Raw genomic sequence first — 57,671 nt, forward strand, 5'->3', positions numbered from 1 at the left:
CAGAGTTTAGCAGTTAGCGAAGAAGTCAATTCTCAAGAAAGCGCTTTAGAAATTCGAGAAAAACGAAAATTGTTTGCTCAAACAATACTAAACTTGGGAAATATCCACCAGGAAGGTGGAAACAGCGATCAAGCTAAAGAATATTATCAGCAAAGCTTGAAAATCGCTCAAGAAATCAACGATCGGGATTTGCAAGCAGACATCTTAAACTTTTGGGGAATTCTCTCCTATCAAAATCTGGGAGATTACCGGCAAGCCAGTGAATATTATCAACAAAGCTTAGCCTTAGCCAAACAAAATAATAATAAACGCGGGGAAGCAAAAGCGATAGGCAATTTGGGACTCGTTTATAATTCTATGGGCGAGTACGATAAAGCGATTAATTACTTTCAGCAGGATCTCGCAATTTCTCGTGAAATTAAAAATAAACGAGGGGAAGCTATCGCCTTAAACAATTTAGGGCTAACTTTTATGCGTGCGGGTAAGCTATCGGAAGCCGAAACATATTTAAAAAATGGAATCGAAGTATTAGAATCTGTCCGAACCGGATTAGGTAGAAATGATGCTAATAAAGTATCACTTTTTGAAGATCAAGTCAGCACTTATCGCAATTTGCAACAAGTTTTACTTGCTCAAAATAAAATAGAAGCTGCATTGGAAATTGCTGAACGGGGGAGAGCAAGAGCCTTTGTTGAGCTATTAGCTTCGCGGTTATCTGAAGCATCCGTTCAAGCTACGCTTACCTCACCGAATATCAACAAAATCAAAGAGATTGCCAAGCTTCAGAACGCTACCTTGGTTGAATATTCTATTGTTTACGAAGACATAGATGCCATAGGAAAAAGCTCGCAATCCCAAACATCTGAAATTTATATTTGGGTAGTTAAACCAACCGGCGAAATTGCCTTTCGTAAAGTCAACCTTAAGTCTTTGCGACAGCAAAAAAAGAGTTCTTTGGAAGAGCTTGTTGTCAGCAGCCGCGAATCGATTGGTGTTAGAGGCCGTGGTTTAGGTGTAGAGGCTAAAGTTCCTGGAAGTCAAGCAAAACAAGGCTTTAAGGAACTTCACGAACTACTCATTAAACCCATTGCTGACCTGCTCCCAAAAGACCCAAATGCTCGTGTTATCTTTATTCCACAAAGCGAACTGTTTCTAGTTCCTTTCCCAGCATTGCAAGATGCTTCTGGCAAATACTTAATCGAACAACATACTATCCTCACCGCACCTTCAATTCAGGTACTGGATTTAACAAATCAGCAACAACAGCTTGTTGGAACGCGAAGTTCTACTTCTGTACAAAATCAAGATGTGCTGATAGTTGGGAATCCCACAATGCCGAGGGTTCCTGAAAAAATTGGCGATCCGCCGACTCAGTTACCGAGCTTACCGGGTGCAGAACGAGAAGCTTTAGCGATCGCGCCTCTGTTTAAGACTAAAGCTTTCACCGGCTCTGAGGCAACGAAAGCAGCGATTCTGCAACAAATACCCACAGCACGAATCATTCATCTCGCGACTCATGGTTTACTAGATGATATTCGAGGATTGGGAAGTGCGATCGCGTTGGCTCCATCTGGCAACGATAACGGCTTACTCACCGCTGAAGAAATTCTAGACTTGAGATTCAATGCCGAATTAGTAGTCCTGAGTGCTTGCGACACAGGTAGAGGCAGAATCACTGGCGATGGCGTGATCGGCTTATCCCGCAGCTTAATGAGTGCGGGTGTACCCAGTGTAATTGTGTCCCTCTGGCAAGTGCCAGACGCTCCTACAGCTTCATTGATGACCGAATTTTATCAAAATCTTCAAAAAACACCCGATAAAGCCGCCGCTCTGCGAAGCGCCATGTTAAGCACTATGAAGCAACATCCAAATCCTAAAGACTGGGGGGCATTCACTTTAATTGGAGAAGCAGAATAATTAAAAATTGAAGAATTTCCAGACGTTGCACATTGGACGGATGATAGTGTCGCGCAAAGACGCTAAGAAAAACTTTGCATCTTTGCGCGAAACGAAAAAGAAAATCTTTCTTAATGTTGAATTTTTAATTCTGCTTCACCTTGGCAATTACCGTGCGGTGACGATGAGTATTGCGGCTGATTGTCGGCGTAGTGAAACCGGAATCTACTAGCGCTTGTTCAATATTTAACGCAAAATACTCATCTAAATAAGGCTCGGTACTCTTGAGCAATGTCAAGATGTAGGGCGGCATTTTGGTATAAATCTCAGATTGAGGATTCATATCCATAATTGCCAAACAGCCACCGGGACGCAGTACGCGCCGCACTTCTCGGAAAATCTGCATAGTTGCTGACTGAGGCAACTCGTGGCACATCAAAAAGATAGAAACCAAATCGAACGAGGCATCTGGCAAACCTGTAGATTCAGCAGCAGCATGAACCCAGGAAATCGGTTTTTGGCGCTGTTGGGATTGGTACTGGGCAACTGCTAGAAAATAGGGCGACAGATCCAAACCCGTCAGCTTTGCTTGGGGATAAACATCTTGGAGGGCAAACGTACTCATTCCCACACTGCACCCCAAATCTAAAATATCTTGTGGTTGAGTAGCGATTTCGTTTTTGAGAATATCAAGATAACTCTGGCGCAGTCGGGCATCTCCTTGCGCCCCCGCATCAGGCCAAATTCCGGCGTGAACGGCATAAGCCGCAACTTCTACTTCCCAAGCGGCTTCCCAGCTTAAGTTACCACTTTCGTAAGCATGGAACGATCGCAGGTAATATTCTGGGTAGGTCAGTTGGGGGTTTTGTACTTGAGCCAGATGACTTTCCCAGTCGTATTGTGAAAACGTCTGTACTTGCTTTCTCCAAGGCACTCCAATCTTCTCGGCACGTTTGATCATCATAGAACGCGCTTGCTGCTTGGCTAGATTGGCTAATGGCTTAATCGCTAGCAATCCGTTTACCAAGCGTGAAGATAATCCGAGTTCAGTATTTACTGTGGCAGTCATAAAGTAATAAGTAATGGGTAATGGGTAATAGGTAATGGGTAATAGTAAGTAACAAATGACCTTATGACCAATTACCAATCCTGAATAAAGGTGTCTCAGTAGGATGAGCTTTTATCCCACCAAAACTTGAAGGGTGGGCAATGCCCACCCTTCAAGAATATTACCAATTACTCATTCCCCGCGACTTCCTATTTGCCCGTTTTAGGCTTGAGTGCAAGTAACACCTCAACTTGACCCGTTGATGCGTCTGGTTGAGTCACGGTCAAACCAATACCATGCATGGAATTCAGAATTGCAGTGGTTTCAGGCGTGATGGAACTCTTTTGGGCTGGAGGTAGCTGGCGATTCACCAAAGACATGGTTTTGTCCATGTCGAGGTAAAAATAGCCTGCGTTTGGCTTCTGCAAAGACCCCGTGACCGTTTTAAAAGATGTGCTATTGTCCAAAGGCTGGCTGGGCTTGTTTGCCATGACATCGGCGATGGGGCCACCAATCGCCACATACATCGTGTTTTCATCTATCCAACCATGCCCTAAGAAAGCGCCTTGTTGCGGGATTTGCCATTCTGTGACGGTTTTACCCTGAATTTTTCTAGGCGCTACGGCGATTGAATTTCCCTTAGCGATCGCATCCAATTTGTTGAAAGTGGCTTCAGCCGTTTTGCGATCGCTGGTTTGAAATATCAAGGCTCCACCAAATCCAACGGGTGCTAAAATTCCCTTGGTCGATGGAATCGCCGCGAGAGCAAATTCTCCATCCATCCATCCGAAGATATCTTTATCTAGGTCAAGATTGACGAGTCTGAGTTGCTGTCTTGCCATGTCAAACCCCTGCTGGGCTTGGGGATCGGCTTTGGATTGTTCGACAACCGTTGCCCAAGTTTGGCTGATCCCATTTCCAGCGATGAGGGCAATTGTCTCAGCCGGAAGTTGAGACGCGACTTTGCCGGGAGAAGCCTTGTACTGAACTTTCATTACCGAGGGATCTACCTTCGCGATCGCCTTCATCCTCACACCGGCATTATCAATCCCAACACCCATCACCACCGACTGCACAGCCTTTAACTGCTTTAGGGTTTCTGGAGGAAGCGGGGGCGTATTCGGATTATTTGCCAGTGCTTGCTGCACCGTCCCCGCATAATCGGGGATATAGAATTGAGCGATGGAGTTTTGTACGTCTACACCCTTAGTCAGAAGGCTGGCTGCACCTGCTTTGCTAGCAAATGAAGGTTGTCCTTTAAAGGTATCAATGGCGAGTTGCACTGCTTCTTTTTCATCGGACATCACTAAATGACTGTCTAACAAAGCCGTGTAGGTTTTGCCACTTTTATCTGTGGTTTCCTCTATTTTGATGCCTTTGTAATCTATTTGTTTGGTTCCAGCTTTCTTGGCTTTCAGCTTATTTGCAAAACTTAAAGCACTTACTTTGTCTTTGACGCCAACCACCATCAACATCCGGACTTCCGGTGACGATTTTGGGGGTGTCGCTTGTGCCGGTTTTACAGTCGGTGATGGCAGAACAGCAAACATCACGCTACCCAGCCAAGGCTTAACATCTTTTTCATAATTGATGTTGGATTCAGTCAACATCTCTTTGTTGAAATCCTTCAGCCCTTTATCAACCAATTTTTGGGCTTCCGGAGTCCCAAACTGTTGCAATTGCGCCCAGTTTTTCGGATCGGTGGAGACAAAACCCGCCATTAATGCTTCATCCGGCACCACTTTGGCACTTGCAAGAGGGCTGGTCGCATCGCTAAAAGAACCCTTCAAGTAAAGATAAGTACCGATGCCTCCGGCTACTACAACGGCAGTGCCAACAATAATAGGAACTATACGATTTGGTCTTCTTTCAGACATTTAAATTTTTCCTTAGATTATTACTGCTTGTGATTGTTATCGATACATCCACAAATGGCATTGTGGATTTTGCGGATTTAGCGGGAATCGCTGTAAGGAAAATTCGTAATTTTGCTTAGTCACGATTCCTACTAAAAGGATTGTTATTGGAATACTTCAACCTGATTTGGATAAACTCCGCAAACCAGAAATATGAAGTTTAAATACAAAAATCGCCTGCTGGTACGAGGTGAGAGGTTTCGCGTCAGATAAGGCTAAGCGATCGCGCTTTAAAACTCTTTCAACAATAAATTGCCCAGGAAAATCAAGATTCTCCCCTCTTTCACTGAGTAGGAGCATAAACACGCCCCTACTAAATGTCGCAATGCCTCGATATTTTCTTTGACTGTATGAAACCCCCCTGGCTCTCGAAAAGCGGAGAGGGAGCTGGGGGCGAGGTTCCGGTTGTGTTGAAATCCATTGAGAGCCGTTCTATATCTGGTGATGGCAGTTAGACTAAAAGCGGAAACGATAGAGTTTTAAGTAGGGATGGATGCCGTGGAAGTGACACAGGCAGTCAAGCAGCGGGTACAGGAACTGCGACAGTTGTTGGACAAAGCCAGTTATGCCTACTATGTCCAGGATGCTCCCATCATGGAGGATGCCATCTATGACCGGCTGTATCGGGAACTGCAAGACTTAGAAGCCCAGTATCCAGAACTGGTAACACCGGACAGCATCACTCAGCGCGTGGGTGAGAAACCGGCAACTCAGTTTTCCTCGGTGCGGCATAATATCCCTCTTTACAGTTTGGAAAATGCCTTTAATATTCAGGAATTTGCCAAATGGCAGGAACGCTGGCGGCGACAAGTCCCCGAACTCGATTCGTTTGAATACGTTTGCGAGTTAAAAATTGACGGTTCGGCGATCGCTCTCACCTATGAAAATGGCATCTTGGTGAGAGGAACCACGCGGGGGGATGGCATCGCGGGGGAAGATATTACTCAGAATGTACGGACAATTCGCACTATTCCCTTGCGATTGAATTTAGAAAACCCTCCCACTCACGTAGAAGTTCGCGGCGAGGCGTTTTTAGGCTTAGATGTGTTTAAGCAAATTAATCAGGAACGGCAGCAAGCGGGCGATCAGTTATTTGCCAATCCTCGCAATGCAGCGGCGGGAACCTTGCGGCAATTAGACTCTCGGATTGTGGCAAAGCGGCGGCTGGATTTCTTTGCCTATACGTTGCAAATTCCTGGGAAGCATGATGCCGAGGTTGCCCGAACTCAGTGGGAATCGTTGGAATTGCTGCAAGAAATGGGATTTAAGGTAAATCCCAATCGCAAGCGTTGTCAGTCTTTAGAAGAGGTTGGGGATTATTATTCCGAATGGAATACGGGGCGATTAAATCTACCCTATATGACCGATGGGGTTGTCGTGAAGCTAAATTCGATTCCGCTTCAGGAACAGTTGGGATTTACGCAAAAGTTTCCCCGCTGGGCAGTGGCGCTGAAATACGCGGCGGAAGAGGCACCAACGCGAGTGGAAAATATTTCTATCAATGTGGGGCGAACGGGGGCGCTGACGCCGTTGGCAGAGTTGCAGCCAGTGCAATTAGCTGGGACAACCGTACAAAGAGCCACATTGCACAATATTGATTATGTGCGATCGCTCGATATTCGGATTGGCGATACGGTGATTATCCACAAAGCCGGGGAAATCATTCCCGAAGTGGTGCGCGTACTGCCAGAACTCCGCCCAGAGGGGACTCAATCCTTCCAAATGCCCACCTGTTGCCCGGTGTGCAATCAGCCAGTGGTAAAGCCCGTTGATGAGGCGGTGACGCGCTGCGTGAATGCTTCTTGTCCCGCCATCCTCAAAGGGGCGCTGGTTCACTGGGCAAGCCGCAATGCACTGGATATCAATGGAATGGGCGAAAAATTAATGCATCAGTTGGTAGATAAAGGGGTGGTGAATTCGGTTGCAGATTTATACGATTTAACCGCTGATAGGTTGGGAACTTTGGAACGGATGGGTAAGAAGTTAGCCCAGAAATTAGTGGATGCGATCGCCCACTCAAAAACTCAGCCTTGGTCGCGGGTATTATACGGTTTGGGGATTCGTCACGTCGGTAGTGTCAATGCCCAAACTTTAACTCAAAAATTCACCACCGTTGAGCAACTCGCTACGGCATCCGCAGGGAATATTGAAGCCGTGTATGGCATTGGCCCAGAAATTGCCCACGCTGTTTACGACTGGTTTCAAGTCCCGGCGAATCAGGCGTTAATTGACAGACTGAAAGCAGCGGGTTTGCAACTCGCCGCCGAGGTAGAAACCCCATCCGCAGAAAGTAGAAGCGTTCCCTCGCCCCTACAAGGGAAAACCTTTGTAATTACTGGCACGCTGCCGACTCTAAAGCGCGACGAGGCAAAAGCGTTGATTGAAAAAGCTGGTGGTAAAGTTACGGGTTCCATCAGCGCCAAAACTGACTACTTACTGGTGGGGGAAGATGCCGGTTCCAAGTTAGAAAAGGCTGAAGCTTTGGGAATCACCCAACTGAGTGAAGCCGAACTGCTGGAAATGGTCGAAGATTAGATGTTAACAGCAAACACACTAAGGAAAGATTGTAGGAGCGTGCGGCACAAAACGTATCGCTCCTTTTCCCTTTTTATCAGAATATACCAATGCCACTTCACGCTAGTTCCGGTAGATGGCGATTAGGGCTAGCCTTATCGCTTGTGACTGTATTTTTGTGGGGAATTCTGCCCATTGCCCTGACGGTGACGCTACAGGTACTCGACGTTTATACCGTTACTTGGTTTCGCTTTTTGGTATCGTTTGGGCTGCTAGCCGTTTATTTAGCCGCACGGCGGCAACTACCACCTGTCGAAAAATTGCGTTCAACGCCACTTGGATTGTTAGCGATCGCGATTATATTTTTGGCGATTAATTACATTCTTTTTCTGCAAGGTTTACACCAAACTTCACCCGCTAACGCCCAAGTTCTCATTCAACTCGCTCCAGTTTTAATGGGTTTAGGAGGATTGGTTGTTTTCAAAGAACGTTATACCTTGCGTCAATGGATAGGTTTAAGCATACTCACGGTTGGGTTCGCACTCTTTTTTCACGAACAATTAACCAACTTAATTACAGCACAAGGTAAATATTTAATTGGGTGTGGATTAATCTTTTTTGCAGCAGTAACTTGGGCTATCTATGCTTTAGCACAAAAGCAGCTTTTGCAAAAGTTACCGTCTTCAAATATTATGCTACTGATTTATGGTGGTTGTGCTATTTTGTTTAGCCCGTTTGCTGCACCTCAACCCATTTTGACGCTGAATCCTTTACATTTAGGAATGCTGCTTTTCTGTGCTTTGAATACCATCATCGCTTACGGTGCTTTTGCGGAATCTTTGGAACATTGGGAAGCATCGCGAGTAAGTGCAGTCTTAGCAACAACTCCCATTGTCACCTTAATCTCTGTATCAGCGGTGTCAATGTTTCTGCCCACCCTCATTGCACCGGAACCCCTGACTGTTTTAGGAGTGGTAGGGGCGATTTTTGTAATATCTGGCTCTATTGCGATCGCCTTAGGAAAGGCTCGTTGAATGTGATTTGTCGTCATTAACGTGCGGAACTTCTTCTTGAAGGGGGGTAAGGGAGTTGGTGTAGCCGCGATTTCCTTTGCTCCTGATATTTTTGCTTAATGATTTGTTACTTGACATAATTACGGGATGTGCATAGAGCTAACCAGACAACAATCAGCTAAAATTCATTTCAAAAACACTAACTAAATATAGGTTGGTGCTATTGGAGGTAAATAGCCATTACCCCCAATTTTAGTAATGCAGCCAAATCCTACAACGGTTTTTAAACAATAAAAGTGAGGAGTTCTGACCGACTGGTATAGGTCTTGTCTTCCACAACACCAATCAAATCATTCTTGTAGTAGATGGCAGTATCTAAAGCCGAGCTGCCAGAGAAGTTTTGCAATGTATCAAGTCGATAGTCGTTTTTGACGCCGTAGACTTGGATTTTATCGCCTTGGGACTTGTGGAAATCAACAACTGTGGCATAGCTAAAATTGCCATTCCCAAAATAGAAAGCAGTCTCCTTTGTTCCAAGAATGAATTGATCTGCGTTAGCTCCACCCATTAAGGTGTCATGCTCGTAAAAACTGCCGCCGCCGTAGCCGTTGAGTAAATCATCGCCATCGCCACCATACAGCTCATCATTGCCACGTCCGCCATACATTTTGTCATTACCAGGTTCGCCCTGGAGAAAGGCGTTACCAAGGATATCATCGCCCTCCTCGCCATACAGCTGGTCGTCGTCGTAGGAGCCATCTAGCCAATCTTGATCAGTCCCGCCATACAGTACGTCTTTACCCGTCCAAGCAACAAGGACGTCATTGCCTTGGAAACCGAAGAGTATGTCATTACCCTCCCAGCCATCTACGTAGTCATCACCTGCTCCTGCATAAACAAAGTCGTCTCCCTCTTTGGAATATATTTCCTCCCCTTGGTCGCTGCCATATATCGATGAATGGTGTTGACCGTCTGGACCGTAGGTGTTGTTGTCATTGAATTCGCTGCCGTAGATAGTAGCCATTTTAGTTTCTCCTTATTTTCCAAAGTGATGGTTATGGTTGGTGTTGGAACAAAGGGTTAAGCTTCCTTGCCCTCCTTCTGCCTATAACTCAAATCAAAAAGCCAGCGTTTTATGCAAAATCGCAAATATTAATTTATGTAAAAAATGCAAAATTGCTGGCTATTAAGACTGAGTAACGATCGGAGGCTTCAGATTAAAAGCGCGACGCCCCTTGGTTCATCAGACACAACCCGCTCGTCAAATTGGTGCTTCACCTGGTTAAAAGGAGAGACTTTCAACAATGGTGAACGTTCTATTAACGAGTTGCGATTCTAGTGGTACTTTCAAGACTATGGATGAGCGACTTGAGAAGCTAGTAACAGAAGCGCAACGGCACGCCCCTCAGTCTGAGGAGCGACAGTTGGCTTTAACGCAGTTGGTTGATGAAATGCTGCGATCGCGCAAAATTTGCCGTTCGCTTGCAAGTAAACCCCTATTTGGCATTTATCAGGAAATTTACCAGCAAGTCCGACAGCAGCTATTGCACGACGTAAGCGGACAACTCAACCAATACAATTCAAAACAGACAACCGTGAGGGAATGGGCGAATACCTTGCGGGATCTAGCGTTTAGAACAATCTTGGTTGATGCTCAACTTAAACAGTTAGCGATGGTTGCTCAAGGGTACCCGCCCGCTACAGAGTTACGACAGTATGCTTTAGGGGAACTCGTTGAAGCAATTCGGCTATCGGGTAAGCTTTGCCGTCCACATCGCGCCAGCTTTTCGGCTCAGTTTTATAACCTGCTTTATGATGAAGCCGTTAATAAAACATTAACTTATGTCTGTCGGCACATTAACAATTACGACCCAGAGAGAGGAGACAAAAAATTTATGAACTGGGTTAACTTTCGGCTAGATAGGGTATTTATAGAATGTTGCCGTGAATTTAGAGAGCCGAATACTAAGGAACTACCTTCACTGAACGAATTGGAGTATATAGTACAGTCAGACGAACCAGATTCTTTGTTTGAAAAAGTGCGTAAATGTCTAGAAGAAGATCGGGAAAAAGTTTTTAAACAGACACATATTAGAAATAGACCGGATGCTAATTTCTCAGCAATAGCCTTAGCAAGATTTTCAGGTAAAAGCTGGGAAGAAATTTCAGCAGAATTTAAAATCCCGCTGCCAACACTGAGTTCCTTTTTTCAGCGTTGTTGTGAAAAATTTCGCCCTAAGTTCAAGCAATACGCCTAGAACCAATTGTTTTTCTTAACGAGGTGCGATACTAATGAGCGTAAATCAATTGATTATGAATTCCGAAATAGATGCTTGGACTTTTACGGTTCCGCTAGCTTTGTCAGCTCATGCACGAGCAGAACAATTTCGACGCTATCAATCCAAACCCGATAAAGCCAAACAGGTTTATCTCAATACCTTGGCAGTGTATGCCGTGAATGTTTACCTAGAATGCCGGGGCTTTGAAACGGATTTAGAACAGAGTGCAAGTTCAGATCCGGTGATGCAGATGCTAATGGATGTTGCTGATTTAGTAGTAAAAAATCGCGGCAAGTTAGAGTGCAGACCCGTGTTTTCAGATGCAGGATTTGTCCGCATTCCGGCAGAAGTTAGAGACGAACGGATTGGTTATGTTGCGGTGCATCTTTCCGAATCTTTGAGGGAAGCAACACTACTGGGATTTGTGGAAGTGGCTGCTTCCGAGATACCTTTGAGTCAGTTGCGATCGCTATCCGAATTACCCGGATATCTAAATGAAATCAAACCCTTGGTAAACCTAAGCCACTGGTTTGAAAATCTCTTTGAAGCCGGTTGGCAAGCTGTGGAAGCGCTTTTAAACCCGCAACCAACAGAACTAGCTTTTAGCTTTAGAAATGCTCTTGAAGTTAGGCGGTGTAAGCTGATTGAATTGGGAATTCCGGATCAAGCTGTAGTTGCGATTGTCTCGCTCACAGAACAATCCGAACAGGAAATAAATATTATTGTCGAGGTGCAGCCCCCAAAAGGTCAAATGTATCTGCCTTCAAATTTGCAACTGATGGTGATGGATGAGGATGGAGAAGCAGTCATCGACGCCCGTGCCAGAAGCGACAATAAGAGTATTCAATTAGAATTTGCTGGGGAGCCGGGAGACTGTTTTGGAGTTAAGGTGGCTCTGGGTGATGTCAGCGTGACGGAAAACTTTGTCATCTGAGGGTACCAACAGAAGGGGAAATCAGTCTTGACCCTTGACTAAGGACTAATGACTAATGAGCAAGTTAATTGTCCTCAAACTAGATGGCGATTTCAACTCCGGCTTTCGGGTGACGCTGGAGATTGGAACAGAAAGCGATCGCCCAGAAACAGAAATTACTGGTAAGTTACCCAGCGCCCCCGAACTTGCCGTACAGTATAGCGGCTGGCAGTCAACCTATCGCGGCTTGGGGAAAGCTACCCGCGCCCTGAAAGCTAAAAAAGCCAGGATTGATGGTTCCCTCAAAAAAGAGAGGGAGGAGTGCCGCAATCAAGCGTTAGAGTTGCGCGATCGCTTGAATACTTGGCTTAAAGCCGAGTCATTTTTCTCGATTCGCGAAAAGTGGCTAGAAAAAGTCAGCACCGCCGACGAGGTGCGGGTGCTAATTCGTGCCGAAAACCAGCAGATTTGGCAGATTCCCTGGCATCAGTGGGATTTGGTGGAACGCTACAGCTTTACTGAAATTGGACTCAGTACCCTACAGTACGAACGACCCCCAAAAATTCAAACGTCCAGCTATAAAGACCAATTTAGAATCTTAGCGATTTTAGGTAATAGTGAAGGCATTCAAGTTGAGGAAGATCGAAAACAGCTAGAGAATTTACCAGGCGCAGCAACAACCTTTCTAGTGGAACCGCAACGCCAAGAGTTAAACGATCGGCTTTGGGAACAATCCTGGGATATTCTATTTTTCGCGGGTCACAGTCAAACTGAGGGTGAAAAAGGGCGGATTTATCTCAACCCGACGGATAGCTTAACGCTTGACGAACTCCGATATGGTTTAAAAAAAGCAGTTGCAAACGGGTTGCAATTGGCTATTTTCAATTCCTGCGATGGTTTGGGATTAGCGCGGGAACTAGAATCACTGCACATCCCGCAACTAATTGTCATGCGAGAACCAGTGCCAGACCTGGTGGCACAAGCATTTTTGAAGTATTTTCTTGACAGCTTTGCCAGTGGCAAACCTCTCTATCGGGCGGTGCGGGAAGCGCGACAGCGACTGCAAGGTTTCGAGAATGACTATCCCTGTGCCAGTTGGTTGCCAGTAATCTGCCAAAATCCGGCAGCTATGCCTCTGTTTTGGCCTGAGTTGCCCAAACCTGCACAAGAAGTTAGTCGCCCAACCTTATCTCTGTGGCGTGGTTTGCGAACCGTCTTCGCAACCAGTTTGGTTGTAACTGGTTTGGTAATGGGGATGCGATCGCTTGGAGGAATGCAAAGATGGGAGTTAGAGAGCTATGACCAGCTACTACGCCAACGTCCTTCCGAACCGGCAGATTCTCGGATTCTGCTTGTGGGAGGGGATGAAGCAGATATTCGTCAATACCAGTATCCGCTACCCGACGCGATCCTAGCTCAGCTCATTGAAAAACTAGATCGCTATCAACCTATAGCAATTGGTCTTGATATCTTCCGCGACCAACCCGTACTGCCGGGTCACGAGTCACTGGTTGCCCATTTGCAGCAGAATCAACGTCTCTTTACCGTCTGCACGCTTGGCACCAGCCAAGAAGATGCTGTTGCACCCCCATCCAACAGTCCAGCAGAACAAGTTGGCTTTAATGACTTAGAAAATGACGCCCAAGACAACACCGTTCGTCGTCATCTCCAATCCCGAACTCCAAACCCGATATCTTCTTTTTCACCCTGCGACACACCCTATTCCTTTAGTCTGCAACTTGCCTACCGATATCTGGAAGCTAAGGGCATTTCAGCAACAACAACTCCAGATAAAAACTGGCAATTTGGTAACGTTGTCTTTAAACGTTTAGAATCTCGTAGCAGCGGGTATCAAAACTTGGATGCGCGAGGAAATCAGGTGTTGATTAATTACCGCGCCACTCCCCGAATTGCCCAGCGAGTAACGGTTAAGGATGTATTAACTGGGAAGTTGGAATCAGAGTGGGTAAGAAACCGGGTGGTTCTAATCGGTGTCACAGCTGCTAGCATTCAAGACTATCACGACACTCCTTATGGCAGAATACGAGGGCTGGAAGTTCATGCCCATCTGGTGAGTCAAATTTTGAGTGCAGTTCTGGATAAACGCCCTCTAATTTGGTGGTTGCCTCAATGGGGCGATGTTCTCTGGGTCTGGGTTTGGTCGCTGGCAGGTGGAATATTTGTTTGGATGGTGCGATCGCGAAGCCACAGCAAAGCGCGATCGCTACTACTCCTAGTTCTGGCGACTTGCATCTCTGTCACTGTCTTGTATGGACTGTGCTGGGTTTTCTTACTACAAGGTGGTTGGTTGTCTTTCGTCCCGGCGGCATTAGCTTTGATGCTCACAGGCGGGGCTGCGAGCCTCCTACCAAGGAGCTTTTCTAACACCCGCCCTTCAATTCCAACCCAGCACCAAAAGGCATTCCTAAATACTCATCGTTCCATTGTGGAGTAAAGCGATGAAAAACCTACCAAAAATGAAACTTGCGTTTATTACTGTTTTAGCGATCGCTAGCTTTACCAGCAACCTTGCACTGTTATGGACACAATACAGTTCGCAAGCGATCGCTGGCTTGATAGAAGCACCAAATACTGGCACACCTGATAATAGGAGAGCGACACCAGGAGGAAGCCGTGGTGGAGCCTGCAAACACAAGCAGACCGAGCAACAGCTTACTGCCTTAATACCTGAAAAAAGCACTCAGAGTTTAACAACTTCCGAGCATCCAGTTTTTTGGTTTTATATTCCTGATACTCCCAAAGACGTACATTCCATCGAGTTTTCACTACATGACCGTAACGATACAACTACTCTCTACCGAACTGCCCTCCAAACCACTAAAACACCAGGAATAATTGGTATCGCATTACCACCCGGCCCAAAATCCTCTCTAAAACTTAATGAAAGCTACTATTGGCGGTTTATTGTTCGTTGTGTTCAAGAAACACCTGAAAGTGACCCGGCGACCGATCCAGTAGTCGAGGGTTGGGTGACACGAGTTCAGCAAAGCCCTAATCTTGAAAACCAAGTAATTTGGCACGATGAGCTAACCAATTTAGCTCATCGCTATCTGTCTGAGCCACAAAATACTGAAGTGAGAAATGCGTGGGCAAAACTTTTGAAATCTGTAAGCTTGGAAGGACTTGCTCAAGCACCTCTGGTTAGTTCAGTCAGTAATTTTAAAAATCACTGAATTTACCTTACTCAATCCAGCGATATCAATCCACTACTAGTCAGTTCAACGAGGCGTTCTTGGACCCAGCGTTCAAAGAGTTCATTGAGCAGTTGCTGGCGCATAGCTTCGTCCAAAACAGCCGGAATAAGTTGTTCGAGGCGCACGATCGCTATGCATTCCCCTAAGCGAGTAGGGAGGCCAAAGTTGACCAGTTTGGCTGATATAGAGCATCTGAGCCAGCTTAGAGGAGATTTTGCCTAGCTCGATAGGGCCAACCAATCCACCGATTTGCGCCTCCGACCCTTGAGAGAATTCTCAGGCTAGTTCACTAAAAGACTGCTCCCCTTCCTGAATGCGGAAATAGAGTTCCTTGGCGACACCCACATCTTTCGTCCGAATTAAAGAATAAATGACCTTGTCTAGCAACGACTTGCGACTGAGGAAGTAAGATTCCAGTTTATTGGCCCAGGTGGCTCGTTTAAATTTCTCAATCCTCAGCCCTCGTGTGGCTAAGGCTTCTAGTTGCTCCAAGGTCATTTCATAAAGCTCTAGCCATTCCTGACGTTCTGATTCGGAAGTGAGCTGATATTTTTCATAGAACTGCTGGCAAGCACTGGCTTTCTCTTCGGGCGCGCAGTTGATCGAGGCAATAGCCTGATCGGTAATGATCTCACGCAAAAATTGCGGCAGCATCTGGTAGTTCGCCAGTAAAGTAACGACTTTTTCTGTAGTAATGTTTTGGTTCCAAATTTGTAAAACTTCGGTCATATTTTATAAACTCAATGTATTCATAGTGCTTCACTCGATTGTAGAGAAATGGAAGGGTAATGGGCAAAGATTTTAAGACTGTTATTACTCAATCAAAGTCCATTATCGTGGTTTGCATGAAGCCTCCCTTAAAGATTCAATTTTTTGAAAAGGGAGGCTATCCTGGTTAAGCTTGCCACTATCAATCTAACTGAGTGAATGTGTACACTCACTCAGCCTATCAGAGAACTATTCGCTCCCTTAAGCTGTGACTTCGTAGGTCAGTTCATAATATGCCCCATCTAAATTGAAGGGCTTTGTCTGGTCGCCTAACCCAATATCTTGATTGGTGACCTGAATACTGCCCAGAAAATCGTCATCGTCAAACCATCCAGCGTCCGCGTCAAAAAGCTTGATGGTAGCCTGACCGCTGAAATCAAATGCCAAAAAATCGTTTGGGTCAGCAGTCTTCTCGTTAAATAAAGGAGCGTCTTTTTGGTCGTTCAAAGCTCCCTGCCAGACTGTCTGACCATTAACACGCAAGTAAGGTTCGTCAGATCCAGTCCAGTCCTCAGTCTCTTGGCAATATAGAGTTTTGAGTGTCAAGGTAGCCATGATGTTTCTTCTCCAAAAATAGAATGCAATTATCAGCTTATTGTTTGAACTGAGGGTTAGGCTTCCTTGCCCTCCCTCTGCCTATTACTCAACTCAAAAAGCCAGGGTTTTATGCAAAATTTAAAAAATATATTTTTGTGACAAAACGCATCACTGCTTGCTGTTGAGGCTGAGTAAAAATCAGAGATTCCTTATGCTCAGCATGGTGAATAGACACTCAGCGCTATGCCCCTTGCTTCACCAGATATTGGAGTTGCTCTCTAAAACTATATGTCGCTTGTTGAGGGTTAAATAGACATTTCTAAAAACCCTCAATATGGCAAAGACTAAAGCCAATTCCCAACTAGAACGTAAGGTGCCCAGTAGTAGGGAGCTTTGTATTGCTTAAATAGAGCTTGCTGAGCTTGATGAAGTGCCTCAGATTTTGTCAATTCAGGCTTAGTTAACTCCTTGTAGAACTGCTCCATCAGTTCAGATGTCGAGCGATCGCTAACTTGCCACAGCGTTGCCAGCGTACTGCGTGCCCCTGCCCGCACGGCTATTCCAGCCAGTCCCAAAGTCGCTCGGTTATCTCCCTTAGCTGTCTCGCAAGCACTGAGGACAAGTAATTCGATGATATTTGATGAGCTTTGATTGTTAACTCGGAGTAAGTTATTTAAATTATTGCTATCGAGAAGGCGATCGTAAGTGAGAATAAACGTTTCTTCGGGATTAGAACTGAACTTGCCATGAGTGGCAATATGAACTACGGAAAAAGCTCCGGAATTAATTTGCTGTTCGAGATTTCCTCCTGTAAATTTTGGATTTAGCAGCGATTCTGAAGGCACTATATTCTTAATTTGCTGCAATTCTTGTACTACGTTCGGAAGCTTTTCAAACTTTCGCACCCCAAATTGCCGTTGTTCGCTTACTCCCGCTGTTAAAACTTTTAACCGTTCTCGCTGCAAAGGCCGGAGGTCGAAAAGTTGTAAACCTGGAACTACGGCGAGGGCATACGGCTTCTGCATCAGATACTCTTGCCGTTTGCCATCATACAGAACTGACATGGGAACATTTCGCAGAACTCCATCTAGGACAAATACTACAGTTTTGACTTCGCTGCTATTATTTTCTAAATCTTTCTCTAGAGGTTCTATCAACCAGTTGTATACCCGTGTAGCCTTTTCTATAACGTCTTCTGGCCGGTTGCGTTTAAGGATGTTAGAGCGCAGTTCGCTCGCCGTTTCTTCTACCTCAATTTGTTTGACTAGAGTGACAGAATGCTTTAGAGGTTGCCCTGGCAATTGGGAAATAACCGCTAATCGGTCTTCCAAAATAATTGGATAAATATATGCTGCTTTCCGGTCTATCTTGTCAATATCCTGCGTCAGCCGTACTGTCGGCGAAAGGTTACAGTTGAGAAAATTTTCAAGTTCGGCTAAGCGGAGGGAGTCAATTGCCTCAATCGCTTGCTTGAGATTTTCTTGGCTTGGTTCTGAGTTTCCTTTAGCACTCAATAGCAAATCGACTAATTTGCGGTGAACGGGTTCGACATTATCCCGAAAGGAAAATTGTTCGTCGGAATTGATAGTAAGCAAATCGCTGCGAACGGATTTAAGAGTTTTAACCGCTTCTTGATAGGTAGCGATCGCTCTATTTAGATTCCCCTGTTTTTCCCATAAACGCCCCATCTGCCATTCCCAACGGTAGCGGATATCGGGAGCTTGAATCTGCTCAGCTAGCAGGAGAGCTTGTTGAGTATAGTCTTGAGCGGCGCTCAATTGCGCGGTCAGCTCGTACAACCCACCCAATTGACCGAGAGCATAAGATTCGGCTCTGCGGTCTTGTAAGCTACGAGCTTGTTGGATAGCAGTAGTTAATATCTGTGTAATCTCTGGCAACGAGAGAGGGGTTGTTGCAGCGCTTGGCTCGGAAAAGCCTTCCCTGAGCTTCAACGAGCGATCGGAATTGATGCAAGAAAGCGAGTTTTTGTCAAGACCGGGCTGGAGACAAGTCAGGCTCCGGGCAAAATTAAGCCGGGAGTAGATATTTGTTTGACTTGGAGGCAAGCTAGCGATCGATTGGTGAATTGTCGAGCCGAGTTGCGCTGCTTCTGACCATTTCCCAGTTTCTACTAACAGACTCAGCCAATTCAACTCAGCTTGGAGTCGGAGGTTGGGTGAATTGGTTGCTTGTTGATAATATGCGATCGCATCTCGAATATGCTCTTGAGCATCTTTCACGTTGCCGATTGCGATCGCTCTATTACCTAAAGCGCGTTCGGTATTAGCCAATTCGAGCAAAGTAGAACCCCGAACTTTAGAAAGTTGAAATTCTCTCTCCACGATTGCCCAACTTTGCTGCAAAACCTCACGAGACTTTTTCAACTCGCCAACTCGTCTGAAAGCTTCACCGAGACTCTGCAATCCAGTTGCCTTGAGGTTCGGATCTGATTGCTTTAGGAGGATTTGTTCGACCTGTGTTAATGCCGCTTCCGCCTGACTGCTTAATCCTAATGCTTGCAGCGCTTGAGCTTGGTTGATCGCGCTACCAATGACACCCGTTTCATTGCCAGCTTTTTTATAAGTAGCTGCTGCTTTCTTCCACGTTTCTAGAGCCTCCGACCACTGCCCTTTTGTCGCTTGCAAGCGACCTTGAGTGTTCAAAGCTTTAGCAAAAACGTCTAAGTAATCTTGGGTATTAGTCGTATTTTGCCGCTCGTTTAGCAGTTTGAAGCTGTTAGCGATCGCTTTTTCTGCTTCCTCCCACTGTCCCAAGTGCTGATAAGCTAACGAAAGATAGCGCAGTCCCAGCGCTTGGTTCAAACTATCTCCCTGGTTTACAAACGCAGAAGCCGCCTGACCGAAGACTCCTATCGCCTCTGAAAATTGTTCGGCATCATAGAGTTCTAGACCCTGTTGCAGTAACAACTGGGCATTTGAGGTTTGAGAATTAACTTGAGAACTTCCTTCAACCCGTTGAGCTGAAACAGCCGGGATATATAAAGTTGTGATGAGTGCCAATAGTGCTAGAAGGATTAGTCCTAGTATGCGCGGGTAAGCCTTTAGTGACGCATACTTCACCAGGCGTTGGATGTAATACCAAAATCTAAGTAGTTTTCTGCTCATCTGCTTGTTCTCAAACACTGTGGAATCAAACAGTCACAGGTAGCTAACGTCGGCGACAGCCACGTTGGGAGTGGGTGGTGGGCATTTCAGCAACGAGGACAATCTTGCCTTTGTCGTTAACGCTCCACCCTTGGGCTTCTACAATTTGGTCAGGAGGGAGTGCTGGCGAGGCAGAAGCACTAGCAGCCGTCAAGTTCTCAGCCCTCCGCGCTGGCGGTGGCACATCTTCCCAAATATTACTGCTGCTAATCGGTTCGTAAGGATTAGGTGCTAAACCGCCTTTTCCCGTATTGAAAAACTCAACCGCTGCCTGCTTTCCGGAGGATTGGCAACCCTGTGCAACTTCCACGTTCGCTGGCTCAACTGGCAACTCAGCTAACCCCTGGCTGGGATCGACATCAAGGGTATTGATTTCCACAGTGCCTGAAAGCCCAAACTGCGAACTGGCGGTGATGTCACTACTCTGTGCGGTTGGTTTTTCTCGAAATTGAATACCAAAGATGCCTTGGGCAGTGATTTTGACTTTACCGCCAGATCCTGTATAAGCATTAGCGGTGATATCGCTATTTTCACTCGGAACCGCCACGATGAATGGGGCATTGATGGTGATGTTACCGCCGTTTCCACCAGCCTTGGCAGTGCCTGCGTTAGTCGATATTTGACTGTTGTGGCGCAATAGCAATAAGTCCTGCACTTGTAGCTTAATATTGCCGCCGTTACCGGATGCAGTTTCTGCTGTTAGTCTTCCTTGGTTCTCAAGCAGGATAAAGTCAGCCTGAATATCCAGGTTACCTACATTACCCTGCCCAAAGCTGCTGACATTCAGCTCTCCATTATTAGTCACAGAGAGTGACCCAGTGGTGATGTCGATGCCCCCTGAGTTGCCCACGCCGTTCTTGACCACCCTGCTGTTGATAAAGCTTCCATCCCGCAAGGAGATAGTATCGCTGGCACGAATGATTATCCGACCGGCATTTCCTGTCCCCTCGGTGGAGGCAGTTAGTCCAGCTTTATTCACCATAGACAGGATTCCTGCGGTAATGTCGATGCCCCCTGAGCTGCCCACGGCGTTCTCTTCCACTCTGCTGGTGATGAAACCTTCATCCCACAAAGAAATGGTATCTCTGGCACGAATGATTACCTGACCGGCATTTCCCTGCCCCAGAGTGTTTACCTTCACTGAGGCATTACTAAGCGAAAGTGACCCAGTGGTAATGTCGATGCCGCCTGAGTTGCCCACGGCGTTCTCTTCCACTCTGCTGGTGATAGAACTTTGATCCCACAAAGAAATGGTATCGCTGGCACGAATGATTATCTGACCGGCATTTCCCTGTCCCAGAGTGTTTGCCTTCAGTGAGGCTTGATTACTAAGCGAAAGTGACCCAGTGGTAATGTCGATGCCACCTGAGTTGCCCACGCCGTTCTTGACCACCCTGCTGTTGATGAAGCTCCCATCCCGCAAGGAGATGGCATTGCTGGCACGAATGATTACTTGACCTATATTTCCCCCTCCCAAAGTGTCGGCATTTAGTGAGGCGCGATCGCTAAGGGAAAGTGACCCAGTCGTGATGTCGATGCTCCCTGAGGCATTCAGTGAAGCGCGATCGCTAAGGGAAAGTGACCCAGTGGTGATGTCGATGCCCCCTGAGTTGCCCACGCCGTTCTTGACCACCCTGCTGTTGATAAAGCTTCCATCCCGCAAGGAGATAGTATCGCTGGCACGAATGATTATCCGACCGGCATTTCCTGTCCCCTCGGTGGAGGCAGTTAGTCCAGCTTTATTCACCATAGACAGGATTCCTGCGGTAATGTCGATGCCCCCTGAGCTGCCCACGGCGTTCTCTTCCACTCTGCTGGTGATGAAACCTTCATCCCACAAAGAAATGGTATCTCTGGCACGAATGATTACCTGACCGGCATTTCCCTGTCCCAGAGTGTTTGCCTTCAGTGAGGCTTGGTTGTTCAGAGAAAGCGAGTCAGTGGTAATCTCAATATTGCCTGCATTACCCTTGGCATTCTTCTCTACCTGAGTTTCTACTTTACTCCCATCCAAAGAGACTGTATCAGAAGCATTAATTTCCACATCTCCTGCCTGAGCCTCCGGTGTTCCCAAATTTTTTTCTATTCCCGCTGTAAGCTTACTTCCTTCCGAGACTTTGAAATTACGAGCATTGATTCTAATAAAGCCTCCACCTCCAGCACGCACATCAACAGAACTGCTATTAGTAAGAGACACATCCGCTCGCGCTACATTATTGGGAAAATTCAAACTGCCATTTTCCTTGAGTCCAACTTCCCCGGCTATAGATAATCCTCCTAACTCAAGTTGTCCTCCCGGTGCTGTTAGTTTCGCTTTGTGTAAGCGAATGTCACCGCCCACCAGAACTAAATTTTGATTGGGTTCGACTTCTAGATTAGACCCCTGCACCTTTACGCTGGCAGGATTGTCCCTCAACCGCAAACCAAGAGGCGTGTTTACTGTCAGGAGGGGTTTCGTTTGAGTATTTGTGGCACTGAATTCTATACCATTGCTAAACAGCAAACTATCGGCGGTACTTGCTAAAAATGAACCCCCTATATCTAGGTTTGCTTTTGAACCAAAGATAATCCCTACTGGATTGATGAGAAATAAGTTAGCAGCGCCATTAGCTTTAATCAAACCATTAATGTTAGAGACGGATGAACCTGTCACACGGGTCAAGATGTTCTGAATAGCCCAGTCATTGTTGAAGTATGCCGTACTCCCATTAATTACAGAAAACTCTTTAAAGCTGTGGAACAGGTTGTTTCCTGCTACTGTTCCCCCAGTAATAGTGCTAACTTTCCCCTTGGTTGTAACCGTGGAATTGTTAGGTAAAGTGGCATCGGGGACAATTTGAGCCACGCTGGGGGTTGCCGTCACTAGACAGCAGAGGGCAATCCCATTAGTAATCCAAAACGAGTAAATATTCTTTCTGCTAGAGAAATTGCTCACCATACATTTATACGGTAGTCCTAAAGATGTAAGGATAAGAAGGTAGAGTTACTGCTGTTGTTCGATGTCCAATCCCCATCCTACTTGTCCTGCTTGTGAGTCTACTCATACCGTGAAAAATGGGAAAATTCACAACGGCAAACAGAACTTCAAGTGCCGTGAGTGTGGCAGACAATTTGTGCAAGACCCGCAGAACAAGATCATTGACCAAACTACTAAAACCCTGATTGACAAACTGCTGTTGGAGAAGATTCCGTTAGCTGGAATTGCTAGAGTGACGGGTGTTTCAGAACCCTGGCTCCAGAGCTATGTCAATGGGAAATACGAAGCGATTCCCCGACAAGTCGAGGTATCGGCTAAAAAAAGGGGCGCTTGACGATTCAATGCGAAGAGATGTGGTCATTTGTGGCTAATAAGGGCAACAAGCAATGGATTTGGTTAGCATTAGATGTCAATACCCGAGAAATTGTCGGCGTGTACGTCGGCGATCGCTCTGGTGAGGGTGCCCAAGGATTATGGGACAGCTTGCCAGGGGTGTATCGACAGTGTGCCGTCTCCTATACCGATTTCTGGTCTGCCTACAATGAGGTTTTCCCCAGCCAACGACATCAGAGTGTGGGCAAGGACAGTGGTCAAACAAGCTTAATTGAGCGCTTCAATTGCACCTTACGGCAGCGAGTATCCCGGTTAGTGAGAAAGACGTTGTCGTTTTCCAAGAAGTTAGAGAATCATGTTGGTGCAGTGTGGCACTTTGTCCACTACTACAATGCATCCTTACATCTTTAGGACTACCCATTTATACAAGGGCAGAACTTGCCTTTTTGGGTAATCCTACTTAAACATTACTCAGAGTTTACCTAATGCCCCTATAAATTTACATTTTGAAATTTAACAAATTAGATGAATTGATAGTTTCGCTAATTTCTGGAGTCTATGTATATAATGTTTCATAAACTAGAAGGTGTATCCTTAATAAGGAGTCAGTAATAATTAGTAATTTATAAATTACCTGCAAATAGGACTAAGTAAGTAAAGAATTATAGAAAATAGCTCAACACTGTTCTAAATTTAACTTACCCAGAAGTTACCATCAATATTTAGTAATAGTTTTTGCTTGGTACGAATTGTAAGATTTTTCATTAATAGGAGAAGTTTTGGTATTCCACTTTATAGTATTTCTTATTTGGGTAGGTTATATTAAGGTTCTGACGTTTGTAGGGCATGGCAATGCCATGTTCTTATAAATTTATTGCACCAGCTCAAAAATTTACATAGAATATTCTGCTGATTAATTTCACATTTTTGGATGATTTTAGGGTTACTTCTAATATCGTCTATAATTTGAATAAAAAAATCGAAATTATCAGAAACTTTGTTGGGATTAAGCCTGCTGTAGCAGTTTTAGTTCTTATTGGTAGTTAATGTGTTTTATCAGCACAACCGTATTATCTAAACCAAAGCCTCAACATAAAAGATTTTATTAATTCCGGGATGAAGAATGTGAAATTGTGAAGGGCAGCAAATAATTTATTGTTTGTCAGCGATAAAGCGAAATAAAAAGAGCGATCGCCCTTTTTATTTCGCTCTTTACCTCAATATCTCTTCTATGGCTTAATCAAACGCCTAGTTTGTGTTGCATGGCGATAGTTAGCCATCAGTTTTTCTCGCTGTTGATATGGATAATACATGATGGCAGCTAAGGATAAACTGGTTCCCAGTAAGGATAAAAACAGAAAGAAATTGAAGAATCCGACATTGAATCCTGTCCCTAAGCTCATGCCGAAACCTGTTATTAAAAGTGCGCTGCCAATGGCAATCTTTTCAGGAAATCCCCTTTCTTTATAATTTTTAATTACTGCCCCATTTAGGAAGCCAATTACTAGACCTGCCAAGGTTCCCAAGGCAGTAATCGCCGCCGGTAAGAACCCTGATGACAACAAAACAACTAACATTGTCACAGTGGTCAACCAAGCTGCAATCTTTATGCCTAGCACAGTTCTGATGCCAACTGCTGCCAGTAGAGTTCCGGCGCTAAACCAAGCCAAAAATACCGCGATTACTCCAACTTCAAAAATTGCTACAGATGTCCAAGAGGTAAATTTGAATAGAATTGCTACCATCCAAGCGATCGCACCTGTCCAAAATCCAGTCATTGCTAAAGCAATTCCTAATAGCAAAGCCATTGAAATATAAGGCGGCTTTGGAGTTTCAAGCAGAGTTGTGCGAACTGTAATCGTGAGCGGGTAAGTTTCTGGGGAAGAATTGGTGTGTAATAAAATCTGACGACTATAGGTTTTATCTGCCATCAACTTATTCGTATTTACGGTAATTTTGCAATCAGCATGATTACTCTTAAATGTGGCGGGTTCAAAGGAAATCCAAGCATGAGAATTGGAATAGCGCGGATCGCTGTCGTGGGGGGCTACTTCCCAAGTCCCTTCTAGCAAAGTGTCCGGAACGGAATTATTAACCCTAACGGTTTGAGTTAATTTTTTGCCTAGTTGTGTTGTTTTTAATTCCAGAGCCAGTTGGCTAAATTTAACTTCCGGTAAACGATTAACATAAATCGGCTTGAGAGCTTCCAAAGCAGCCGTAGCATTGGGGAAACGGTCTTTTGCTTTGGGTTCGACCATTTTTGAGAGCCAATCCACAAAACGCAGGCTCAGCTTGGGAAGCAGCGGCTTGAAATTAAGCCGACCATCTTCATCAAATAAGGTGTCAATTGCTGTTGAGTTTGTCCCAGTTAACAAACAAATGAGTGTTGCGCCTAAACCATATAAATCGGTTGCTTCGTTTAGCTGGCGGTTGTATATCTGTTCGGGTGCCATAAACCCAAATGTCCCGGCGGCGACGCTGCTCATTGCCATTTCCCCACTGCCAATTCGAGCTAAGCCAAAATCCACCAGATAAACATTCAGTTGCTCATCCACGAGGATATTGTCAGGTTTAATATCCCGGTGAATTACAGATGGAATCCGATTTTGTAAATAAACAAGAATTTCTAGGACAGAAGCAGCAATTTTCTGGATTTCATCCGGGTCAAAACTGCGTGGAGCAGATAAGGGCAGGGCATCTTTATGCTCCTGCACCATGCAGAAACCAGCTTGGGTTTCAAAGGAATCGAGGTAACGGGGAATTCCAGGATGATCAAGTCCTCGTAGCACTTGAATCTCGCGCTCATAAGCTTTGAAACCCGACCATTCAGACCCAACTTGGGCAAATAGAAATCGCTTCAGGATGACTGACTGCTCTGTGACGTTATCCTTTGCCAGATAAGTGATGCGACCCCCAGCGCGATTGCGCCCAAGTTCTCGAATGGTCTGATAGCGGGGACGGGGACTTAAAGTGTGTGAGGAGTTGCTCATGACGGCAAACAATGCAGGTAGATGGCGTCTATTCTAGGCGATCGCTTTCCTTTCGTTTTTTCCCTTCGCGCCCTATAACAAAGAGAGCGCAACGCTTACCTAAGTGCGTCTTCGGGCTTAAACCTCCACAAATGCTAACTCCTCTTCTTCAACCTCGTGCCATGTGGAATTCGCCAGTCGTTCAATTGCCCGATCGATTGTCTCCAAACCCTGCTCAAGATTTTCGATTGTGGCTAAATGTCCGCGCAACTCAGCAGCACCAGCAAAACCTTTGGCATACCAAGTCATGTGCTTCCTGGCTTGTCTGATACCGCGATCGCCTTTATATTCCCACAAAGCTTGTAGATGTTCTTTTGCACATTCCAACCGTTGTATCGGCGTTGGCGGCGTCTTTTCTTGACCAGTTTTCAAGAAATAGTCAATTTCTCCCACTAGAAAGGGATAACCCAGAGTTCCCCGCGAACACATCACCCCATCTGCGCCGGTTTGTTCCAAACACTTCACCGCCGCCTCTACGGAAAACATATCGCCATTAGCAATCACTGGAATCGACAGAATTTCCTTGACTTTACCAATCCACTCCCACTTGGCAGGGCCGGTGTAACCTTGGGAACGGGTGCGACCGTGGACTGTAATCATTTGCGCCCCCGCATCTTCCATGCGCTTGGCAAAGTCCAGAATATTAATTTCCTTATCTGTCCAACCGATGCGGGTTTTTACTGTCACTGGCACATTCACCGCCTTTACGACCGCTCGGACAATTGCCTCAGCGACTTCTGGCTGCCGCAACAACGAAGAACCACCGCCGTTTTTGGTAATTTTGTTGACCGGGCAACCCATGTTGATATCAACTGTATCAGCTCCTTCCTTCACCGCCATTACAGCCGCTTCTGCCAAGAAATCGGGGCGACAGTCAAACAACTGAATGCTAATCGGTCTTTCGTTCGGATCTACCTCCATAATCTTGGGGAGTTCCTTCACGTAATGTAGCCCCGTCGCGTTCACCATCTCGGTGTACATCATCGAGTCGGGCGCATGGCGACGTACCAGGCGACGAAACACCATATCGGTAACGCCAGAAAGGGGCGACTGTAAAACCCGGCTTTTCACTTCAAAAGAGCCAATTTTCAGCGGTGTCGAGAGTCGGGATTGCAGGGTAGGAGAAAGAGTAACCATAGGTTCTATCGCGGTCAACCGGGCTTTTTCATTTTACGAGCGATCGCTGTTGAACCATTTGAGCTTCATGGCGATCGCCCCTATCTTTATTGTGAATCGCGATCGCTTACGATAAGGGCACCTGAGCGCCACTGGCATCTGAAGTTGCTTCCTCATCCCATCGGTTGCCGAGTGCTGCTAAGCGATCGCGGTACTCGATGCGGCTTACCCAATCTTCGGGCCATGCTGCCATCCCTAAATAGGCTCCGGCGAAAGCACCCGTAAGGCAGGCAATAGAGTCTGAATCGCCTGCGGTGAGTGCCGCACGCCGGAGCGCCGCTACTGGCTCTTCAGGAAACAGTAGAAAGCACAGTAGACCTGTGGCAAAGGCTTCTTCTGCGATCCATCCTTCCCCTGTTGCTAAACAGGGGTCTGCATCCCGGTTCGGTTCTGCCAAGGCGGCATCCAGACGATCAAGGATGGACAAACATTCATCCCAGCCACGACTGATAAATTCCTCTGGTGTATTGATAGAGGGACGTTGCCAGAGCAACCCCAGCCAGTTGGCATGGTAGATCGAGCGTTGCTCCTCAGCATAGGCGCGAAGTCGAGAAGGTAGCCCTTTGGGATCGCCACCCGCTACCAGGTCAGCGATCGCTCTTGCCGTTAAATCCGAGGCAGTAAGGGCGGTGGGGTGCCCGTGGGTCAAAGCTGCCTGGAACTGAGCGATCGCGGCGCGGGTCGTTGTGTCCAGATTGTTGACCAGACCTACAGGTGCCACCCGCATATTGGCTCCACAACCCTTTGAGGTTGCTACCGTTGCCTGCTCCCACGGCAGGCCATCTGCCAAGTTAGCGCAGGCATTTAGACAAGTTCTTCCCGGTGCCCGGTTATTGTCAGGACTGTCCCACCAGTCGATGAAGGCGCGGCGTAGCAGCGGCTCTAGGCTCTCAGCACCCAAAGGCGGTATTACTTCCAAAAGTGCCTCTCCAACCGCTAAAGTCATCTGCGTGTCGTCTGTAACGCGAGCCGGATTGCCCATAGGTTGCTGCGGCCCTTGGGGTGGGAAGCGGCGCAGGATCTCGTCAACATTGAGAAACTCAGTTACAGCACCGAGCGCGTCACCAAAAGCTAAACCAAACAGGCATCCAGAAGCACGGCGCATAGCTAGTACAACTCTTCTTTTTTAGAAATTCCGAACGATGGCTCGAAAATCGCATCTTTTGTAATACATATAATACAAGCTTTGAGAACGAACTAATCGTGAATGATTTAGGTGGTGTTGGTAGAGAGTCCAACGAGCTAATCGCGATCGCATTGAATTCCTCTAGACGGCAAATACACCTATTTAATTACGGCTTGCCCCCATACCTAAAGCCCCTGATTTCCTTACAGTAGACACAGTGAAAGCAATCAGCAGATGTTAAGTGATTGAGCCAAAGGGGATGCCTCCTGAAGGTTAACCGTCCTTCCTCAGGTTCGGAAAACCCCACAACACCAGAGTGGCTAATCCCGCACACTATATAGATCGGTACGCACGCACCAATGGTTATTAAATCTGGAAAGAGCTGCTGATTTAACCCGGTTGGTTCAATTTGTAGTTCCGTATCCGCCCTCAAAAGTTTTTGTAGTTATTAGGAAGCCGAAATACCCCTATGGCAAAAGTAGTTGGAATTGACTTAGGTACGACAAACTCCTGCGTAGCAGTGATGGAAGGTGGTAAACCTACTGTGATCGCTAACGCAGAAGGTTTTCGGACAACCCCCTCTGTCGTAGCATTTGCCAAGAATGGCGATCGCTTAGTGGGTCAAATTGCCAAGCGTCAATCGGTGATGAACCCCGAAAACACCTTCTATTCGGTCAAGCGTTTTATCGGACGCAAGTTTGAAGAAATCACCCACGAAGCCACCGAAGTTTCTTACAAAGTGCTGCGCGATAGCAACGGCAACGTTAAGCTAGACTGCCCCGCTCAGAGCAAGCAGTTTGCACCAGAAGAAATTTCTGCCCAAGTGCTTCGCAAGCTGGTGGATGATGCCAGCAAGTACCTTGGAGAAACCGTTACCCAAGCTGTAATCACCGTTCCCGCTTACTTCAACGACTCCCAGCGCCAAGCTACCAAAGATGCTGGTAAGATTGCCGGGATTGATGTAATGCGGATTATCAACGAGCCGACCGCCGCTTCCTTGGCGTACGGACTCGAAAGAAAGGCCAACGAAACCATTCTGGTATTTGACCTGGGTGGCGGTACCTTCGATGTATCCATCCTGGAAATGGGTGATGGCGTGTTTGAAGTGTTAGCGACCTCTGGTGACACTCACCTGGGTGGTGACGACTTCGACAAGAAAATCGTTGATTACTTAGCCGAAGAATTCAGAAAATCTGAAGGCATTGACCTCCGCAAAGACCGTCAAGCCCTCCAGCGTCTCACGGAAGCCGCTGAAAAAGCCAAGATTGAGTTATCTAGCGTCACACAAGCGGAAATTAACCTGCCATTTATCACCGCTACCCAGGATGGTCCAAAGCACCTGGATATGACCCTGACTCGCGCTCAGTTTGAAGGACTCTGCGCTGACTTGATCGATCGCTGCCGCATTCCTGTAGAGAACGCCCTGCGCGACGCCAAGCAAGACAAGAGTGCAATTAATGAAGTCGTGCTGGTCGGTGGTTCTACCCGGATTCCTGCCGTACAAGAACTGGTGAAGCGGGTTTTGGGCAAAGAACCCAATCAAACCGTCAACCCGGATGAAGTGGTAGCTATCGGTGCCGCAATTCAAGCCGGTGTCCTCACAGGTGAAGCTGGAACTGAAGGACTATTGCTGCTCGACGTTACCCCCCTCTCTTTGGGTGTGGAAACCCTCGGTGGCGTGATGACCAAGATTATCCCCCGCAACACCACGATTCCTACCAAGAAGTCTGAGGTCTTCTCTACTGCTGTAGATAATCAGACCAACGTAGAAATCAAGATTCTGCAAGGCGAACGGGAGATGGCGGCGAACAACAAAGAGTTGGGGATCTTCCGTCTGGATGGGATTCCTCTGGCTCCTCGTGGAATGCCACAAATTGAAGTTACCTTCGATATTGATGCCAACGGTATCCTGAACGTCACAGCTAAGGATCGCGGTACTGGTAAAGAGCAATCAATCAGCATCACGGGTGCTTCCACCCTGCCCCAAAACGAAGTGGAGCGGATGGTTAAGGAAGCCGAACAAAATGCCTCCACTGACCGGGAGCGTCGTGAGAAGATTGACCGCAAGAACCAAGCTGACTCCCTCGTTTACCAAGCTGAGAAGCAAATGGCTGACTTGGGTGACAAAGTTCCCGCTGCTGACAAGAGCAAGGTCGATGGATTGGTCAAAGACCTGCGCGATGCGATCGCTAAAGAAGACGATGAGCGCATCAAGACGCTCACCACAGAGCTACAGCAGGCTCTCTACACCATCGGCACGAACATCTATCAACAAGCAGGCGGCGCAGGTGCAGCTCCTGGCGATGGCACCGGCACCCCTGGTGGTGGTGGTTCCAGTCAGTCCACTGGTACTGGGGATGATGTAATTGATGCTGATTTTACGGAAAGCAAGTAATTAGCTAAGTGCTAAGTGCTAAGTGCTAATTGCTAATAAGGGTTGATGAATTGCTTTTGGGCGCTCATCAGCCCTTTTTTTGACAAAAAGACGCAGGGTTACTTTCTGCTTGTGTCAAAAAGACCCGCTTCTGCGGAGCGGGTCTAGTCTAAGATGCTAGGTTTCGTGTCTCAACCCAGCCTACTACTGCTTTGCGTCAACTTTTGCGTTAGCGAAGCGGCGCGACAGCGCTACCTTTGCGTTTAAAACAGATAAAATTATCTGTACTATTCCACGGGGAAGGCACCAGGTTGTACTTGGACAGTTTCAGTCCGACCGCTACGGTTGACCTCTACTTCTAATCTGGAGCCGACGCTACTTGCTTCTACCCGTTCTTGCACTTGATCGGCACTTGCGACCGCTTGACCGCCAACTTTCTGGATCACATCTCCTGCACGCAAGCCAGCACGTTCTGCGGGAGAGTTTTTGACCACCCGAACGATGACAACGCCTTTATCCTGCGTAACTTTGAAGCCTGCCTCATTGTCTTTGTTAATATCTTCTTTTAGCTCTGGCGTCAGCGTTACCATTTGAATCCCCATGTAGGGATGCTCGACGCGACCTTTGCTAAATAGCTGATTGGCGACTCGTTCGGCGGTTTCAATCGGGATGGCAAAACCGAGTCCCTGAGCATTTGCCCGAATGGCTGTATTAATCCCAATCACTTCACCCCTGGCATTTAACAAGGGGCCACCAGAGTTACCGGGGTTGATAGCGGCATCGGTTTGGATAAATCTGACTCGCTTATCCGGGACACCTACCTGCGAACTGGAGCGACCCGTCGCGCTGACGATACCCACCGTCACCGTGTTATCTAGACCGAGGGGATTGCCAATTGCGATCGCCCACTGTCCCGGTATTAAGTTATTCGAGTCTCCCAAGCGTACCGTCGGCAACTTTGTCGCATCAATTTTGACAACTGCCACATCCGTAACCGGATCGGCTCCCACAACTTGACCCTCCATCGTCCGCCCATCTTTGAGCGTCACCTTGACCTTATCTGACCCCGCGACAACGTGGGCATTTGTCATTAAGCGACCATCAGCACTGAGAATGAAGCCAGATCCGGTACCTCGTTCCACCCGTTCTTCCGGAACCGGCGTTTCATTCCCAAAAAATCGTCGGAAAAACGGGCTTCTGAAAGTATCTGGAATGTCCTGCGATACGGTACGAGCCGCATCAATTCGCACGACAGCAGGGCCGACTTTTTTGGCTGCTTCGGCAATGAAATTCAGGTTCTCTTGGGGAGCGCGATTCTGGGGCGGGGAGATTTGCTGTAGCGCGGCTGGAATCGCTGATGGGATTCTGCCTTCGACACTGGGGTTGTCTGCTGCGAAATGGCGACTGGCATATATTCCTGCACCACCGCCGATAGCCAGCAAAGCTAGATAAGTGGTCAGCTGTTTGACAAGTAAACTCATGGTCTTTGGGCTGAAGGACAGCAATACAGGTAATAATTCCACTCTAATCAAAAAATGCTGTGGATGAGCAGCATTTGGGTAGAGTTTTAACTGGGTTTCAAGATATTGGGGTGCCCAAGAGGAGGCACAAACAGCGCATCAGAGTGCATACGCGATCGCTTGGTCTGTCAAGTTGGCGTTACCACTACTCAAGGATAAAGCCAACACTGGACACACCCGATTCCCTGGGCTAAGACAGTGTAAACACTGTCCGTACATCTACTTACCTTGTCAGCCATGCAACTCCAGAAAATCAGCCTTGCCGGGGTGCAAAGCCTTGTCCCCTTACTGATTACTTTTGTGGCGACTGTCTTAACCCCTTTCCCAGGGAAGACGGCTGAAATTTTCCCTGGCTCTCAGATGTTGGCACAAACTCCAGAGGCTCCAGCGACCGTCAATCCGCTCAATATCGAACAAATTCGACAAGTTGCTAAGGAACACAACGCCACACTGGTTGAATACTCAATTAATTACGAGACGTTCCCCGTTCAAGGAAAAGAACAAACCCAGGAATCAGAACTGCTGATTTGGGTGGTTCAACCCACAGGTGAAATTACCTTACGACGGGTTGACCTGAGACCGTTGTGGCAGAAGCAAAATACTTCTCTCTCAGAGTTGGTGAGTAGTAGCCGTGCGGCGATGGGGATCGGGAGTGCTGCAAATAAGAGTGGCATCTTCGTAACGACAAAACAGGACAATCGCCCAAGCAAACAGTTACAGCAACTTCATCAGCTGCTCGTTGAGCCGATTGCCGAATTGTTGCCAAAAGCTCCGAACGCTCGTGTCGCCTTTATCCCGCAAAAATCTCTGTTTCTGCTTCCCTTCGCAGCGCTGCAAGATAAACAAGGCAAATACCTGATCGAGCAACACGCAATTTTTACCGCTCCCTCGATTCAGGCGCTGGATTTACTTTACAAGCATCGACAGCGAATCCAAGGGATTGCCAAGGATGTGCTAGTGGTGGGGAATCCGACGATGCCCCGCGTTCCTCCCAAGATAGGACAAAAGCCGGTGTTGTTACAGCAACTTCCCGGAGCGGAACAGGAAGCAAACGCGATCGCGAATCTCTTCAATACCCAAGCGCTTATCGGCGACGCAGCAACTGAGACCGCGATTGTGCAGCAAATGCCCCAAGCGCGAATTATTCATCTCGCAACGACTGGGTTAATCGATGAGGAGGAGGCATTGAGAAATGCGATCGCTCTCGCTCCCTCTAACACCGATGATGGGTTGCTGACAGCAGAAGAAATCCTGAATTTGAAGCTAAACGCTGAGTTAGTTGTCCTGAGCGCCTGTGATGCGGGTTTGGGTCGCATTACCGAAGATGGTGTGATTGGGCTAACGCGCTCTTTTCTAGCAGCGGGAGTTCCCAGCGCGATCGCTCCCCTAGGGTTGATACCGGATGAGCCGACTGCCTTCCTGATGACCGAGTTTTATAAAAATCTGCAATCGAATCCCGATAAAGCAGTTGCACTGCAAAACGCCATGCTAGCGACGATGAAACAGCACCCCAACCCAATGAACTGGGCGGGTTTCATCCTCATCGGCGAACCGTAGGCGCAGCCCATTTGTGCTTGATTTTATTCCAGTCAATTTGACAAAACAATTCATCTACCCAGCAGTGAAAGCAATCTCTTCTCAAAGAATCACCCGAATCGCCTTCATCACCCTCCTCAGTAGTGTCTCGACGCCTTTGCTTGTCAATTTTCCACTCCCATTGTCTGCACCACGAGCGTTAGCGCAAACACAAGATGACCCTACCGAAGCAGACCAACTGTTTCAGCAAGGTGTTCAGCAGTTTCAGACCAGTCAATTTGAGGCAGCTTTACAGTCTTGGCAACAGGCATTGATGATCTATCGGGAGATAAAAGATCGCCCAAGTGAAGGGCAGGTTCTGGTAAATCTGGGAGTTGCTTACTATTCCTTGGGGTTATATCCCAAAGCGATTGATTGCTACGAGCAAGTTTTGGCAATTGTTGGGGAGAACGAAGACCGCTCTATTGAGAGTTATGCTCTGGGAAATCTCGGGAATGCTTACCATTCTCTGGGGGACTTTGCACGAGCGATAGAGTACCACCAGCAGCATTTAACACTTGCAAAAAGTATCCAAGACCGCTCTGGCGAAGGAAAGGCTCTGGGAAATCTGGGCAATGCTTACAACGCCTTGGGAGATTTTCCACGAGCGATAGAGTACCACCAGCAATATTTAGCACTCGCTAGAGCAATCCAAGACCGCTCTGGCGAGGGAAAGGCTCTGGGAAATTTAGGAGTTAGTTATCGTAACCTGGGGGACTTTCCACGGGCGATTGAGTACAACCAGCAATACTTAGCGATCGCTAAGGAGCTTAAAGATCGTCAAGCCGAAGGTAGTGCTCTAAGAAATCTGGGACTTGCCTACAATTCTCTGGGAGACTTTGCACGAGCGATTGAGTACCAACAGCAGAATTTAGCAATCGCAAAGGCAATCAAAGATCGCTCCGGCGAAGGAAAAGCTCTGGGAAGTTTGGGCGTTATTTACCGTAACCTGGGAGATTTTCCACAGGCGATTGAGTATCATCAGCAGAATTTAGCGATCGCAAGAGAAATCCAAGACCGTTATGGCGAGGGGAATGCTTTGGGAAATCTGGGAGTTGCCTACTCTGCCTTGGGCGACTACAGCAAAGCAATTGATTATTTTCAGCAAGTTTTGGCGATCGCACGAGCGATCCAGAACCGTTCTATCGAAAGTCATGCTCTGGGCAATCTGGGACTTGCTTACAATTCCCTGGGCGACTTTCGACGGGCAATTGATTACTACCAGCAGACTTTAGCGATTGCCAAACAAATAAAAGACCGACAAGGCGAGGGGAAGGTTCTGGGAAATCTTGGAGGAACTTATTATTCTCTGGGGGATTTTCCACGAGCAATTGAGTACCAACAGCAGTATTTAGCGATCGCCAAGGGGATCAAAGACCGCTCTGGCGAGGGACAAGCTTTAGGAAATCTAGGACTTGCTCTCTATAAAGCAGGCAATCTAAAAGCAGCGGAGAAAACCCTTATCGACGCAATTGAGGTGAGGGAATCTCTACGGCGTGAGTTAAATGATGCCAACAAAGTGTCAATTTTTGAAATGCAGTCCAATAGCTACCGCACTTTACAACAAGTCTTCATTGCTCAGAATAAGACCGATGCAGCGCTGGAAGTTGCCGAACGGGGTCGGGCACGCGCTTTTGTAGAGTTACTGGCTAGTAAATTGCAGATTGATAAGTTACAGGTTGAAGATTCAAATCAACCTTCTAAGCTTCAATCCCCTACCATCGAGCGAATAAAACAAATTGCCGCCGCTCAAAATTCCACCCTAGTTCAGTATTCGATTATTTACGATACTTTCAAAGTTCAAGGTAAAGAACAAACTAAGGAATCAGAACTCTATATTTGGGTAATCAGTCCTACAGGTGAAGTGACGTTTCGCAAAGTCGATCTTAAACCTTTGTGGCAGCAGCAGAATACCTCGCTGGCAAACCTGGTTTTCAGTTCCCGTCAATCAATGGGAGTCAGAGGACGTGGTGGAGGTGTTGTGGCGGAGCTTATAGAAGAGGAAAAGCCAACCAGACGATTACAACAAATTCACAAATTGCTCATTGAACCGATTATCGATCGATTGCCTAGTGATCCAAAAGCTCGTGTAATCTTTATCCCGCAGCACGATCTGTTTTTAACCCCTTTTCCAGCTCTCCAAGATGCTTCTGGCAAATACCTGATTGAAAAACATACTATTCTCACGGCTCCTTCAATTCAAGTGCTGGATTTAACCCATCAGCAAAGGCAACGTGTAGAGAAGCAATCAATCGCATCTCTACAAGGGGCATTGGTAGTGGGCAATCCGACAATGCCCAAAGTGGTGCTGAACCCTGGAGAATCAGCGCAACCGTTATCTAATTTGCCGTGGGCGGAACAGGAAGCCAAAGATATTGCTAAATTACTCAAAACTCAAGCAATTACTGGTAGCCAAGCCACCAAAGTAGCGATCGCGCAAGCACTGCCTAAAGCGCGAATCATTCATCTAGCAACTCATGGTTTACTGGATGATTACCGGGGATTGGGAAGTGCGATCGCTCTCACTCCATCTAACAACGACGACGGGTTGCTCACTGCTGAAGAAATCCTTAATCTAGAATTGAATGCTGAATTAGTGGTTCTCAGTGCTTGCGACACCGGACGAGGACGCATCACTGGGGATGGTGTCATCGGTTTATCTCGTTCTTTAATTTCCGCTGGGGTGCCTAGCGTAGTTGTCTCCCTGTGGCAAGTCCCGGATAACTCCACTGCTTTTCTGATGACGGAATTTTATAAAAATCTTCAGCAAAAGGCTGATAAAGCTACGGCATTGCGAAATGCGATGCTGACAACCATGAAACAGCAACAATATTCAGATCCCGTGCAGTGGGCAGCATTTACTTTGATTGGCGAAGCTGAATAAGGCAATATTCATCTGAACGCTTGACAAAAATTTGTTAGAGAATTTATTTCTAACAAATGAAAAAATTTTTTACACAACAATTAGGAAAAATAATTAAAATCGAATCCGGTTAATTATTTTTTGATGATTTGTCGGTAATGAATAATTGTTTTTTCATCCTTTTACTTATTCTTTATTAACCATTACCAACATGATAGATAAAATAAGCATTACCCAAACTTGATGCTAGAACTTAGGCATAGCGGTCAGTGCGATCTCACTGACTCCCCAAGCTTCAAAAAATTGGCGATAGAGAACTTTACTGGCTGAGGTTAAGTCACCATCCGGCTCGATGATTCCTCCTTGGAGGATTTTGCCCCCATCTGTGCGGAAATCCAACCTCAGATCGCCATTTTCATCTTGTTGAATGATAAAATTTCCGTTTGCCAAAACTTGACCAGCACGACTTAAAATAGCGCAGCGCATCGTTAACGACTTCCGATATAAATAGAACACAGTTAACCATGTCACTAATCTGTGCCGTCGTCAACATAGCTCGTTGAACACAGGATTTCAGTAATCTCAGCCTTTCATCCTGCACCACTTGAGGAAACATTGATGATGTCTCACATCAAGCGCCGTCAGTTTTTGCAATTTGCCGGATCGACGCTGGCAACTTTGGGTTTAAGCCATCTGGATGTGATGCGAAAGGGCGATCGCTATGGCAAAGTCCTCGCGCAAAGCACACCCCGCAAACTGGCGCTGCTGGTGGGAATTAACGCTTATCAAAATAGTAGCGATCGCTTAGCGGGTTGCATCACCGATGTGGAAATGCAGCAACATCTACTCATTCACCGCTTTGGCTTCAACAAGAAGGATGTCCATATCCTGACAGATGCTCAAGCCACTCGTGAAGGTATCTTGGGTGCATTTGACGAATATCTGATTGGGCAAGCGAAGCCGGGAGATGTTGTGGTGTTTCACTTCTCCGGGCACGGTTCGCGAGTAGATGACAGCCCAGAATGCGATGAAGTGGTCTTAAAACTGAGCGAAAGTTGTTTAAACAGTACCATTGTCCCTGCCGATAACTCTCTACCTTTGGTTGCCCGTCGCCGTGGGGGTATTGCATCCGATATCACAGGACACACGCTGTTTTTGCTGGCGTCAGCGGTAAAAACAGAAAACCTGACAATGGTTCTAGATAGTTGTCATGCTGGGGGCGGGAAACGGGGGAATTTGAACGTCAGGGCGCTGGATGGTGGCGTGCAAGTTAAAGTCAGCCCAGTGGAGAAAGAATATCAGCGTCAATTGCTATCGCGGGTAAATTTATCCCCGGATGAGTATATTCAGGCACGCAGAGCCGGAGTTGCAAAAGGGGTCGTTATTGCCGCTGCCGATCGCAAGCAACTGGCGGCGGATCAGCGCTTCAACGGCTTTGCGGCGGGGGCATTTACTTATGTGATGACCCAGTATCTTTGGCAGCAAACCGGGGATGAACCCGTGGCGAGTGCGATCGCAAATATTGCCCGTACCACTAACCAGATTTCTTCTACGGGTCAAATTCCAGAATATGAAGCTAAGCAAAAAAGCAATGAAGAGGAACCCGCTTACTTCCTAAACCAACAGACTCTCCCGGCGGAAGCGGTAATCACCAAAGTTGAGGGAGATGGGGTGCAGTTGTGGTTGGGAGGTGTCAATTCCCAAAGCATCCCTGCCTTCGATCGAGGTGCCATTTTGACGGTGATAGACGCTCAAGGCAAGGAGCAGGGATTGGTACAGTTGGAAGCGAACTCGCGCAAAGGATTAACGGCGCGGGGCAAACTCCTAAATGCAGGAAGGGGCGGGGTTTCCTCGCCCCCGCAACTGGGAACATTGCTGCAAGAGCGAATGCGCGGGATTCCCAGCGATATGACTTTACCGATTGGTCTAGATCCATCGCTGGGTAACGACATAGCTAAGGCAGAACAAGCCCTCAAGGCTATCCAGCGCCTCAAAATCTTGCCTTTACAACAGGAAGAATATGTCGCCTACCTCTTAGGACGAATTACCCAGGAGAATCGTCAATTTCAGAAAAATGGAGAGACTCCTAATTTAACCTCTGTGCCCGATATTGGCAGTGTCGGCTTATTCACTCCAGCACTAGAACAAATTCCTGGCTCTTTTGGTGTATCTGGTGAATCGATAGAGGCGGCTATCACCCGTCTCACCCCGAAATTTAAGTCACTGCTAGCAGCTCACATTGCCAAGATGATACTCAATCCCGGTTCCTCCCGGCTGAATGTAGTGGCTTCCATGAAAAGAGCGGAGGGCGAGACATTTGCAACTACTTTCCCGGTTCGCGGCGCACAAAACAGCAGCAATTCTTCAACTCAAAACTCAAACCGCAGCCGTGGGCGATCGCGTTCCGACAACTTAAAACTCTCCTTGGGAACGCCGCTTCAGTTTGTGGTGACGAACCAAGAAAATCGCGATCTTCACGTATCCGTTTTAGTAATCGATCCTGAAGGAGAAATGACGATCGTTTTTCCGAATACCTGGACGGTGGAAGAGAATGCAACTCTGATAAAAGCAGGAGAAACGCGACAAATCCCGCAACCGGGAAAAGATAAGTTCAGATTTAAAGTCGCAAAACCCGTCGGCATGGTAGAGGTTCTGATAATCGCCAGTGGCACTCCTCTTAAGCAAGCGCTCAAGACATTACAGGAAGTGGCGAGGGTGCGAGGACAGGCACCAGGGTTGCCAATGACGCTGGGTGAGGAACCAACCAAGTTAATCGACGGTTTGCTAGAAGACTTTAACCGAGGCGCAGGAAATAGTCGTGGTGGTGAGAAGGCAGAGGTTCGGGGGCTGGGGCTAATTAATCGTGTCGATACTCAAGAGTTGGCGGCGATGTCAATTACCTTTGAGTCGGCGGAAACATAAGCAATTATCGCCATTCCAGGATGGGGTGCGATACATCTGTAGGGGCATGGCAATCAAAAAGCCCCTACCGTTAGAAGCGCAATATATTCCAGCCAACTGAGAAATGGTATAGATGAATCTATGGTAGATATCCCGTGCAATGGTATTCAGATACCCAACTTACGGCTGAACAGATGTCGAATGGTGAACGGGTAACAACACTTTGAAAGTAGAACCCTGACCCAGTTTACTGGTGACAGAAATAGAGCCAGCGCAACGTAGGAGAAGTTGCTGCACAATGGTTAAACCTAATCCAGCACCGAAAACTTCTTCGCCCGGTGCTAGGCGTCCGCGATAAAAGCGGTCAAAAATCTTGGGCAATTCGTTCGGGGCAATGCCGATGCCGGTATCGCGAAATTCCAACTGTACGTAATCGCCTTGTTGCTTGGTGCGTACCACCACCTGACCGCCAGTGGGAGTGAATTTAATGCTGTTGTGTAGCAGATTGATAATAATTTGTCGCAGCCATGCCTCTAAGCAGGAGACAGCCGGAAGGTTAGGACTGACCGTGTAGCCTAACTGGATACCTTTTTCTTGCGCGATCGCTTGATAGGTGCTGACAACTCCAGGCACGATATCTGCCAACTGCACTGGAAGCAAAGTTGTTGGGGTAGTTGCCCGATCTAGCTGTACTAGCTCCATTAAACCGCTAATCAAGGAAACTTGGCGATCGCACTGTGTATGCAGCAAATGCAGGTAGCGCTGACGCTGCGAGGGTTTGAGTTGTGGGGACTCTAGCAGCGTCAGTGCGGTTTTCATGTTGGTTAGCGGCGTCCGCAGTTCCAACAGCGCATTGCTTAGTAGTTCATCTTTAAAGCGCACTTCATCCAGCAAAGCTTGATTTTGCCGCTGGAGTTCGGCGATTTCCGTTGTTGATGCATGATTGGCGGCAGCACCCCGCCCGATTTCCTCTTGCTGCTGGACTTGTTTTACCAGTAACTGAGTCAGGATGGATGCGATCGCTCGATTCTGTACTAAATCGGGTGATTGCGGTAAGGTAAATAGCTTGTCCCAGTTGCTGAGGAGAGTCTCTTCAGTGGGCGCGATCGCGGGTCGGATTCCCTGCAAAACCTCCTGAATCACTGGCTTGTCAAAAGCGCAAATTGTCAGCAGCGGTCGTCCTCGCTTGTCCTCCGTGCCTGCTGTAGCCATTTGCTTTTGCAAAGCCAAAACGCTTTCGCTAACGCCTGACTGTGCCCCGTAAGGATTGCCTAGGGCGCTCTTATTCCGGTACTGAGAAGCGAGAAACTCTTTTGAGTCTATATTTTTGATTTGATCCAAATCCTTTGAAGTTGTCTGGGCAGATGGCTTAGCGCTGCGGGGTCGATGAGCCAAAATTAAGCCGCAAAAGCGTTCGGATAGCACTAACAAAAAATATTCTCTGGAAATTGCGTTTTCCGGCTTCAGTTGAACTGGAATAATCTGCGAGGCGGTGGGGGAAATTTTTGGCGATCCGGTGAGTGCATAAGGGGAATTTTCAAATTCTTCCTGGCTTTGGCTCTCTCCTGCTTCTACTCTCTCCTGCTCTCGTCCCTCTTTGCCGTTACAGACATAAATGGTATGCCCAACCTGCCCCCGCTCCTGATATTGTTCTATCTGCGCCTGCCAGCCTTCTCCAGGCGGTAGCTTTACCCAGAGTTTGGCTGGCAGTTGTTGGTCAATCAGTACGTCCATCAGCGCCCACAGCAAGGACTTGAGCGTAGTTGCACTCACGGCAAGCGGCTGAGGCGCTGACTCTACACGCAGAGCCAATTGGTAAAGGGATGCATCCATAAGATTTTAAGATTTTAGAGGTTGCTTTTGGATGAAAAGGTGACTTGTTAAATGCACTGATGTCTCAACAAATGGGTGAAAATCAACTTGGATGATTTTGAAGACTTTTGACTGGAAACTTCTTTGTAGCTACTTTTAGCGCAGCGGTGCGGATCGCAGATTGAGAGAAACCAGAGATAGTTTCATCTTGATTTCTACCCATCTAGCGAGTGTCTCTTTAATCCTTTCCCAGCCATCAATCTCCATTTCAAGAGACAACAAGTTAGATTGAATTGCGCCTAGTTACAAGTTAACCGCTCCACTCTAAAATCTAAAATCCATAATTGCTTTAACCAGGCATCCGCTTTAATAGGGCATCGCGTGCTTGTTCTCGATCGTCAAAGTGGATTTTTTCCGTTCCTAAGATTTGGTAGTCTTCATGACCTTTACCCGCGATGAGGACGCCATCACCCGGTTGGGCTTCTAAAATGGCGGTATGAATGGCAGTCGCGCGATCGCTAATCACCACCACTGGTTGAGCCGAGGTTGGTATCCCGGCGACAATATCTTGCAAAATCCGTTCTGGATCTTCCGTCCGCGGATTGTCGGAGGTAACAACGGCTTTGTCTGCTAACTGCGCGGCAATTTGACCCATCTTTGGGCGTTTGGTGCGATCGCGATCGCCTCCACAACCGAAGACGCAGATCATCTTACCGGGAATAAACGGACGCGCCGCTTTTAGCAAATTCTCCAAACTGTCCGGCGTGTGAGCATAATCGACAATAACGCTAATCTCTTGCTGGGAACCGATTTGCACTCGTTCCATCCGTCCCGGCACTCCCGAAAATTGGGGTAGCGCCGCCGCAATTAACTCCAAATCTACTCCCAGATGCAACACTGCTCCCACAGCGGCAAGTAAATTTTCCAGATTGTACTGTCCTACCAGGGGAGAACGGAAAGCCACATCACCTTTGGGTGTATGCATCACCCCACTGACTCCCGTTGGCTCATAACTCAGGTCGCTCATCCACAAATCGGCGGTTGTATCGTTAACGCTGTAGCGCCATACTTGGTCTGGATTTAACCGCTCGATCAACCGCTGTCCGTAAGCGTCATCGGAATTAATCACCGCCCGCCCTTTAAGATATTCAGGGCTAAACAGCAACGCTTTTGCATTGAAGTAATCTTCCATGTCGCGGTGGAAGTCTAGATGATCCTGGGTGAGATTGGTGAACACAGCAACCGAGAACGGGCAACCTAAAATCCGACCTTGCGCCAAAGCGTGAGAACTCACTTCCATCACACCCATCTGACATCCTGCTGCGATCGCGTCTGCCAGTTGTTTTTGCAGTTCGACAGCAAAAGGCGTCGTGTGGGCAGCGGTTTGTTGAAAGCCAGCCCAACGGGCATACAGCGTCCCAAATAAAGCCGTTGGTAACTGGCTCCAAGTCAGGAAAAATTCGATTAAATGAGTCGTTGTCGTTTTGCCATTCGTGCCAGTGACGCCAATCAGTTTTAGCTGTTGCGCTGGGTAGCCATAAAAGGCAGCAGCAACTTGGGCGCAAGCTTGAGTCATGTCTGCAACTGGAATCACGCAGGCATCTTCCCCTTTGGGAGGATGTTTTTGGGCAGCTTGAGAAGAAACCAGGGCGGCGACTGCACCGGATGCGATCGCGCCTTCCCAAAACTCCCCTCCATCCACTCGCGTTCCGGGCATCCCGATAAACAAATCTCCCGGTTGACAAGCATGGGAATTTGTCGTTAAGCCCTTAACTTCCAATTCCAGAGCAGTCTGACTAGAGGGTTGCTCAATCTGGGGAATGGTTGCTAATAACTCTCGCAATTTCATCTTTAGTAACTCCTCACAATCGTCACGAGTCATTAATCGTTAGTCATGAGTCATCGGATCGTTAGCAGGCGGACGCTCGACTCAAGACTATTCGCGCTTATTCTTTATCTTTTACAAGCAAATATTTCTGTAACATTTGCGCCAACTGTTGCACCGTAGCGCGGGGAGAAGGACGGGGCAACGGTTCTTCTACTCGATCTGTACGCTGAGATCGAACCCTAAACAGGACAGGAATTTCATATTGATAGGCTTGAAACCAATCTTCGCGGGTAGTGATATCCCGGATTTCCAGTTCAATGGGGGGGTTTGAAACTTGTTCGAGTTTTTCTTGTAACCCCTCGCACAAGTGGCAACCCGGCTTGCTGTACAGAATTAACCGCACTCAATCTCTCCAAAAAACTTTTATAGGGCGATGATAGCTCCTAGTGCAGTTTGGCAGAAATCAATTGCCGGTTCAACAATTAGAAGTTATCTCATCTTTTCTTCAAAGCGGACACCCATCCCAAAAAAAAGCAGCAGAATCATTCTGTGACTGGCTACGCTTTGCCTCTACAATCCTTCCTCTCGATAGCAGGATGTTGGCGAGGGAATGTAGGCGGGGTGATTCTTGTCCGCGCCCATGTCTGCGCCAGTAGAATGCCATGCAATTCTTTACACGATGTTCATTTATAGCCCTGTTCTCCGATCGGGTTAGGTGCTTATAAGAGGTAAAATAATTTGTAATAAAGAATTCAGAAATTCACTAGAAACGTACCATGAGCGATAGCACCACAGCTCCCGTTAGCATCTCCTCGTTTAATCTGGATGAGCTTAACCAAAAATTTGACAAAGCTCATCCCAGAGAGATCCTGGCTTGGTGTGTTACAAATATCCCCACGGGACTGGTGCAAACCAGCGCCTTTAATGTGGATGATTTGGTAATTACGGATCTTTTATACCGCGATCTCAAACCAGCAACGCCAGTGCCAGTCTTGTTTCTGGACACGCTGTATCACTTTCCTCAAACCCTGGAGTTAGTTGCTAAAGCGCAGGCACTTTACAATTTAAACCTCCAAACTTACAAAATTCCCGATCTTGACTCTCGCGAAGCCTTTGCAGCTAAATACGGCGAAGCGCTGTGGGATAAGGACATCACCCAATTCCACCACCTGACCAAAATTGAACCGTTGCAACGGGGTCTGGCAGAACTCAGCGCCGTTGCCTGGATTACCGGACGTCGCCGCGACCAAGCCGTGACTCGTGCTGATATGCCAGTCTTGGAACTAGATTCACAGCAACGGCTGAAAGTGAATCCTCTCGCCAACTGGACGCGCAAGGACAGCTGGGCTTATGTGGCTGAGCATGGCATGATTTACAATCCTCTGCACGATCAGGGATATGCCAGCATCGGCGACGAACCCATTACTACACCCGTTGCTGAGGGTGAAGACGAACGCGCAGGTCGCTGGCGCGGCATGGGTAAAACTGAATGTGGAATTCACATTTAGAATGTCTAATGGGTAATAGGTAATGGGTAATCGCCAGAGAAATTACCAATTACCGATGACCAATCACCCATTCGCAATTAGCAAAATGATTAAAATCCTCCACCTATCCGATATCCACATGGGGAGTGGCTTCTCCCACGGACGGATTAATCCGGAAACGGGTACAAATACCCGGCTGGAGGATTTTGTCAATACTTTATCGAAGTGTATTGACCGAGCGATTGGGCAAAGTACAGACGGAGAGAATGGCGAACCCGTTGATTTGGTCTTGTTCGGTGGAGATGCTTTCCCCGATGCAACGCCGCCGCCGTATGTACAGGAAGCGTTTGCCAGCCAGTTTCGGCGCTTAGTCGATGCCCAGATCCCAACGGTGTTGCTGGTGGGGAATCACGACCAGCATTCTCAGGGGCAGGGAGGCGCGAGTTTATGTATCTATCGGACATTGGGAGTGCCGGGGTTTATTGTCGGCGATCGCATCGTCACCCACCGCATCGAAACCCGCAGCGGTCCCGTCCAAATCATTACCCTCCCTTGGCTTACCCGTTCGGCGCTGCTGACGCGCCCGGAAACTGAAGATTTGTCTCTAGCCGAAGTCAACGAGTTATTAATTAAGCGTCTTGAGCCTTGCCTGGAAGGAGAAATCCGGCGTCTAGATCCGGAAGTACCAACCGTTCTTTTAGCTCACCTGATGGCAGACCGAGCTAACTTAGGTGCAGAGCGCTTCCTAGCAGTCGGCAAAGGGTTTACCATCCCCATCTCGATGCTGACGCGACCTTGCTTTGACTACGTCGCGTTGGGGCACGTCCACCGACATCAGAATCTCAACAAGTCGAACCAGCCTCCAGTTATCTACCCAGGCAGTATTGAGCGAGTCGATTTCAGCGAAGAAAAAGAAGACAAAGGCTATGTGATGATTCAGCTGGAACGAGGCAACGCCCAGTGGGAATTTTGTCCTCTTCCGGTGCGCCCCTTCCGGACTATCGAAGTGGATGTCTCTGATGCATCTGAGCCGCAAGCCGCTTTAATCAAAGCGATAGGCAAAAAAGATATCAAAGATGCTGTCGTGCGGCTAATCTACAAACTGCGTTCCGAGCAGATAGATTTGATTGATAATAACGCCCTGCACGCTAGCTTAAGTGACGCCCACACCTACACAATTCAGGCGGAATTAGTCAGTCAGCTAGCGCGTCCTCGCTTGCCCGAACTCGGTTCTAGTGCCAGCACCGATCCTGTGGAAGCGCTGAAAACTTACTTAGCCAATCGGGAAGACCTTAAGGATATTGCCGCCTTGATGCTGGAAGAAGCCCAGAAGTTACTGGCACATGAGGAAGAGGCGTGGTTCAACGCTTCTGACATTGAGGAAGCATCAGCGATAGGAACGAATCAACCGAGTCAGCAATCTGTGGCAACGACAGATTCCCAGCTGCGTTTACTGTAAAAGTCTTGCTTGAATTTGTGCTAAATCTGCAAGGATTCAGTATTACTTAGTATGTGCGTATTTTTCATACTAAGTATTGTTGAGTATACGTATAATTACATAAACTAAAAAGCAGGTTTGAGCGTATCAGCAAAAAGCAAAAGACTCTGAAAAAGTTTAAAATTTAGATAAATAGATTACAGAATTTGAGTAAATGAGCTTTCGGGAACAGACTTCTCAGCAAGTCACAACGCAGTCTTTAATGTCTAAATTTTTACCAGCAGTTTTAGTCGTAGCTGCTTTTAGCGTTGGTGCAGCGGCACACATCCAACCAGCTTTGGCTGGAACTTGTGCGGCAAAGTGTCCCCCAGCCCCGATCCAGTTCGTACCGGGACAACGCATCACCTATGAGGTGGTAAACCTGACATCGAGTTTGGTTCAGATGCAAAAGGTGGTGGGTACCGATCCGATTCCCCTCAATCCCGGACAAGTAGTGTCTTTCACGAGGGGAGGGGGTACAGACCCGAATCTATCACTTTTGCTGTGGGATGCGACGGGTTTGCCCCTGGGAGTGAGACTCGCTAAACCGAATCCTAGAACTTTACGAATCGAAGTCCGTCCTGGTGGGCGTCCTCCAGGCGATCGCACAATTTATTTAAGAGATGACGGTCGGGTTGCTGTTTATTAAAAGCGATCGCATATCCCTATAGACCCAATCATTTAACGAATTAAAACTGATAGGATGGGCTGAGCCAGACTGCTGGAAATACGACGCCTGTGCAAGATCGCCCTCATTCAGAATCATCCCCTCGTCCTGCCCGATTGCCCAATCATCGATGGCAAATATTTCCAGTACGCGACCAACAAGCTCAACAGTTAGCTAAAACAACGGGTCTTTCACCACTGTTGAGTCAGGTACTGATTAACCGAGGCATTGAGACGCCAGAAGAGGCGCAAGCATTCCTAGATCCAGAATCTCAGGTTTTGCCCTCACCGTTGGAAGAATTTCCCGACTTGGCAATTAGTGTGGAGTTGTTGCAAGAAGCGATCGCATCCCAGCACAAAATTGCGATCTGCGGAGACTATGATGCGGATGGGATGACCAGCACCGCGCTATTACTTCGGGCATTGCGGTGGTTAGGGGCACAGGTAGATTATGCGATTCCCAGCCGCATGAGTGAAGGCTACGGGATTAATCGCCGTATTGTCGAAGAATTTCACCGGGAAGGCGTTTGGCTGATTTTAACGGTAGATAACGGCATTTCTGCTTTTGAACCGATCGATCGGGCGCGGCAGCTGGGTGTCAAAGTCATTGTCACCGATCATCACGATATTCCCGAAAAACTGCCTCCAGCGGATGCGATTCTCAATCCCAAACTGATTCGCGAATCCTCCCCTTATCGCGGGGTGGCGGGCGTCGGCGTCGCTTATATTTTGGCTGTCACCCTCGCCCAACAGCTGGGGCAAACGAAGGGATTGGTGAAGCCGCTATTAGAACTCTTTACCCTCGGAACCATTGCCGATTTAGCACCGTTAACCGGGGTAAACCGCCGCTGGGTGAAGCGGGGTTTGCAACAATTACCGAATTCTCAACTAGCGGGAGTTCAGGCGCTGATTCAGATAGCGGGAGTACCACAAGGCACAGAGAACAGCGAAGCGGAAACTCCAAAATCTAAAATCCCAAATCCACAATCCTTAAAGCCAGAGGATATTGGGTTTCGCCTGGGGCCAAGAATTAACGCCGTGGGACGGATTGCCGACCCGCAGACGGTGATTGAATTGCTGATAACTGATGATATAGGAATCGCACTGGAACGGGCGATGCAGTGCGAACAAATTAACAAACACCGACAGCAACTCTGTGAAGAGATTGAACGGGATGCTGTTACTTGGTGTGAAGAAACCCAGATTATTGGAACCCCGAATAAAAAGTTAGATTCTGCCAGTGAGGTTTTACCTCAAATTCCAGATAAGTCGATTGACTTCCAGCAAGAACGGGTGTTAGTTCTGGTTCAACCGGGATGGCATCATGGCGTGATTGGAATTGTTGCCTCGCGCTTGGTGGAACGCTACGGCGTGCCGGTGTTTATCGGAACTTATGAGGATGACCATCACGTCCGGGGTTCGGCGCGGGGAATTCCTGAATTTCACGTATTTGAAGCTTTGCAGTTTTGTCAGGATTTGCTGGGGAAATTTGGCGGACACAAGGCGGCGGGGGGTTTTTCGATGCCAGCCGAAAATCTCCCCGCATTGCGATCGCGTCTTAGCCTTTTTGCTCATCAGTGTCTGGAACCCCAGCACCTAAAGCCGCTGCTCAAGATTGACGTTCAGGCTAACCTCGACGATATTAATCTCGACCTATATCAACAGATTGATGCCCTCCACCCGTGCGGGATTGAAAACGCCGATCCCGTATTCTGGACGCCGAATGTCCGCGTAGTTGAGCAAAAAATTGTCGGGAAGGGTCACGTCAAATTAAAATTCCAAGACTCTGGCAATAACGGGAGTCAGGTTCGGAAAATCGAAGCGATCGCTTGGCGATGGGGCAATTATTACCCTTTACCGTCGCGGGTTGATATCGCCTACAAACTGCGACAAAATACCTGGAATGGCAACACCACAATACAACTGGAGTTAGTAGGTCTGCGACGTTCCACGGGGGAACCTCATCAATTGTCCTTCTCCCCAGGATTGAAAGCTGAGTTTCACTACAACCAGCGTCGCTATACCTGTAGCCTTTCTGAGTCTTTAAAAGAGTTAAAAATTAGAAATCCCGAAGGCAAGGTTCTGGCGATTCAGCAAGGACACCGAATGGGTTTACTCGGAATCACGCGGGAAAATGCCAAAGAGGTTGATGTGACGAAACCTCCGTTTTATCCATTGATTAAAGCGGCAATGCAAGCGCTGGATATACCAGGAAAAAACACCTAAGTTTTCTGAGAAAGCTAGATAAGATTTTTTAAGGCAAAGTAACGCAAAGGGATTTGCCAAGTTACGCAAAGCTATCTGCTCATCCTTCGCGTAGACTCTGCGCTATCCTTTGCGGTACTTTGCGTTGAAAATACGATTTTGTGTCAAAATGCCAGTCTTTTAGAGGTCGCCGCCTCGAAATGCCAGCACGAAGATAACTGCTGGGCCAGCAAGCATAATTACCGCCACAAAGCCTAGCTGAGCAATGACTTCCCAGTTGATGCTGCTCAAACCGCTGAACAAGTCGCTGAAAATCTCCATTTGTCCTGCCTTTCTACGGGTATTTACAATGTGTTGATTTGAATAGCTAATTGGCAAATTTTGCCATCTAATCTTACCCAGCGATCGCGTCTTTTATTTAAAGAACTTTACAAAAGTATAAACAATGACAAAAACCCCTCAGAAAGTCGTTTCTTGTGGCTGGCAAGGAAAAACATCTCTCCAAGGCGCGATTTATCGCGTCTAAACTGAAGAGACGAGAACTTTTTGAAAGATGGTTTGGAACAATGCCGACTTGGCGATGTGTTAAGCAATGTGGAGCCTGCTGTCATCTCGATCCAGCAGATCGCCCTGACTTAGATCAATATCTCATGCCAGAGGAGTTACAGCTATATCTGAGCATGGTCGGCGAAGGGGGATGGTGTGTGAATTTCGATCGGGAGACGCGAGAATGTCAGATTTATCTAGATCGTCCTCGCTTTTGTCGGGTGCAGGCAGATGTTTTTGAGGAATTGTACGGTATTGAGCCAGAGGAACTCAATGACTTTGCGGTTGAGTGTTGCCGCGAACAGATTGAAGGCGTTTATGGCGATCGCTCTTTAGAAATGATCCGATTTAACCAGGAAGTTGGCTTTTGAAATAGATTAGGAACTTAAATCTTCTGCAAGCAACCAAAGGTTGATATTTGTACCATATTCTGAGAAAATGAAAAGAATATGAAAATTAGCTAGCGTTGAGCCTAACTCAATAGTGAAACTTTCTGCACTGCCTCCTAGCCTGCCTGCCTTAGAGCGTCCTAGCGCCCAGGTACCTGCCGTTGAATCAGCGCCTTCACCCTCTTCAAAGATTAGCCATTCTAAATCTCAAAAGCCAAAAGTGAAGCTTTTCCAGCGGGTGCCTTGGACAGTCTTTAGCTCCACGTTCTTGACGATCTTTTTGGCAGAAATGGGAGATAAAACTCAGGTGGCAACGCTGCTGATGAGTGCAGAATCTCAGTCGCCGTGGTTGGTGTTTGCGGGTGCGGCGGTGGCACTAATCGCCACAAGCTTGGTGGGTGTATTGTTGGGGCGCTGGCTGGCAACTCGGCTGTCTCCTAAAACCTTGGACATGGCAGCGGGAGCTTGTTTGCTTTTCGTTTCTGTGATGTTGCTGTGGGATGTCGTGCATTTTTAAGTTGCAAGATTTTCACGTTGCAAGGTTGGCACGTTGTAAAGTTCAACCTATCAGCGATTCAAAACCTTCAACCTTTAACCCTTCCAACCTTCAACTATGGATTGGCATCTTCTCGGAATTAGTTTCATCACGGTATTTTTAGCGGAGATTGGCGATAAAAGCCAATTGGCAGCGATCGCGCTTAGTGGCAGTTCTAAATCTCCCCGCGCCGTGTTTCTCGGAACGATCGCCGCACTGCTGCTGGCTAGCTTCCTGGGAGTCATTGCTGGGGAAGGCGTGGCGGTGCTGTTGCCTGCGCGGTTACTCAAAGCGATCGCAGCCATTGGGTTTGCCTTAATTGCCGTCCGCTTGTTGTGGCCCGATACCGATGTGCCAGAAGATTTAGAAGAGACACCGTAAAGATCGGGTTTGGGCTTTGAGTTCTTACATTGGGAAGAAAAATTCCAGCCAGAAAAACATTAATTCTGGAAAAAGCCCGTAAAAAAACAAGGCTTTAGCGCTAGGAGTGTCAACATAGATTTAGTCAGTTGCAGCGCTTCCCACTATGAGCTATTGCCTCAATCCAGCTTGCCCAAACTCTCAAAATCCCTCTGATACAAAGTTTTGCCTGACTTGCGGCACTAAGTTGCTGCTCAAAGACCGCTACCGTGCCATCAAACCGATTGGGCAAGGCGGTTTTGGTAGAACTTTTTTGGCAGTGGATGAAGACAAACCTTCTAAACCGCGTTGTGTAATCAAGCAGTTTTACCCGCAAGCCCAAGGCACCAGCACGGTTAAAAAGGCAATTGAGTTATTTAATCAAGAAGCGATGCGGCTGGATGAACTGGGTAAACATTCCCAGATTCCCGAATTACTGGCATATTTTACTCAAGACGATCGCCAGTATTTGGTGCAAGAGTTTATCGATGGGCAAAACTTAGCCCAAGAATTGGCACAGGTGGGTGCTTTTAGCGAATCTCAGATTCGTCAGTTGCTGAGTGATTTATTGTCAGTGCTGCAATTTGTCCACAGCCAACAAGTGATTCACCGAGATATTAAGCCAGAAAATATTATTCGCAGAAGTCGCGATCGCAAGCTTGTTCTGGTTGATTTCGGCGCGTCTAAAGTTGCCACCACTAACGCCCTCAACCAAACGGGAACCAGCATTGGCAGCCCTGAATATGTGGCACCAGAGCAAGCCAGAGGCAAAGCTTCTTTCGCTAGCGATATTTATAGTTTAGGCGTCACCTGCATTCATCTATTAACTCAGCGCTCTCCGTTTGACTTGTACGATATTAACGAAGATGCTTGGATTTGGCGGCAATATTTAATCTCTAAAGTTAGCGATTCGCTGGGCAAAATTCTGGACAAAATGCTGCAAACTGCTCCCAGTCGGCGCTATCAATCAGTAGAAGAAGTCTTGAAAGACTTGAATCCTTCGCCAGCCCAAGTCACGGTAATTTCTCATACACCGGCGACACCTGCCAAGCCTCTGAAATCATCGCCAGTGACACCACCCGTTGCCAACAAGCCCCCTAACCCATCCAAAAGCCAAATTGATATTGAATTAGAGGCTTTAAAAGCCGAAATAATGGGTGGTAGCACCGCCAAAAACGAAAATCAAAAATCGGCGTCCCCACAACCTCCATCTTCAAATCCTGCTAAAGCTAACAGCCAGGTCGATCTGGAATTGGAGGAGCTAAAAAGTCAGTTTCTGGGATCTCCAACGCCCAAAAAGCCCCCTCAGAGCTAGCGCCTTGGGGATGGCTGTTTGGAAGGCACCGCCATGAATTAAACAATCTCAAACAGCGATCAGAGGCTGAACGCGAGCCGGAAAACCCGCCGAATTGAGCGCCTCAACCGCTGTGTTGTGGTCTTGCACCCAGAATTGACGACCAAGGCGAACGGTTAAGTGCCGCTGTCCTCCTTTCACCGTTGCAATCACCGGGACATTTGCTTTGTCTTTATCGCCTGAGTGTTCTTGGAGATTGGTCATCAAGCGATGCTGTTCCGCAATGTCACCCGCTTGATGAGGTGTCAGTTCCACCATCACCATCCGCACTTGTTCAATGGGTTCTGTATCCTCAACGATCAGCTGAGTTTTATCGTCTCGCCTGTCTACTTTTCCCCAAATAATCAGGCGATTATCCACGACCAGATGTAAGTGAATGCGTTCGTAAGTTTTCGGAAAGACGACGGCTTCAGATTGACCTGTTAAGTCTTCGATTTGCAAGATCGCCATGCGATCGCCTTTTTTGGTGACTACGGGTTTAATCCCGCTGACTATCACAATGGCGCTAAGAGTCGTATCCTCCCGCTGGTCGCCAAGTTCGCTAAGATTAATCGGAGCGAGAATTTGAGCGGATTTCCGCACAGATTTAAGGGGATGGTCAGAGACGTAAAAGCCTAGCAGTTCTTTCTCAAAATGTAACTTTTCGTGTTGAGAAAAATCAGGGATGGCTGAAGCCTTGGGAGCAGATTCAAAGCTACTTTCTGTTGTCGTAATTCCAAAGTCAAAGAGATTTCCCTGACCGCTGGCTCGGTCTTTGGCGCGGTTTTGTCCCCAAGGGAGAACTAGCTCAAGGTCTTTGCTTAATTGCTGTCGGTTGGGTTCGAGGGTATCAAAAGCACCGCATTTGATCAAAGCTTCTAAGGCGCGACTGTTAACCGTGCGAAGATCCACGCGATCGCACAAATCAGCCAAAGACTTAAAATTGCCCCCGGTTTCCCGTGCTGCCAAAAGACACCGAATTGCCCCCTCTCCCACATTTCGGACTGCCGACAATCCGAATAAAATACTATTTTGCAGGGGTGTAAAATCAACTCCCGATCGATTAATATCTGGCGGCTCCACTTGAATATTCATACTCAAACAAGTGGTGATATATTTTTGCACCTTATCCTGGTCGCCACTGTTAGAGGTCAGCAGCGCTGCCATGTATTCAACCGGATAATTTGCCTTTAAATATGCCGTTTGATAAGTTACATACGCATAAGCAGTTGAATGGGATTTATTGAAGCAATATTCGGCAAATTTAACCATCTGCTCGAATAAATCTTCAGCAATCTTTTCCTTTACCCCATTTTTAGCAGCTCCATCAATAAAGGCTTCTCGATGCTTTTGCATTTCCGAAACCTTCTTTTTGCCCATCGATCTCCTCAATAAGTCTGCTTGACCTAGAGAATATCCAGCTAAATCCTGAGCCATTTTCATAATTTGTTCTTGATAAACAAGAACCGCATAGGTTTCTTGCAGAATTGGCTCTAGTAAAGGATCGACATACTTGATTTCTTCTCGACCATGCTTGCGGTTAATAAACAGAGGAATCAGACCCGCATCTAATGGTCCCGGTCGATAGAGAGCAAGAATTGAGGAAATATCTTCGATGCTAGAAGGCTTTAGGTCGCGCACAATCTGACGCATCCCAGAAGACTCTAATTGAAAGATGCCTTCTAATTCACCTTTTTCTAATACTTCGTAGGTCTTTTGAATATCCGGGGGTATTTTTTTAACTTCGCTTTTGGCTAAGATTTTCTGAGCTTTTCTTTCGTCAAGTGGGAGTTGATCGGGATCGAGGGTAATATTTTTATTTTGCTTAATTAAATCGATGCTTTTCTGGATCATGGTTAAGTTTCTTAAACCCAGAAAGTCCATTTTCAATAACCCCAGCGATTCCAAGTCTTCCATGAAATACTGGGTAATAACTGAGCCGTCATTATTTCGTTGTAGCGGCACAATTTGATCTAAAGGTTCTGCTGAAATCACGACACCGGCAGCGTGTACCCCAAAAGTTTTGTTCGTTCCTTCAATTCGCATTGCCATATCAATCCAATGGCGAACGATGGGGTCATTATTGTATTTTTCTTTAAACTCTGGTGCGGGGGTATCATCCGAAATCATCACCTTGAGTTTTGTTGGCTTACCTCGCACTACTGGGATCAGTTTTGCCATTTTGTCTGCATCCCCATAGGGAATATTCAACACTCTAGCGACATCTTTTAACACCGCTTTAGACGTGAGGCGGTTAAAGGTAATAATCTGCGCCACCCTATCTGTGCCATACTTTTGGGTGACATATTCAATCACTTTGTCCCGTTGTTCAATGCAGAAATCCGTATCAATATCCGGCATCGATTTCCGTTCTGGGTTTAAAAATCGCTCGAATAGTAACCCATGATGGACGGGATCGATGTTAGTAATTTTTAAGGCATAAGCAACCAGAGAACCCGCCGCAGAACCGCGACCAGGCCCCACTGGAATATTATTATCTCTGGCATATTTGATATAATCCCAAACAACTAGAAAGTAAGTTGAAAATCCCATTTGTTGCATCATTTTCAACTCATATTCCAGCCTTTCTTTATAGATGGGATCGACTTCTGCGCGAGAACGATAACCAAACCGTTCTAGGAGACCTTTCCAAGTAACATCTTCGAGATAGGTATCGGCGGTGTAGTCGGCTGGGATAGGATAGTCGGGAAGGCGAGGTTCGCCGAGGATGTTGTAAGGTTGAACTTTATCTGCAACTTCTAGGGTATTTGCGATCGCTTCCTCAATTACGTCGTCCGGTAGATGATCTCGAAACAGATATTTCATCTCATCAGCGGATTTCAGATATTCAGTGCCGCTGTAGCGCATCCGATTATCTTCAGAAATCAGTTTTCCGGTCTGAATACATAACAATGCGTCGTGAGCTTCGACATCGTTGCAGGAAATAAAATGGGAATCATTAGTAGCGACAATTTTTATGTCTAGTTCCCGCGCAATTTTTACAATTTCAACGTTAACTGTTCGGTCTTCTTGAGAACCGTGATCTTGAATTTCTAAATAAAAATCTTCACCGAAAACATCTTTATACCACTGAGCAGTTCGACGAGCAACATCTGGTCGGCGTTGAAGAATTGCTTGAGGAATTTCACCTCCCAAACAAGCACTGGTAACAATTAAACCTTCATGGTATTCAGCTAATAATTCTTTATTGATACAGGGACGGGCAAAAATTCCTTTTCCCTGATAACCTTTGAGATGGGAAACTGTTGTTAGTTTAACTAGGTTTTTATAGCCTTTCGTATTTTTCGCTAAAACAACTTGGTGATATTTTTTTCGACCACGCTTTTGTTCTTCAATATCACCATTAACGACATACATTTCATTGCCAATAATCGGCTTAATCGTTTTCCCACGACAAACCTTAATTAGCTCAATCGCGCCATACATAACACCGTGGTCTGTGAGCGCGATCGCAGGCATCCCCAATTTCAATGCTTGATCCACCAGTTCCGGTAACTGACTGGCACCATCCAGCAAACTATAATCACTGTGAACGTGCAAACCAACAAAAGACATATTCGGTAATCGGTAATTGGTAATCGGTAATCGGTAATCGGTGATGCCAATTACCGATTACTAATCTAGAGTTTTGGAGCGCGTAGATGCCAATCAGTTGCTTGCTCATATGCATAAGCAACTTGCAGTAGCAAATCTTCTCGCAACACGTTACTCATCATCTGTATCCCAATCGGTAATCCCTGGTCATCGAATCCACAAGGTAAACTCAATCCAGGCAAACCTGCGAGATTTAAAGGAATCGTCATCAGGTCATTTAAATACATACTCAAGGGATCTTCGCTATTTTCCCCTGCTTTAAATGCGGTGGTGGGAGCAGTGGGAGACACTAAGATATCCACTCTTTCAAAAGCCCGTTGGAAGTCTTGTTTAATCAAGGTGCGGACTTTTTGCGCTTTCAGATAATAGGCGTCGTAATATCCTGCGGAGAGGGCATAAGTGCCTAACATGATCCGCCGCTTAACTTCGGTACCAAAACCAGCGGAGCGAGTCTGAGTATACATTGACAAGAGATTATCCGCGTCAGGCGTCCGGAAGCCATACTTGACGCCGTCATAACGGGCGAGATTGGCGGATGCCTCGGAAGGAGCAATGATGTAATAGGTGGGCAAACCGTAGCGGAAGCGGGGACAGGAAATTTCTTGAATTTCGGCTCCCAAATTTTGCAGCTGCTCAATCGCTTTTGTGACTGCTTGCCAGACGCAGGAGTCTACACCTTCGCCAAAAGTTTCTTTAATAAAACCCACTCTCAACTGACCTCTAGGTCTCAGGTCAGGTCTCAAGGATTTGGCATAGTTTGGGATTTTTACGTCGAGACTGGTGGAGTCCTTGGGATCGTAACCCGCGATCGCTCCCAGTAAAATTGCCGCATCTTCGACTGTCCGCGCAAATGGCCCAATTTGGTCCAAAGAAGACCCATAAGCAACCAGACCAAAACGGGAAACCAGCCCATAAGTCGGTTTTAACCCGACAACGCCGCAGAAAGATGCTGGCTGACGGATAGACCCCCCTGTATCGGAACCGAGAGACACCACACACTCTCTTGCCGCCACCGCCGCCGCCGAACCGCCAGACGATCCTCCCGGCACCCGCTGTAAATCCCAAGGGTTGGCAGTGACTTGATAGGCAGAGCTTTCCGTAGAACTGCCCATCGCAAACTCATCCATATTCGTTTTGCCCACCATCACCGCACCAGCATCTGCCAGTTTTTGGGTCACGGTTGACTCGTAGGAGGGGACAAAATTTTCCAAAATCTTGGAACCGCAAGTGGTGCGAATTCCCTGGGTACAGAGATTGTCCTTGATGCCAATGGGAATGCCAGCCATCAGCCCGATTTCTTCACCAGCAGCGATTTTGGCATCCACAGCTTGAGCCTGTTCTAATGCTCTCTCTGCCGTCACGCTCAAAAAACTATTCAATTTCGGCTCTAGTGCCTGAATGCGGTCTAAAGCTTCTTGAGTGAGTTCTACAGCGGAGCGTTCTTTACTAATGAGTTGTTTGTGCAACTCGCGGATGGATGGCATGCTTTGCTTCTACCTTTAGTGACTCAAAGTCCAGATATTTAGTATAGGTCGTGGTTTAGACGCGGTGGTTAATTCAGCAATCCTTTGGGATTGTGAAATTTTAGCGGGAAGTTTGGCAAACCCGGAAATGCCGAACCGAAGGTTGTTCTACACAAGACATCCCTTTCCCGACGCTGTCCAGTTACCCTCCAAGTCGAGCATACTGGATCGTGTCCGTAACACACGCCAGGTCAATTATGCGTCGATTTCAGTTTTGCGCGATCGCTCCCATCCGCTTTCTCGCTCAGAAAGTATTGAGACTCGCAACCCTATTGCTATTGTCTCTAACATTTTTCGGTTGGACACTCCCAGTGCAAGCAGCGACCCAAATTAGCCCGCGCTTGGAAGAGCAAATTTTACAAGTGATTCGTCAGCACCCAGAAGTAATTTTGGAGTCAGTTCAGGCATATCAGCAGCAACAACAACAGCGGCTAAGCCAAGCCCAGCAGTCATTTTTGCAGGAATTCAAGACTAACCCCAAGGCAGTCATTGGGGCATCTCCGACGACGGGAACAGAGTCGTCAAAGGTTGTGCTAATCGAGTTTTCAGACTTCCAATGTCCTTATTGTGCCCAAGCGCATGACACGCTAAAGCAGCTGATCGCAAAGCATCCGGATGAAGTGACCTTAGCATACAAGCATTTTCCCCTCGCTCCGATCCATGCGGAAGCCATGCCAGCGGCTAAAGCGGCATGGGCGGCAGATCGGCAAGGCAAATTC

General features: G+C 47.2%; 39 protein-coding genes (2 of these 39 cut by a window edge). 21 read left to right on the forward strand and 18 right to left on the reverse strand.

The window, feature by feature from the left end:
- Positions 1-1,917, forward strand: partial view of a CHAT domain-containing protein gene (locus tag NC996_RS14090; RefSeq protein ID WP_339380431.1) — the 3' portion only. The gene continues 951 nt to the left of window position 1, outside the view; 1,917 of the gene's 2,868 nt are visible here — the last part of the coding sequence; the start codon falls outside the window, past its left edge; the stop codon is at positions 1,915-1,917.
- Between the two features lie 124 nt (positions 1,918-2,041).
- Here the strand turns inward: NC996_RS14090 and NC996_RS14095 are convergent, their stop codons facing one another.
- Positions 2,042-2,965: a class I SAM-dependent methyltransferase gene (locus tag NC996_RS14095; RefSeq protein ID WP_190688226.1), complete on the reverse strand. Its 924-nt coding sequence runs from the start codon at positions 2,963-2,965 to the stop codon at positions 2,042-2,044.
- 188 nt (positions 2,966-3,153) lie between these two features.
- The gene (locus NC996_RS14100; protein ID WP_190430545.1) at positions 3,154-4,821 is read right to left on the reverse strand and encodes a DUF3352 domain-containing protein; all 1,668 of its coding nucleotides are present in this window, start codon (positions 4,819-4,821) and stop codon (positions 3,154-3,156) included.
- 528 nt (positions 4,822-5,349) lie between these two features.
- Here NC996_RS14100 and ligA point away from each other — a divergent pair.
- Both ligA and NC996_RS14110 read left to right on the forward strand, forming a co-directional pair.
- A complete protein-coding gene (gene ligA, locus NC996_RS14105; RefSeq protein WP_190688229.1) occupies positions 5,350-7,395 on the forward strand; it encodes an NAD-dependent DNA ligase LigA in 2,046 nt (681 codons plus the stop codon).
- Between the two features lie 89 nt (positions 7,396-7,484).
- Positions 7,485-8,408: a DMT family transporter gene (locus NC996_RS14110; RefSeq protein WP_190688232.1), complete on the forward strand. Its 924-nt coding sequence runs from the start codon at positions 7,485-7,487 to the stop codon at positions 8,406-8,408.
- Positions 8,409-8,670: 262 nt separating this feature from the next.
- Here the strand turns inward: NC996_RS14110 and NC996_RS14115 are convergent, their stop codons facing one another.
- The gene (locus NC996_RS14115) at positions 8,671-9,411 is read right to left on the reverse strand and encodes a calcium-binding protein (RefSeq protein ID WP_190688234.1); all 741 of its coding nucleotides are present in this window, start codon (positions 9,409-9,411) and stop codon (positions 8,671-8,673) included.
- A 280-nt stretch (positions 9,412-9,691) separates the two neighbouring features.
- On the opposite strand from NC996_RS14115, the gene NC996_RS14120 reads away from it, so the two are divergent.
- The 4 genes from NC996_RS14120 to NC996_RS14135 are packed head-to-tail and all read left to right on the forward strand — an operon-like array spanning position 9,692 to position 14,773.
- The gene (locus tag NC996_RS14120; RefSeq protein WP_242037660.1) at positions 9,692-10,645 is read left to right on the forward strand and encodes a hypothetical protein; all 954 of its coding nucleotides are present in this window, start codon (positions 9,692-9,694) and stop codon (positions 10,643-10,645) included.
- Between the two features lie 34 nt (positions 10,646-10,679).
- Positions 10,680-11,600: a DUF1822 family protein gene (locus NC996_RS14125; protein WP_190688237.1), complete on the forward strand. Its 921-nt coding sequence runs from the start codon at positions 10,680-10,682 to the stop codon at positions 11,598-11,600.
- A 55-nt stretch (positions 11,601-11,655) separates the two neighbouring features.
- On the forward strand, positions 11,656-14,034 hold the full coding sequence (locus NC996_RS14130; protein WP_190688240.1) for a CHASE2 domain-containing protein: 2,379 nt from the start codon (positions 11,656-11,658) through the stop codon (positions 14,032-14,034).
- A gap of 4 nt (positions 14,035-14,038) precedes the next feature.
- Positions 14,039-14,773 carry a DUF928 domain-containing protein gene (locus NC996_RS14135; protein WP_190688243.1) on the forward strand — a complete coding sequence of 245 codons (735 nt, stop codon included), beginning with the start codon at positions 14,039-14,041 and terminating at the stop codon, positions 14,771-14,773.
- Positions 14,774-15,070: 297 nt separating this feature from the next.
- Here the strand turns inward: NC996_RS14135 and NC996_RS14140 are convergent, their stop codons facing one another.
- The 4 genes from NC996_RS14140 to NC996_RS14155 form a co-directional block, all read right to left on the reverse strand.
- Positions 15,071-15,523 (reverse strand): hypothetical protein, encoded by a 453-nt coding sequence (locus NC996_RS14140; protein WP_242037661.1) that lies wholly within the window; start codon positions 15,521-15,523, stop codon positions 15,071-15,073.
- A 240-nt stretch (positions 15,524-15,763) separates the two neighbouring features.
- Positions 15,764-16,117, reverse strand: coding sequence for a hypothetical protein (locus NC996_RS14145; RefSeq protein WP_190688245.1), 354 nt, complete (start codon positions 16,115-16,117; stop codon positions 15,764-15,766).
- Positions 16,118-16,443: 326 nt separating this feature from the next.
- Positions 16,444-19,224, reverse strand: a complete 2,781-nt coding sequence (locus NC996_RS14150) for a CHAT domain-containing protein (RefSeq protein WP_190688248.1) — start codon at positions 19,222-19,224, stop codon at positions 16,444-16,446.
- Positions 19,225-19,267: 43 nt separating this feature from the next.
- A complete protein-coding gene (locus NC996_RS14155) occupies positions 19,268-22,201 on the reverse strand; it encodes a filamentous hemagglutinin N-terminal domain-containing protein (RefSeq protein WP_190688251.1) in 2,934 nt (977 codons plus the stop codon).
- Positions 22,202-22,262: 61 nt separating this feature from the next.
- Between NC996_RS14155 and NC996_RS14160 the strand changes: the two genes are divergently transcribed.
- A protein-coding gene (locus NC996_RS14160) for an IS1 family transposase (RefSeq protein ID WP_190688253.1) occupies positions 22,263-22,984 on the forward strand; the annotation gives its coding sequence in 2 pieces (ribosomal slippage) (positions 22,263-22,569 and positions 22,569-22,984; 723 coding nt in all).
- Between the two features lie 818 nt (positions 22,985-23,802).
- On the opposite strand, the gene NC996_RS14165 is transcribed toward NC996_RS14160, so the two are convergent.
- The 3 genes from NC996_RS14165 to NC996_RS14175 all read right to left on the reverse strand — a co-directional run bounded on the left by NC996_RS14165 (position 23,803) and on the right by NC996_RS14175 (position 27,883).
- On the reverse strand, positions 23,803-25,563 hold the full coding sequence (locus tag NC996_RS14165; protein WP_190688258.1) for a serine/threonine-protein kinase: 1,761 nt from the start codon (positions 25,561-25,563) through the stop codon (positions 23,803-23,805).
- 117 nt (positions 25,564-25,680) lie between these two features.
- Complete coding sequence (gene dusB / locus NC996_RS14170; RefSeq protein WP_190688261.1) at positions 25,681-26,739, reverse strand: tRNA dihydrouridine synthase DusB; 1,059 nt, start codon at positions 26,737-26,739, stop codon at positions 25,681-25,683.
- A 106-nt stretch (positions 26,740-26,845) separates the two neighbouring features.
- Complete coding sequence (locus tag NC996_RS14175; protein ID WP_190688263.1) at positions 26,846-27,883, reverse strand: ADP-ribosylglycohydrolase family protein; 1,038 nt, start codon at positions 27,881-27,883, stop codon at positions 26,846-26,848.
- A gap of 490 nt (positions 27,884-28,373) precedes the next feature.
- Between NC996_RS14175 and dnaK the strand changes: the two genes are divergently transcribed.
- Positions 28,374-30,299, forward strand: a complete 1,926-nt coding sequence (dnaK, locus tag NC996_RS14180; RefSeq protein ID WP_190414776.1) for a molecular chaperone DnaK — start codon at positions 28,374-28,376, stop codon at positions 30,297-30,299.
- A 266-nt stretch (positions 30,300-30,565) separates the two neighbouring features.
- Here the strand turns inward: dnaK and NC996_RS14185 are convergent, their stop codons facing one another.
- Positions 30,566-31,759 carry an HhoA/HhoB/HtrA family serine endopeptidase gene (locus NC996_RS14185; RefSeq protein WP_190688266.1) on the reverse strand — a complete coding sequence of 398 codons (1,194 nt, stop codon included), beginning with the start codon at positions 31,757-31,759 and terminating at the stop codon, positions 30,566-30,568.
- Positions 31,760-32,035: 276 nt separating this feature from the next.
- Here NC996_RS14185 and NC996_RS14190 point away from each other — a divergent pair, with 276 nt between their 5' ends.
- Together NC996_RS14190 and NC996_RS14195 are read left to right on the forward strand one after the other, a co-directional pair.
- Positions 32,036-33,355, forward strand: coding sequence for a CHAT domain-containing protein (locus NC996_RS14190; RefSeq protein ID WP_190688268.1), 1,320 nt, complete (start codon positions 32,036-32,038; stop codon positions 33,353-33,355).
- A 13-nt stretch (positions 33,356-33,368) separates the two neighbouring features.
- Positions 33,369-36,257, forward strand: a complete 2,889-nt coding sequence (locus tag NC996_RS14195; RefSeq protein ID WP_347277797.1) for a CHAT domain-containing tetratricopeptide repeat protein — start codon at positions 33,369-33,371, stop codon at positions 36,255-36,257.
- Between the two features lie 225 nt (positions 36,258-36,482).
- Here NC996_RS14195 and NC996_RS14200 read toward each other — a convergent pair whose 3' ends face one another.
- Complete coding sequence (locus NC996_RS14200) at positions 36,483-36,722, reverse strand: hypothetical protein (RefSeq protein ID WP_190429476.1); 240 nt, start codon at positions 36,720-36,722, stop codon at positions 36,483-36,485.
- 132 nt (positions 36,723-36,854) lie between these two features.
- Here NC996_RS14200 and NC996_RS14205 point away from each other — a divergent pair, with 132 nt between their 5' ends.
- The gene (locus NC996_RS14205) at positions 36,855-39,158 is read left to right on the forward strand and encodes a caspase family protein (RefSeq protein ID WP_242037662.1); all 2,304 of its coding nucleotides are present in this window, start codon (positions 36,855-36,857) and stop codon (positions 39,156-39,158) included.
- 159 nt (positions 39,159-39,317) lie between these two features.
- On the opposite strand, the gene NC996_RS14210 is transcribed toward NC996_RS14205, so the two are convergent.
- From NC996_RS14210 to NC996_RS14220, 3 genes are all read right to left on the reverse strand, one after another.
- Complete coding sequence (locus NC996_RS14210) at positions 39,318-40,970, reverse strand: DICT sensory domain-containing protein (protein WP_190688271.1); 1,653 nt, start codon at positions 40,968-40,970, stop codon at positions 39,318-39,320.
- Between the two features lie 328 nt (positions 40,971-41,298).
- Positions 41,299-42,798, reverse strand: a complete 1,500-nt coding sequence (locus NC996_RS14215; protein WP_190688273.1) for a UDP-N-acetylmuramoyl-L-alanyl-D-glutamate--2,6-diaminopimelate ligase — start codon at positions 42,796-42,798, stop codon at positions 41,299-41,301.
- Positions 42,799-42,895: 97 nt separating this feature from the next.
- On the reverse strand, positions 42,896-43,180 hold the full coding sequence (locus tag NC996_RS14220; RefSeq protein WP_190414783.1) for a glutaredoxin family protein: 285 nt from the start codon (positions 43,178-43,180) through the stop codon (positions 42,896-42,898).
- A 373-nt stretch (positions 43,181-43,553) separates the two neighbouring features.
- Here NC996_RS14220 and cysH point away from each other — a divergent pair, with 373 nt between their 5' ends.
- From cysH to recJ, 4 genes are all read left to right on the forward strand, one after another.
- Positions 43,554-44,285 carry a phosphoadenosine phosphosulfate reductase gene (gene cysH / locus NC996_RS14225; RefSeq protein WP_190688277.1) on the forward strand — a complete coding sequence of 244 codons (732 nt, stop codon included), beginning with the start codon at positions 43,554-43,556 and terminating at the stop codon, positions 44,283-44,285.
- A gap of 85 nt (positions 44,286-44,370) precedes the next feature.
- A complete protein-coding gene (gene sbcD / locus NC996_RS14230) occupies positions 44,371-45,723 on the forward strand; it encodes an exonuclease subunit SbcD (protein WP_190688280.1) in 1,353 nt (450 codons plus the stop codon).
- A gap of 193 nt (positions 45,724-45,916) precedes the next feature.
- Positions 45,917-46,390 carry a hypothetical protein gene (locus tag NC996_RS14235; RefSeq protein ID WP_242030577.1) on the forward strand — a complete coding sequence of 158 codons (474 nt, stop codon included), beginning with the start codon at positions 45,917-45,919 and terminating at the stop codon, positions 46,388-46,390.
- A gap of 89 nt (positions 46,391-46,479) precedes the next feature.
- Positions 46,480-48,633, forward strand: a complete 2,154-nt coding sequence (gene recJ, locus NC996_RS14240; protein ID WP_190688282.1) for a single-stranded-DNA-specific exonuclease RecJ — start codon at positions 46,480-46,482, stop codon at positions 48,631-48,633.
- Positions 48,634-48,792: 159 nt separating this feature from the next.
- Here the strand turns inward: recJ and NC996_RS14245 are convergent, their stop codons facing one another.
- On the reverse strand, positions 48,793-48,915 hold the full coding sequence (locus NC996_RS14245) for a photosystem II reaction center protein Ycf12 (protein WP_190414819.1): 123 nt from the start codon (positions 48,913-48,915) through the stop codon (positions 48,793-48,795).
- A 263-nt stretch (positions 48,916-49,178) separates the two neighbouring features.
- On the opposite strand from NC996_RS14245, the gene NC996_RS14250 reads away from it, so the two are divergent.
- The 4 genes from NC996_RS14250 to NC996_RS14265 all read left to right on the forward strand — a co-directional run bounded on the left by NC996_RS14250 (position 49,179) and on the right by NC996_RS14265 (position 51,796).
- Positions 49,179-49,529 (forward strand): YkgJ family cysteine cluster protein, encoded by a 351-nt coding sequence (locus NC996_RS14250; protein WP_190429480.1) that lies wholly within the window; start codon positions 49,179-49,181, stop codon positions 49,527-49,529.
- Between the two features lie 208 nt (positions 49,530-49,737).
- On the forward strand, positions 49,738-50,064 hold the full coding sequence (locus tag NC996_RS14255; RefSeq protein WP_347275957.1) for a TMEM165/GDT1 family protein: 327 nt from the start codon (positions 49,738-49,740) through the stop codon (positions 50,062-50,064).
- Between the two features lie 96 nt (positions 50,065-50,160).
- Complete coding sequence (locus tag NC996_RS14260; protein ID WP_190414788.1) at positions 50,161-50,463, forward strand: TMEM165/GDT1 family protein; 303 nt, start codon at positions 50,161-50,163, stop codon at positions 50,461-50,463.
- Between the two features lie 145 nt (positions 50,464-50,608).
- The gene (locus tag NC996_RS14265; protein ID WP_190688285.1) at positions 50,609-51,796 is read left to right on the forward strand and encodes a serine/threonine-protein kinase; all 1,188 of its coding nucleotides are present in this window, start codon (positions 50,609-50,611) and stop codon (positions 51,794-51,796) included.
- A 48-nt stretch (positions 51,797-51,844) separates the two neighbouring features.
- On the opposite strand, the gene NC996_RS14270 is transcribed toward NC996_RS14265, so the two are convergent.
- Complete coding sequence (locus NC996_RS14270) at positions 51,845-55,390, reverse strand: DNA polymerase III subunit alpha (protein ID WP_190688289.1); 3,546 nt, start codon at positions 55,388-55,390, stop codon at positions 51,845-51,847.
- A 65-nt stretch (positions 55,391-55,455) separates the two neighbouring features.
- Positions 55,456-56,913: an Asp-tRNA(Asn)/Glu-tRNA(Gln) amidotransferase subunit GatA gene (gene gatA / locus NC996_RS14275; protein ID WP_190414791.1), complete on the reverse strand. Its 1,458-nt coding sequence runs from the start codon at positions 56,911-56,913 to the stop codon at positions 55,456-55,458.
- A gap of 236 nt (positions 56,914-57,149) precedes the next feature.
- Here gatA and NC996_RS14280 point away from each other — a divergent pair, with 236 nt between their 5' ends.
- Positions 57,150-57,671, forward strand: the 5' portion of a protein-coding gene (locus NC996_RS14280) for a thioredoxin domain-containing protein (protein ID WP_190688291.1). The gene runs 267 nt beyond the window's last position; only the first 522 of its 789 coding nucleotides appear in the window; it begins with the start codon at positions 57,150-57,152; the stop codon falls past the right edge of the window.

Origin of the sequence: Trichocoleus sp. ST-U2, assembly GCF_039961875.1 — a bacterium.
GTDB lineage: Bacteria > Cyanobacteriota > Cyanobacteriia > Cyanobacteriales > FACHB-T130 > FACHB-T130.

What these genes read in the sequence shown, in the direction of transcription:
- dnaK (WP_190414776.1), top strand. Translation starts at nt 28,374, where the DNA reads ATGGCAAAAGTAGTTGGAATTGACTTAGGTACGACAAACTCCTGCGTA.
- NC996_RS14115 (WP_190688234.1), bottom strand. Translation starts at nt 9,411, where the DNA reads ATGGCTACTATCTACGGCAGCGAATTCAATGACAACAACACCTACGGT.
- NC996_RS14270 (WP_190688289.1), bottom strand. Translation starts at nt 55,390, where the DNA reads ATGTCTTTTGTTGGTTTGCACGTTCACAGTGATTATAGTTTGCTGGAT.
- NC996_RS14125 (WP_190688237.1), top strand. Translation starts at nt 10,680, where the DNA reads ATGAGCGTAAATCAATTGATTATGAATTCCGAAATAGATGCTTGGACT.
- cysH (WP_190688277.1), top strand. Translation starts at nt 43,554, where the DNA reads ATGAGCGATAGCACCACAGCTCCCGTTAGCATCTCCTCGTTTAATCTG.
- NC996_RS14135 (WP_190688243.1), top strand. Translation starts at nt 14,039, where the DNA reads ATGAAAAACCTACCAAAAATGAAACTTGCGTTTATTACTGTTTTAGCG.
- NC996_RS14145 (WP_190688245.1), bottom strand. Translation starts at nt 16,117, where the DNA reads ATGGCTACCTTGACACTCAAAACTCTATATTGCCAAGAGACTGAGGAC.
- NC996_RS14155 (WP_190688251.1), bottom strand. Translation starts at nt 22,201, where the DNA reads ATGGTGAGCAATTTCTCTAGCAGAAAGAATATTTACTCGTTTTGGATT.
- sbcD (WP_190688280.1), top strand. Translation starts at nt 44,371, where the DNA reads ATGATTAAAATCCTCCACCTATCCGATATCCACATGGGGAGTGGCTTC.
- NC996_RS14100 (WP_190430545.1), bottom strand. Translation starts at nt 4,821, where the DNA reads ATGTCTGAAAGAAGACCAAATCGTATAGTTCCTATTATTGTTGGCACT.
- NC996_RS14165 (WP_190688258.1), bottom strand. Translation starts at nt 25,563, where the DNA reads ATGAGCAACTCCTCACACACTTTAAGTCCCCGTCCCCGCTATCAGACC.
- ligA (WP_190688229.1), top strand. Translation starts at nt 5,350, where the DNA reads ATGGATGCCGTGGAAGTGACACAGGCAGTCAAGCAGCGGGTACAGGAA.
- NC996_RS14140 (WP_242037661.1), bottom strand. Translation starts at nt 15,523, where the DNA reads ATGACCGAAGTTTTACAAATTTGGAACCAAAACATTACTACAGAAAAA.
- NC996_RS14190 (WP_190688268.1), top strand. Translation starts at nt 32,036, where the DNA reads ATGCAACTCCAGAAAATCAGCCTTGCCGGGGTGCAAAGCCTTGTCCCC.
- NC996_RS14150 (WP_190688248.1), bottom strand. Translation starts at nt 19,224, where the DNA reads ATGAGCAGAAAACTACTTAGATTTTGGTATTACATCCAACGCCTGGTG.
- NC996_RS14250 (WP_190429480.1), top strand. Translation starts at nt 49,179, where the DNA reads ATGCCGACTTGGCGATGTGTTAAGCAATGTGGAGCCTGCTGTCATCTC.
- NC996_RS14215 (WP_190688273.1), bottom strand. Translation starts at nt 42,798, where the DNA reads ATGAAATTGCGAGAGTTATTAGCAACCATTCCCCAGATTGAGCAACCC.
- NC996_RS14095 (WP_190688226.1), bottom strand. Translation starts at nt 2,965, where the DNA reads ATGACTGCCACAGTAAATACTGAACTCGGATTATCTTCACGCTTGGTA.
- NC996_RS14185 (WP_190688266.1), bottom strand. Translation starts at nt 31,759, where the DNA reads ATGAGTTTACTTGTCAAACAGCTGACCACTTATCTAGCTTTGCTGGCT.
- NC996_RS14260 (WP_190414788.1), top strand. Translation starts at nt 50,161, where the DNA reads ATGGATTGGCATCTTCTCGGAATTAGTTTCATCACGGTATTTTTAGCG.
- NC996_RS14205 (WP_242037662.1), top strand. Translation starts at nt 36,855, where the DNA reads ATGATGTCTCACATCAAGCGCCGTCAGTTTTTGCAATTTGCCGGATCG.
- NC996_RS14210 (WP_190688271.1), bottom strand. Translation starts at nt 40,970, where the DNA reads ATGGATGCATCCCTTTACCAATTGGCTCTGCGTGTAGAGTCAGCGCCT.
- gatA (WP_190414791.1), bottom strand. Translation starts at nt 56,913, where the DNA reads ATGCCATCCATCCGCGAGTTGCACAAACAACTCATTAGTAAAGAACGC.
- NC996_RS14265 (WP_190688285.1), top strand. Translation starts at nt 50,609, where the DNA reads ATGAGCTATTGCCTCAATCCAGCTTGCCCAAACTCTCAAAATCCCTCT.
- NC996_RS14110 (WP_190688232.1), top strand. Translation starts at nt 7,485, where the DNA reads ATGCCACTTCACGCTAGTTCCGGTAGATGGCGATTAGGGCTAGCCTTA.
- NC996_RS14235 (WP_242030577.1), top strand. Translation starts at nt 45,917, where the DNA reads ATGAGCTTTCGGGAACAGACTTCTCAGCAAGTCACAACGCAGTCTTTA.
- NC996_RS14175 (WP_190688263.1), bottom strand. Translation starts at nt 27,883, where the DNA reads ATGCGCCGTGCTTCTGGATGCCTGTTTGGTTTAGCTTTTGGTGACGCG.
- NC996_RS14120 (WP_242037660.1), top strand. Translation starts at nt 9,692, where the DNA reads ATGGTGAACGTTCTATTAACGAGTTGCGATTCTAGTGGTACTTTCAAG.
- NC996_RS14130 (WP_190688240.1), top strand. Translation starts at nt 11,656, where the DNA reads ATGAGCAAGTTAATTGTCCTCAAACTAGATGGCGATTTCAACTCCGGC.
- NC996_RS14200 (WP_190429476.1), bottom strand. Translation starts at nt 36,722, where the DNA reads ATGCGCTGCGCTATTTTAAGTCGTGCTGGTCAAGTTTTGGCAAACGGA.
- dusB (WP_190688261.1), bottom strand. Translation starts at nt 26,739, where the DNA reads ATGGTTACTCTTTCTCCTACCCTGCAATCCCGACTCTCGACACCGCTG.